Annotated in this window: 41 protein-coding genes, 1 pseudogene and 2 riboswitches (1 of these 44 running past the window's edge); of the genes and pseudogenes, 11 read left to right on the top strand and 31 right to left on the bottom strand. The window is 43.6% G+C overall.

Features of this window, described 5'->3' with window-relative positions:
* The 3 genes from AAV90_RS05685 to AAV90_RS05675 form a co-directional block, all read left to right on the top strand.
* Window positions 1-949, top strand: the 3' portion of a protein-coding gene (locus AAV90_RS05685) for a CCA tRNA nucleotidyltransferase (protein WP_052729620.1). Its footprint begins 362 nt before the window's first position; only the last 949 of its 1,311 coding nucleotides appear in the window; its start codon lies beyond the left edge, outside the window; it ends in the stop codon at window positions 947-949.
* 549 nt (window positions 950-1,498) lie between these two features.
* Window positions 1,499-3,019: an aldehyde dehydrogenase family protein gene (locus tag AAV90_RS05680; protein ID WP_084691489.1), complete on the top strand. Its 1,521-nt coding sequence runs from the start codon at window positions 1,499-1,501 to the stop codon at window positions 3,017-3,019.
* Between the two features lie 18 nt (window positions 3,020-3,037).
* Window positions 3,038-4,234, top strand: coding sequence for an iron-containing alcohol dehydrogenase (locus tag AAV90_RS05675; protein ID WP_052729619.1), 1,197 nt, complete (start codon window positions 3,038-3,040; stop codon window positions 4,232-4,234).
* Window positions 4,235-4,880: 646 nt separating this feature from the next.
* Here AAV90_RS05675 and AAV90_RS05660 read toward each other — a convergent pair.
* The 3 genes from AAV90_RS05660 to AAV90_RS05650 are packed head-to-tail and all read right to left on the bottom strand — an operon-like array spanning window position 4,881 to window position 7,323.
* Window positions 4,881-5,621, bottom strand: coding sequence for an ABC transporter permease (locus tag AAV90_RS05660; RefSeq protein ID WP_046496511.1), 741 nt, complete (start codon window positions 5,619-5,621; stop codon window positions 4,881-4,883).
* 2 nt (window positions 5,622-5,623) lie between these two features.
* Window positions 5,624-6,367 carry an ABC transporter ATP-binding protein gene (locus tag AAV90_RS05655; protein ID WP_046496509.1) on the bottom strand — a complete coding sequence of 248 codons (744 nt, stop codon included), beginning with the start codon at window positions 6,365-6,367 and terminating at the stop codon, window positions 5,624-5,626.
* 8 nt (window positions 6,368-6,375) lie between these two features.
* Window positions 6,376-7,323 (bottom strand): ABC transporter substrate-binding protein, encoded by a 948-nt coding sequence (locus tag AAV90_RS05650; RefSeq protein WP_046496507.1) that lies wholly within the window; start codon window positions 7,321-7,323, stop codon window positions 6,376-6,378.
* 244 nt (window positions 7,324-7,567) lie between these two features.
* Between AAV90_RS05650 and AAV90_RS05645 the strand changes: the two genes are divergently transcribed.
* Window positions 7,568-8,719, top strand: a complete 1,152-nt coding sequence (locus AAV90_RS05645; RefSeq protein ID WP_046496505.1) for a pyridoxal phosphate-dependent aminotransferase — start codon at window positions 7,568-7,570, stop codon at window positions 8,717-8,719.
* 64 nt (window positions 8,720-8,783) lie between these two features.
* On the opposite strand, the gene AAV90_RS05640 is transcribed toward AAV90_RS05645, so the two are convergent.
* Complete coding sequence (locus AAV90_RS05640) at window positions 8,784-11,195, bottom strand: copper amine oxidase N-terminal domain-containing protein (protein WP_046496503.1); 2,412 nt, start codon at window positions 11,193-11,195, stop codon at window positions 8,784-8,786.
* Between the two features lie 486 nt (window positions 11,196-11,681).
* Between AAV90_RS05640 and AAV90_RS05635 the strand changes: the two genes are divergently transcribed.
* From AAV90_RS05635 to AAV90_RS05625, 3 genes are all read left to right on the top strand, one after another.
* Window positions 11,682-14,696, top strand: a complete 3,015-nt coding sequence (locus tag AAV90_RS05635; RefSeq protein WP_046496502.1) for an efflux RND transporter permease subunit — start codon at window positions 11,682-11,684, stop codon at window positions 14,694-14,696.
* 416 nt (window positions 14,697-15,112) lie between these two features.
* Complete coding sequence (locus AAV90_RS05630) at window positions 15,113-15,997, top strand: DMT family transporter (RefSeq protein WP_198142822.1); 885 nt, start codon at window positions 15,113-15,115, stop codon at window positions 15,995-15,997.
* A gap of 275 nt (window positions 15,998-16,272) precedes the next feature.
* The gene (locus AAV90_RS05625; RefSeq protein ID WP_046496500.1) at window positions 16,273-20,061 is read left to right on the top strand and encodes a phosphoribosylformylglycinamidine synthase; all 3,789 of its coding nucleotides are present in this window, start codon (window positions 16,273-16,275) and stop codon (window positions 20,059-20,061) included.
* Window positions 20,062-20,310: 249 nt separating this feature from the next.
* On the opposite strand, the gene AAV90_RS05620 is transcribed toward AAV90_RS05625, so the two are convergent.
* The 5 genes from AAV90_RS05620 to AAV90_RS05600 form a co-directional block, all read right to left on the bottom strand.
* On the bottom strand, window positions 20,311-21,744 hold the full coding sequence (locus AAV90_RS05620) for an asparagine synthase-related protein (protein ID WP_052729618.1): 1,434 nt from the start codon (window positions 21,742-21,744) through the stop codon (window positions 20,311-20,313).
* Window positions 21,745-21,815: 71 nt separating this feature from the next.
* On the bottom strand, window positions 21,816-22,787 hold the full coding sequence (locus AAV90_RS15395) for a glycine betaine ABC transporter substrate-binding protein (RefSeq protein ID WP_242847489.1): 972 nt from the start codon (window positions 22,785-22,787) through the stop codon (window positions 21,816-21,818).
* A 19-nt stretch (window positions 22,788-22,806) separates the two neighbouring features.
* Window positions 22,807-23,445 (bottom strand): ABC transporter permease, encoded by a 639-nt coding sequence (locus AAV90_RS05610; RefSeq protein WP_046496554.1) that lies wholly within the window; start codon window positions 23,443-23,445, stop codon window positions 22,807-22,809.
* Between the two features lie 91 nt (window positions 23,446-23,536).
* Window positions 23,537-24,652, bottom strand: coding sequence for a betaine/proline/choline family ABC transporter ATP-binding protein (locus AAV90_RS05605; RefSeq protein ID WP_046496498.1), 1,116 nt, complete (start codon window positions 24,650-24,652; stop codon window positions 23,537-23,539).
* Between the two features lie 18 nt (window positions 24,653-24,670).
* Window positions 24,671-25,315 carry an ABC transporter permease gene (locus AAV90_RS05600; RefSeq protein WP_084691486.1) on the bottom strand — a complete coding sequence of 215 codons (645 nt, stop codon included), beginning with the start codon at window positions 25,313-25,315 and terminating at the stop codon, window positions 24,671-24,673.
* A gap of 90 nt (window positions 25,316-25,405) precedes the next feature.
* Window positions 25,406-25,540: riboswitch (cyclic di-AMP (ydaO/yuaA leader) on the bottom strand.
* Between the two features lie 693 nt (window positions 25,541-26,233).
* On the opposite strand from AAV90_RS05600, the gene rbr reads away from it, so the two are divergent.
* On the top strand, window positions 26,234-26,827 hold the full coding sequence (rbr, locus tag AAV90_RS05595; protein WP_046496496.1) for a rubrerythrin: 594 nt from the start codon (window positions 26,234-26,236) through the stop codon (window positions 26,825-26,827).
* A 166-nt stretch (window positions 26,828-26,993) separates the two neighbouring features.
* Here the strand turns inward: rbr and AAV90_RS05590 are convergent, their stop codons facing one another.
* From AAV90_RS05590 to AAV90_RS05525, 14 genes are all read right to left on the bottom strand, one after another.
* A complete protein-coding gene (locus AAV90_RS05590) occupies window positions 26,994-27,749 on the bottom strand; it encodes a DUF6125 family protein (RefSeq protein ID WP_046496495.1) in 756 nt (251 codons plus the stop codon).
* A gap of 171 nt (window positions 27,750-27,920) precedes the next feature.
* Window positions 27,921-29,639, bottom strand: coding sequence for a methyl-accepting chemotaxis protein (locus tag AAV90_RS05585; RefSeq protein WP_052729616.1), 1,719 nt, complete (start codon window positions 29,637-29,639; stop codon window positions 27,921-27,923).
* Between the two features lie 21 nt (window positions 29,640-29,660).
* Window positions 29,661-30,131: a chemotaxis protein CheW gene (locus tag AAV90_RS05580; RefSeq protein ID WP_046496493.1), complete on the bottom strand. Its 471-nt coding sequence runs from the start codon at window positions 30,129-30,131 to the stop codon at window positions 29,661-29,663.
* Between the two features lie 232 nt (window positions 30,132-30,363).
* On the bottom strand, window positions 30,364-31,473 hold the full coding sequence (locus tag AAV90_RS05575; RefSeq protein WP_052729615.1) for a sigma-54 interaction domain-containing protein: 1,110 nt from the start codon (window positions 31,471-31,473) through the stop codon (window positions 30,364-30,366).
* Window positions 31,474-32,035: 562 nt separating this feature from the next.
* Complete coding sequence (locus AAV90_RS05570) at window positions 32,036-32,215, bottom strand: hypothetical protein (RefSeq protein ID WP_046496490.1); 180 nt, start codon at window positions 32,213-32,215, stop codon at window positions 32,036-32,038.
* Window positions 32,216-32,667: 452 nt separating this feature from the next.
* Window positions 32,668-33,537: a DUF1002 domain-containing protein gene (locus tag AAV90_RS05565; RefSeq protein ID WP_046496488.1), complete on the bottom strand. Its 870-nt coding sequence runs from the start codon at window positions 33,535-33,537 to the stop codon at window positions 32,668-32,670.
* A 313-nt stretch (window positions 33,538-33,850) separates the two neighbouring features.
* Window positions 33,851-35,272, bottom strand: a complete 1,422-nt coding sequence (locus AAV90_RS05560) for an MATE family efflux transporter (RefSeq protein ID WP_084691485.1) — start codon at window positions 35,270-35,272, stop codon at window positions 33,851-33,853.
* A gap of 127 nt (window positions 35,273-35,399) precedes the next feature.
* Entirely contained in the window at window positions 35,400-37,250 is a 1,851-nt protein-coding gene (locus AAV90_RS05555) for an S-layer homology domain-containing protein (RefSeq protein WP_046496486.1), read from the bottom strand.
* Window positions 37,251-37,276: 26 nt separating this feature from the next.
* Window positions 37,277-40,888 (bottom strand): GLUG motif-containing protein, encoded by a 3,612-nt coding sequence (locus AAV90_RS05550; protein ID WP_046496484.1) that lies wholly within the window; start codon window positions 40,886-40,888, stop codon window positions 37,277-37,279.
* A riboswitch (molybdenum cofactor riboswitch) is annotated at window positions 40,860-40,978 on the bottom strand. It overlaps the preceding gene by 29 nt.
* Window positions 40,979-41,083: 105 nt before the next feature.
* Complete coding sequence (locus tag AAV90_RS05545) at window positions 41,084-41,842, bottom strand: hypothetical protein (RefSeq protein WP_046496481.1); 759 nt, start codon at window positions 41,840-41,842, stop codon at window positions 41,084-41,086.
* A gap of 269 nt (window positions 41,843-42,111) precedes the next feature.
* Window positions 42,112-43,221, bottom strand: a complete 1,110-nt coding sequence (locus tag AAV90_RS05540; protein WP_046496479.1) for an ABC transporter substrate-binding protein — start codon at window positions 43,219-43,221, stop codon at window positions 42,112-42,114.
* A complete protein-coding gene (locus AAV90_RS05535) occupies window positions 43,218-44,063 on the bottom strand; it encodes an ABC transporter ATP-binding protein (RefSeq protein ID WP_046496476.1) in 846 nt (281 codons plus the stop codon). The genes AAV90_RS05540 and AAV90_RS05535 overlap by 4 nt, the downstream gene beginning before the upstream one ends.
* A 3-nt stretch (window positions 44,064-44,066) precedes the next feature.
* Window positions 44,067-45,101 carry a FecCD family ABC transporter permease gene (locus AAV90_RS05530; RefSeq protein WP_046496474.1) on the bottom strand — a complete coding sequence of 345 codons (1,035 nt, stop codon included), beginning with the start codon at window positions 45,099-45,101 and terminating at the stop codon, window positions 44,067-44,069.
* Between the two features lie 69 nt (window positions 45,102-45,170).
* Window positions 45,171-45,959 (bottom strand): Ig-like domain-containing domain, encoded by a 789-nt coding sequence (locus AAV90_RS05525; RefSeq protein ID WP_198142821.1) that lies wholly within the window; start codon window positions 45,957-45,959, stop codon window positions 45,171-45,173.
* 621 nt (window positions 45,960-46,580) lie between these two features.
* Here AAV90_RS05525 and AAV90_RS05520 point away from each other — a divergent pair.
* Entirely contained in the window at window positions 46,581-47,504 is a 924-nt protein-coding gene (locus AAV90_RS05520) for a LysR family transcriptional regulator (RefSeq protein WP_046496471.1), read from the top strand.
* 29 nt (window positions 47,505-47,533) lie between these two features.
* Here AAV90_RS05520 and metF read toward each other — a convergent pair whose 3' ends face one another.
* Window positions 47,534-48,397, bottom strand: coding sequence for a methylenetetrahydrofolate reductase [NAD(P)H] (gene metF / locus AAV90_RS05515; protein ID WP_046496469.1), 864 nt, complete (start codon window positions 48,395-48,397; stop codon window positions 47,534-47,536).
* The gene (gene metE, locus AAV90_RS05510; RefSeq protein WP_046496467.1) at window positions 48,375-50,669 is read right to left on the bottom strand and encodes a 5-methyltetrahydropteroyltriglutamate--homocysteine S-methyltransferase; all 2,295 of its coding nucleotides are present in this window, start codon (window positions 50,667-50,669) and stop codon (window positions 48,375-48,377) included. The genes metF and metE overlap by 23 nt, the downstream gene beginning before the upstream one ends.
* A gap of 411 nt (window positions 50,670-51,080) precedes the next feature.
* Between metE and AAV90_RS05505 the strand changes: the two genes are divergently transcribed.
* Window positions 51,081-52,325, top strand: coding sequence for an MFS transporter (locus tag AAV90_RS05505; RefSeq protein ID WP_046496465.1), 1,245 nt, complete (start codon window positions 51,081-51,083; stop codon window positions 52,323-52,325).
* A 617-nt stretch (window positions 52,326-52,942) separates the two neighbouring features.
* Here AAV90_RS05505 and AAV90_RS05495 read toward each other — a convergent pair.
* Window positions 52,943-53,545, bottom strand: a complete 603-nt coding sequence (locus AAV90_RS05495) for an FMN-dependent NADH-azoreductase (RefSeq protein WP_046496460.1) — start codon at window positions 53,543-53,545, stop codon at window positions 52,943-52,945.
* Window positions 53,546-53,917: 372 nt separating this feature from the next.
* On the opposite strand from AAV90_RS05495, the gene AAV90_RS05490 reads away from it, so the two are divergent.
* Window positions 53,918-54,307, top strand: coding sequence for a winged helix-turn-helix transcriptional regulator (locus tag AAV90_RS05490; protein ID WP_046496458.1), 390 nt, complete (start codon window positions 53,918-53,920; stop codon window positions 54,305-54,307).
* Window positions 54,308-54,661: 354 nt separating this feature from the next.
* Here the strand turns inward: AAV90_RS05490 and AAV90_RS05485 are convergent, their stop codons facing one another.
* From AAV90_RS05485 to AAV90_RS05470, 5 genes and pseudogenes are all read right to left on the bottom strand, one after another.
* The gene (locus AAV90_RS05485) at window positions 54,662-55,669 is read right to left on the bottom strand and encodes an ABC transporter ATP-binding protein (protein WP_052729614.1); all 1,008 of its coding nucleotides are present in this window, start codon (window positions 55,667-55,669) and stop codon (window positions 54,662-54,664) included.
* An 11-nt stretch (window positions 55,670-55,680) separates the two neighbouring features.
* Window positions 55,681-56,469 (bottom strand): ABC transporter permease, encoded by a 789-nt coding sequence (locus AAV90_RS05480; protein WP_046496456.1) that lies wholly within the window; start codon window positions 56,467-56,469, stop codon window positions 55,681-55,683.
* A gap of 292 nt (window positions 56,470-56,761) precedes the next feature.
* Window positions 56,762-57,073: a PadR family transcriptional regulator gene (locus AAV90_RS05475; protein WP_046496454.1), complete on the bottom strand. Its 312-nt coding sequence runs from the start codon at window positions 57,071-57,073 to the stop codon at window positions 56,762-56,764.
* Window positions 57,074-57,236: 163 nt separating this feature from the next.
* Window positions 57,237-57,404 (bottom strand): annotated as a pseudogene (locus AAV90_RS14430) (IS5/IS1182 family transposase); the annotation flags it as partial.
* Window positions 57,405-57,453: 49 nt separating this feature from the next.
* Window positions 57,454-57,671: ATP-binding protein (locus AAV90_RS05470; protein ID WP_046496452.1), on the bottom strand; the 218-nt coding region annotated here is incomplete at its 5' end.

The raw sequence follows: 57,671 nt of genomic DNA, 5'->3' as shown, positions 1-57,671 counted from the left end.
CGGGTTAGTAGACCTTTTAAACGGTGTTAACGATATTGAAAACAAACTTATCAAGTGCGCCCGGGATCCGGCTCACAGCATTAAAGAAGATACCGTAAGGATTCTGCGGGCCATCAGATTCGAATCCCAATTTGGATTTACCATGGATGACGAACTGATCGAAGCCATTCGCTCCTTTAATGATCCGGAAGCATTTAAAAATTCCGAAAAGGTCAGCAATGAGTTAACCCAAATCCTGCTTACCGATAGACCCTCCCTCGCTATTCGGAGGATGCTGGAGCTGGGGCTTTTGGAGCAAATTATACCTGAACTCATACCGGCAATCGGTTTTGATACCCACAGTTCTTTTCATGACAAAGATGTATTCGAACACACCCTGGTCGTTTTGGATCACTGTAAACCCAACCTGACCCTCAGGTTGGCGGCTCTCTTCCATGATATCGACAAACCTGGTTGTCTGACGATTGATGAGTTCGGTGAAGGACATTGTTATGGACATGCGGTCGGCGGCAGCAAAACTGCCCGGGAAGTGCTGACCCGGCTGAACTTTGATTCAAAAACGATAAGTGCCGTATGTGTGCTGATAAGAGAACACATGAACAGTTATGAAAACGTAACCGAACTAAGTATTAAACGCCTTATCCGCCGGGTTGGACCGAGCAATGTGGATAACCTTTTTGAGTTGCAGCTGGCTGATATCAAAGGTTCTGAACTATCCGGCCGGGATGTGGCCCGAATTACATCTGTCAGAAACCGCTGCTGGGAAGTTATCTCCCGAAAGGAACCGCTGACCACTCATGATCTGGATATCAGCGGTTATGATCTAATGCCCCTGTACCCTACCGGCAAGGAAATAGGCGAAGCCCTGGAATACCTGCTGGATAAAGTAGTGGAAAATCCTACTCTTAATAAAAAAGAACACCTGTTGGCTTTGTTAAAAACCAGGTAACAACTATAGTGAATCTCCATCCTGCTAATAATAAATTCCGGATTCAACCGATCTTCTAAACAAGCTTCTAAGCACCTGAGCAGTGTTCTAAACAAAAAACAGGGGGATATAAACAAAAGTTTAGTACCTTGACCGAATTCCGGTATAGCTTTTTCGGTCTATTACTATGTTTAAACATTTGTTTAGGCAACTAAGCAATATAAAAATTCACCTCCAGTCGATTTTATTCATGATACAACCAAAACTACCGACATTGACTTTTAAAATCTGTCAGGGAGCAGAACTTTTCCGACCGGAGACTGCTAAAACATGGTAGTCCCAGTCTCCGGAAAGGATTTTAGTTTATCCCGCTTGCTGGTTGGTTGACCGGATAATTTGATCATCTCAGGGCGCCTGGATCCTGCAGCCATACCAGTAAACGATATATGACCGAACTTCTAGCTCAGGCATTAATAGTATTAGATTCATGCCTGGACAAGACCTGATTTGGGGGATTCTCATTCGGTCAGTCGACCGATGGGATAGATTTGAGTGAGGGAGGTTTTGCTTTTGAGTAAGGAAGTGCTTAAATACCAATTGTTCATTGATGGTCAATGGACACCCGGTGAGTCAGGTGAGATGATGGACGTTATCAATCCTGCTAACCGGGAAGTGGTGGCCCAAGTTCCCAGGGCTACCCCTGGCGATGTAGATAAGGCATTGCATTCGGCTCGAAGAGCTTTTGAATCCGGCATATGGGCGAACAAATCCATTGATGAAAAAGTCGCAGTTCTTACTAATGCTACCATGGCTGTTATCGCCAACAAGGACCGGCTGGCTTACCTGGAATCTTTAACTTCGGGAGCCACCATGCGCCGAACCGGTTTTGTGGATGTTATGTCTGTGGCTGGTTCCCTGGCCATGTCAGCAGCTATCCTAAAACAAATGCCTGCAGTCGAACATGCCATCTGTCCCCCCTGGGTAGCCCCTATGCACAGTTATGTAATACGAGAGCCGATTGGAGTCTGCGCCGGAATTACCCCCTGGAATTTCCCCATGATCTTAGCGGCTTATAAATTTGCCCCAGCTTTGGCTATGGGCAACAGCATCGTTATGAAACCGGCCAGCATCACACCGGTAACAACCCTGGAGTTAGCTAAAATCTTAACAGATGCAGGCATACCACCAGGGGTATTCAACGTTATCTCCGGTCCCGGCTCCTCAATCGGCAATTACCTGGCAGCACACCCTCAGGTAGATAAGATCGGCTTTACCGGCTCCACCGAAGTAGGCAGACAGATTGCCCATCTGGCGGCTGACGGTATCAAGCGGGTAACCCTGGAGTTAGGGGGCAAATCACCTCTTATTGTCCTGGATGATGCCGATATTGATATGGCTGCCAGTATGACCCTGCTGGCTTTTCTAACCCACAGCGGTCAGGTCTGTGAATCCGGCACCCGTTTGCTAGTCCCCCGTAAAATGCAGGATCAATTGGTCGATAAGATGATTGAAAAGATAAAAAAATTAAATATAGGCGATCAGATGGATCTGGCAACTGATATGGGGCCGATTGCTTCTCAGGAACAATTAAATACTATCATGAATTATATTCAAATCGGCAAAGACGCCGGAGCCCAGATCGCCTACGGCGGTAGCCGTATGTCCGGCGGCATCTATGATGATGGTTTCTTCCACGAACCTACTATATTTATTGACTGCGACAATTCCATGCAGCATGTGCGCGAAGAAATATTTGGTCCGGTACAATGTGTCCTGCCGTATGATGATCTGGATGAAGCCATTGCTATCGCTAATGACAGTCCTTATGGCCTGGGCGGAGGAGTATGCAGCACCAATGCCACCCGGGCGCAGCAGGTGGCCAAGCGTATGCGTACCGGCAGTGTGTGGATCAATACCTGGCACATACTGCGTCCTGATGTTCCTTTTGGCGGTTATAAAGAAAGCGGCTACGGCCGGGAAAACTGTTACCATGCCTTGATGGCTTACAGTGAAGTGAAACATATCTGTCAGGATCTCAGTCCGGATGTGAACAGCCACTTTGTTTATTCTTTATTTGGATTTAACCGCTAGATAAGGAGGTATTTGAAAATGGCAATACCGAAATATTTTGTATGGGAATATAAAACCCTGGTGGAAGTAGGCTCGGGTTGTCGCACCTTTACGGCCCAGCGTTTTATGGAAATGGGTTGTAAACGGGTTGGCATAATTACCGATCAGGGGTTGGTTCAGGCTGGCATCGTCGACATGGTTAAAGATATTTTTGTAATGCAGGGCGGTGTCAAACTGGTCGGCATCTACGATAAAATTGAGCAGGATGCCGGTATGCGCCTAATTAACGATTGCGCTCGCTGGTATCGGGAAAATGCACTTGATGGCATGCTGGTTTTGGGGGGCGGCAGTGTAATGGATTCCGCCAAAGGAGTTAAAATGCTCTTAGGCATGGGCGAAACCGACATAAAAAAACTGATGCCCGGTAATCTGGGCCCTTATATTCGTCCCCTGGGGCAGCCCTTAGGGGTACCGAGTGTGTTCATACCTACAACTGCCGGCACCGGATCCGAGGTATCACCCCTGGCAGTTATATACAATGAAGATGACAAGGTGAAAGGGGATGTTATGCACCCCTATATAGCTGCGGATATAGCCCTTTTAGATCCTGATCTGACCGTAGGTCTGCCCCCGGCAATGACAGCCGCCACCGGGCTGGACGCCTTGGGGCATGCGGTGGAAGGACTTACTTCGCCGGAGGCCAATTGTATGGCTGATGCCCTAAGCATTCAGGCTATAAAATTAATCGTTGAATACCTCCCTATAGCCGTCAACGATGGCAAAAACCTGGAAGCCCGCACCAAGATGCTGGCCGCCAGCAATATGTCTATCATGGGTTTTGCCATGGGCGGAATGATGTTTCCGATTCATAATGTCGCCCATGCGGCCGGCGGTCAGTTGCGTATCCCCCATGGTCAGGCCGTAGGCGTAGGTATGTCTGCCTGCATGGAACATATGCCCTGGCATTACATGCCCAAAGCCCAGGAATTAGCCGATGCTTTTGGAGTAAAAACCAGCAGTAATGATTCGGTGGAGCTGGTGGCTCTGATTCGGGAAAGGGTCTTGCAACTAATGAAGGAATGCGGGTTTAAACCGCAATTTGAACAACCTCTGGACGCCCAAGGAAAAGAGATAATGTTGGGGGCGATAAAAGGTGATCCCACGGCTATGCTGTATCCCATACCGGATGATACCATTAAATCAATAATTAACACGGTTTTTCCCGAGTCAAAATAATGCTGTTAAAACAGGGGGCGGGGTTTGTTTTTGTAACCCCGCCCCCTTTGGTCCTCACATATGTAGAATCCGAAAGGTGCAAGCACTCATGAAAATGGTTGCGTGATACATGCTTCCCACCGGAAGCTAAAGCTTCCGCTACCTGGCGGATAATCTTGTTTTATTGCGTACCTGATAAATGGGTTCCCGCACCGGAAGCTAAAGCTTCCGCTACCCGGCGGATAATCTTGTTTTATTGCGTACCTGATAAATGGATTCCCACACCGGAAGCTAAAGCTTCCGCTACCTGGCGGATAATCTTGTCTTATTGCGTACCTGATAAATGGGTTTACCGCACCGGAAGCTAAAGCTTCCGCTACCCGGCGGATAATCTTGTTTTATTGCGTACCTGATAAATGGGTTCCCGCACCGGAAGCTAAAGCTTCCGCTACCCGGCGGATAATCTTGTTTTATTGCGTACCTGATAAATGGGTTCCCACACCGGAAGCTAAAGCTTCCGCTACCTGGCGGATAATCTTGTTTTATTGCGTACCTGATAAATGGTATCCCACACCGGAAGCTAAAGCTTCCGCTACCCGGCGGATAATCTTGTTTTATTGCGTACCTGATAAATGGGGTTACCGCACCGGAAGCGTTTAAACTCCTATTAACGCCAGGAACAATAATATTTCTCAGCGATATCAACGACAATAAAAAGGCAAAAACCCATAAAACTTAAAACCACGATACCGGCATACATATCCAAGTAATTAACCCGCATCCAGGCATCCATAATAAAATAGCCCATTCCGTACTCGGTTCCAAATGTCTCGGTAAAGAATAGTACGGATACGGCCGTGCCCAAGGCCAAACGGGTGGCGGTTAAAACCTCAGCCAGGGAAGCGGGAATGATGATTTCCCTAAACATCTGCCAACGCCCGGCACCCAGGGATTGAAGTGAGCGAAATACCTGGGCGGGAATATTTTTAACGGCATCCCGAGAGGTTATTATTATTTGAAAAATAACGATTAGTACGATCATAATCAGCTTGGAGGCTTCGCCTAAACCGAATAACAGCATAACAATTGGTAGCAAGGCGATTTTGGGAATAGGATACGTAAAGTAGACTAAGGGGGAAAATATTTTATCCAGCTTTTCAAAATAACCCATTAAAAAACCCAGCGGTACCCCTAAACCAATGGCAATAAAAATCCCCTTTAAGATCCTGCCCAAACTAGATACGACATGTACCTGCATTTGATTGGCAAATATATCTGCTATATTTACGAAGACTGCTCCTGGTGTTGGGATAATGGGAATCTTGAGCAGCCAGGCGACTGCCTGCCACAGAATAATAACCAGACCAAAACCATACAGTGCTCCTTGCCATTTTCCGTTTGATGACACCTTTATCTTCCTTTATCCAATACTTTTCTAATCCGAGCGGACATATCGTAATAATCATCCTGGAGACGCATATCCTCCATCTTAAAACAAGGGTTATCTATTACTTCCAGTATCGTCCCCGGCGCAGGCGATAAAACCACAATTTTACTGCCCAGATACAGGGCCTCATCAACGCTGTGGGTTATAAAAGCCGTGGTTACATTGTGTTGTTTCCAGGTATCCAGGAAAAGCTCCTGCATCTCTTCTCGACTGATCGCATCCAAGGCTGAAAACGGCTCGTCCATCAGCAACAGATCAGGTTTTAATATGAAAGATCTGGCTATTGCTACCCTTTGCTGCTGGCCCCCGCTTAATTCCTTCGGGTATCGGTCCAAAAGATGGTCAATACCTAGCTGCTCCAGGATATATTGGCCGTATTCATCCAACCGCCGCTGTCCGTCCTTGATCTTTGTTCCTAAAACAACATTTTGATAGACATTTCTCCAGGGCATCAACCCATAATTTTGCATGATCATTCCGATACGTTGTTTTTTAGGATCGACAGGCTGACTATTAATCAATACCCTTCCCGTATAATCCTTGATAATTCCTGATAAAACATATAACAACGTTGATTTCCCGCATCCGGACGGTCCGATAAAGGTATATATTTGCCCGGCCGGAATTTCTATATTGATCCGCTCCAAAGCCAGGACGAAATCGTCCTGGCGCAGATATTTAACTGTCAAGTCTTTAATCTCTATCACTTGGATATTTACCTCAAGATATTCTTGTCTACCAGGTCAGCATACTCGTAATTTCCTTTGATAAGGTTTTTAGTCCGCATCCACTCGACAACATCAGCCACGATATTTTCATCCGGCAGTGCCATCTTACGGTATTGGGGAAGCTGCAAGGAATCCTTGATGACCGGAGGGAAACCCTGTGTCTTGATTACGTAATCGCTGAAGCTGTCCAGGGGTTCTTTATCAAGATAGTCTACCGCTTGATTATACGCCCTTATAACCGCCTTTACCTCTTGGGGACTCTCCTTAAGACTCTTTTGCGTAAAAGCAATGGCCCCGGCCTTGTTGGCCATCCGATCGGTACTTTGCAATACCTTGGCACCGTTTTTTACCGCCAGGCCGGCTAATGGTTCCGGCAGGATACCTGCGTCTATCTTGCCTCCCTGTAGCATTTCCATCCGGGTAGGCAGGGGGGCAATGGCGATTTTATTTATATCTTCGGGTTTAAGCCCCGCGGCTGCCAACATTTGGTCGGTGGTATATTCCATAATCGTGTTGGTTGACAAACCGATGCTTTTTCCTGGCAGATCCTGCATAGACATGATACCCGATTCTTTTCCGGCCATGAGTTCGATATTGCCATCGTTGGAGGAGATCATCTTAAGATTAAAGCCTCCCTCATTAGCGAAGACAACTGCTAAAACATCGGTTACAACCCCATCCAGTTCCCCGGTTTGCAGGGCACTGTCACGATCTTGGGCACTTTTGAAATGCTCAATCTTAACCTTGACACCCTCTTGGGCAAAATAGCCATTTTTATCCGCAATGATAAAAGGAATTGATTCTACATCGGGCATAACCCCGATACGAATAGTTTTTTCATTTTTATCCGGTGCGGCGTCATTCTGGCCCGAACTGCAACCAGCCATTGTGAAACCAAAAACGATAATAAGCAAACCTACTAAAAACCTCTTCATCTTTATTCCCCCACCTTATTTTTAAACGACTCATTAATTCTACTTTTTGATTATACACCAATTTCTTTTTGTTTTCGCACACACTTAACAACAACCGCCTTTTATGGGGCAGTTTTGCCTGCATTCGGTTACTTGAATCGACTCCCCGCAAAAACCTGTCGATTCATGGGAAGGTCAGGTGGTGGACTTTGCCGGAAAGCATCTATTAGAATAGAAAGAAAAGTAATATCGAGGATTTATTATTATGAACATTTCTTTAGCGTCAACCCGAGCCGAACAACTGTCACCTTTTATCGTCATGGAAGTACTGGAAAAAGCCCAATCCATGAAAGCCCAGGGAGAGGATATTATTCACCTGGAAGTAGGCGAGCCGGATTTTGCCACTCCCACACCGGTTAAAGAAGCTGCCCTGCGGGCTATTCAAAACAATGATACCCACTACACCCATAGTCTAGGCAAACTTAGCCTGCGGGAAGAAATCGCCCATTACTATTTTAGAAAATATGGGGTGGAAATATCCCCTGAACAGGTGCTGGTCACTTCGGGAACCTCTCCGGGCATGTTGTTGGTTTTCTCAGTTCTTCTGGAGAAAGGAGAAGAAATTATCCTGCCTGATCCCTATTATGCCTGTTATCCGAATTTTATCCGCTTTGTAAATGGCAACCCGGTATGCGTCCCGGTAAGTGAAGCAGGCGGCTTCAAATACAGTCCTGAGGATATAAAACAACATTTAAGTCCGCTGACCCGGGCTATAATGGTCAACTCCCCCAGCAATCCGACCGGAAGCGTATGCAGTGCCAGCGAACTTAAAGATTTGGCCGATTTAGGTCAAATTATTATTGCCGATGAAATATACAATGGCCTGATTTATGAAGGCGAGGAACATACCATCCTGGAATTTACCGACCGGGCCTTTGTGATCAATGGCTTCTCCAAGCTTTTTGCCATGACCGGCTGGCGCTTGGGGTATGTTATCGCTCCCCGGGAATACATTCGGGCCATGCAGATCATGCAGCAGAATTTCTTTATCTGTGCTTCCTCCTTTGCCCAAGAAGGTGGTATCGCCGCGCTGCGTGACTGTGAAAAGGATGTCAAGTCCATGGTCAATATTTATAATGAGCGCCGCCGCTACTTGTTAGGGCGCTTAAAAGAGATGGGGATTGCTACTAGCCATGACCCCAGCGGGGCCTTCTATGCACTGGGCAATGTCAAGCGATATACGAATAACTCCTACCAGTTTGCTTTTGAAATCCTGGAACAAGCCAAGGTGGCTGTGACTCCGGGCATTGATTTCGGAGCCAATTGCGAAGGTTATATTCGTTTTTCCTATGCCAATTCCCTGGATAATATTAAAGAGGGTATGAATCGCCTGGAGCACTTTTTAATGAGCAAATAGAGTTTAAGGACACACTGATTTATGCCGCGGCCCCCCTGGGGCCGCCCAACCGTCGGCATCAGTTCTATAATGCCGTAGAGATAAATACTGATCTGGTAGCTTCATCCCAAGTGACATTATATCCCAGATTTTCGGCTGCGTAGCGTGCCGGCAGCATAGTACGACCCTGGCTGATCCGGGGAGATGTATCGATCGTTTGCGGCTGACCATTAATAAACATGACCGTACTACCGATAGTCATTTCCACTCGGTTTCCGCCTTTTACCAAAGTAACTTTCCGTGCGGCTTCATTCCAAGTAATATTACTATCGGCAACCCCTAACATATGCCCCAGATAACGTACCGGTACATAGCTGCGCCCATCTATTATATAAGGGGTCGTATCCATAACCCGAGCCATGCCGTTTACTTCATAGATATTGGAATCTATTTTAAACCTCCCGACTACAACGCCTGCAGGTGGAGCGCATTGGCCTATAACTGCTTCGGCAAGCGTAGCAACGTTAAATATGCCTGCCTGGTTGGTCAGGGCACCGGAAGCCTTGGCATTAACCCTCAGCTTTATATCTCCTTCCGGAACGGCCCGGTTAAGGGTTAGTTTTAGGTTGGACAGTTTTATTCGGGCTGGTTGGGTGCTGGTGTTTTTAAAGCTGATCTGCACAGACTGTCCGCCGGCAACAGTAAAAACCTGATTTATTTGAATATCCCCAGCCGTAACCACAGCCGTTGGCTTTTCCGCAAAGGTAACCCCCACAGGGAGATCCAACTGTATTATTTCAGGGGCAGCCTTAATCGTCCCTGCCCGGCTCTCAGTCATTTCCATATCCCCGATCGCCTGCGCCTGTATGCCTGGTGTTAACCGGGAAGGATTTACAGCCGCCAGGCTTAAGGGAGGTTTGACCGTGGCTACCCTGACCTGACCATTAGCTCCGGCACTGCCACCGACGGCAACGGTAATATCACCACTGTAATCAGGGCTGATTTTAACTTGCAGGTCTTTGATATCAAGGCTGCTCTTGGGAAAACCATCCTCCGGCAAAACGATCTTTAATACCCTTTGACTGCCATCCAGCGAGACCCGGGCATTTTTCGATTTGGCCCAGTCCCCTCCGCTGTTAACCCTGGTCTGAAAAACCGTGGTCTGGTTACCAGTCGGACCGACTGCGAAATTAGTATCATCCCAGCGCACCCCCGCGGGCAGGGCAAATGTCACGGTGCGATTGGGAATCAATGAACCGGCCACGTTTTCAATAATACTAAAAGACCCCAGTTTAGTATTATCCCGGCCGGCCACTACCTCCACTTCGGTTTGGGCGGAAACGGCTACACCATAATCGGCATAATTGGCTATAACGATCTTGGCCGGCGTCACCTCAGGACCACTGATAGTTATGGCAACATCGCCCCTACGGGCAATCGTTTCATCCGCAACCCTTATCACGGTATCATTAAGGTAGATCCTTCCCTCGGAGGGCAGGTTACCCAGACCTTGGGCCGGACATGTTATTATCAGGGTTCGGCCACTTCTATCAGCACTATCGAGGGAGGATGTAAATTTCATGCCATTAAATCCCCAGGATGCGGTAATAAAACCGGCAGCATTCCATTCAAATCCTTCCGGCAGCCTAAGTCTGATGGTTTCACCGTTAGTCAGGCTGTTCCTGGTTGCTTCCTGGATAACTATGGTATCCAAAACCGTCGGTAATGTTCCCATGGTAGCAACACTGTTGGCCCAGGCCATACATCCCTTGCCGGTATTTATCCACCGGGCCACGGCAAGACTTCCGCTGCTAAAGCCGGTATTAGAGGGTGTAGTAACGGTAACATTTATGTCGGAGTCAAACGTTTTAGTTACCTTAACTGATTGCAGGCCGACATATAATCGCCCGGCAGTCGTTCCGGCTTTAAACAGGGCAGGATTTAGCACCTTTATTTCTATAAAGGATTTGCCGACTGCGCAGGCCTGCCACGCATTAGTCGTACTGTTATCGACATTCAAAGCATTGCTGACGCATCCGGCCGTTTCAGGAGCATACACCTTTACATTAGCTTTATGACGGGGCGCAATCCCGGCCGCGTTATAGGTTACACCTTCTAGGGAAGAATGATGCCCGGCTGAGTCAGCCGCCACTTCAAAACCAACCGCGTTTTTATTCTCAGTCGCAGCAGAACTATAGGTTACGCGCGCAGAGTCCCATACCCCGGCGGATAAGTCCGGCGTATTATCCATTTCCAAACCCGCCGGCAAAGCTATGGTTAAAAGGTCATTTGGCGACAAAGCCTCTGTATTGGGAATATCAATCTGAATAATTGGGTAAGTAAGATATGTATTTATGGCTGATACTGTTTCGGTTCTTATCAGCGAATAGTTTGAACTGGCTGCTGCCGGAAATGGAGCCAATAGCGGCAAGACCACGGCTAAACATAAAAAAATCAATGTCACAGCCGCTATCTGGGGATGTGTTTTTTTAAGCATAATGTTTCTCCTTTTTTCAATGTATATTGCTGCGATGCAGGTAATAAAAAAGCCGGACATCTTGTCTGAGCTTGTTTAAATTATACAAGTATAGCAAGGCAAATCTTAAGCGGTACTTATTGCCAGTTTAAAATCCTCGGATTAATGTAGAACCTGGCAGGATGGATAGTAAAGGACTGTTAAGGGAATAGTAAGCTAATAGACGCAGATTGCTACCCCCCGAAAGCTAAACATCCGCTGCGGCTATTTCGGTAAAACCCCTTATTCAAAAATTACCAGGCTTTGGGGTGCGGATGGTTAAAGATAAAATTCCTGCGGGGACAACCGATGCTCCCTGACGGTCGCAATTAAGGTCGCCCCCTGCGGGGACAACCGATGCTCCCTGACGGTCGCAATTAAGGTCGCTTTGTAAAGCTGTCTTATCTGGGTCTGTGTCTATTAAGACCAAGTGACCGGCTTCTATTTTCTTATTAATTGAGGTATGGAATGAATATTATAATTACCTGTATAAAAAACAGCCGTTTTACGATATTTTTTACAGTATTGTTGGCCCTGTTTGGCCTGTATTGTTATATCATTCTACCCAAACAGGAAAGCCCTGAAGTAGCGGCGCCATTGGCGGTTATTACCACCGTCTATCCGGGAGCTTCACCCGAAGATGTAGAACGGCTGGTTACCCGTCCCATTGAAGAAGATCTTCCCCAGGTTAGCGGCTATGATTATTGCGAATCGTTTTCTCAAAACAGTGTGTCCAGCGTTATTCTCTATTTAGAGAACAATGCCGATGTAGAAAAAGCCTGGGCTGATTTATCCCGGCGCATGAATGATGTTCAGCGTCTATTGCCCGATGAAGCCCGCCCCATTGAAATCAACACCAACCTGGCCGAAACAGCTGGAATCATAATAAGCCTGTCCAATGATTCATTACCCCAGGAAGAATTGAGCAGCCTGGCCCAAAAATATAAAAATAAACTGCTTCAGGTTGATGGCATAGCCAGGTTTGATATCCAGGGAGAAAAACAGGATATTCTGCTCATAAAGGTCGACAAGACTAAAATAACCAACAGCGGCCTTTCCTGGGAGCAATTATTTAATATCCTTAAAGCCCAGAACATTCAAATCCCCCCCGGTTCCGTAAAACAGCAGGATTTTATATTTAATGTCCGCATACCGGGCGCCTTTCAGTCAATCAGCGCTGTTGAAAACACGCTTTTGGGTGTTTCGCCGGTCACGGGCATTCCCCTGCGGTTAAAAGATATAGCCGCGGTCGGCCTCTCCCCGGATGAAAATGCTCCGCGCATCCGCAACCAGGGTCACAGCGCGGTGCTTTTAACCGGCTATTTTCAGCCTGACCGGAATGTATTGGAGGTCGGGAATAATTTAAGAAAAGAACTGGATAAATTGAAAAAGAAAGCTCCTGCGGGGCTGCAAATTAAAGAAATATTATATCAACCTAAGGATGTAAGCCGTTCAATTTCAACCTTTATCCAAGATCTTTTAATCGGCCTGATACTTGTAATCACAGTCGTACTCTTAGGTATGGGGTTTAGAAATGCCTTGATTGCCTCCACCGCCATTCCCTTGTCGATCCTGATAACGTTTATTGCCATGGTGCCTCTGGGTATAAAGGTACATGAGATATCCATTGCAGCCCTTATTATGGTCTTGGGGATTTTGGTTGACGATGCCATTGTAATGACGGATGCCATTCAGGTGCAGCTCGATCAGGGTTTGGAAAAGATGGCGGCTTGCGCAGCAGGTCTTAAAAATGCGGCAGTGCCGATCCTCACCTCTACGCTTACCACCATGGCCGCATTTGCCCCGCTCTTGTTTGTGCCCGGCCCGGCCGGCGAATTTTTAAGAAGTATCCCCCAGGTAATCATGACTGCGCTCCTGGCATCATTTATCATCGCCATGCTGCTTACCCCCACCCTGGCTTACCTGTTTTTCAAAAAAGCGCCTTCCCATAATCACCGCAGCCGGATACGCAATTTTTTTACTAAATTTCTGGATTTGAGCATGCGCAGAAAACGTGGCAGTCTTTTAGCTACCCTGCTGGTCTTTTTGCTGGCACTCTACGGTATTACATTCCTGGATCTGCAGTTTTTCCCCAAAGCGAATAAGAATATCCTTTATGTAGATATAACCGCGCCGCCATCATCCAGTCTTGAAAAAACCGCCCAACTAACTGGCCAGGTTGAGACCTGGCTTAAAAAGCAGCCCGAAATTGTTGGTGTCACCAGCAGTATTGGCAGTGGTCTGCCCAAATTCTATATTACCCTGCCCGCACTGCCTAAATCCCCTCAAATTGCCCAGATCATGCTGCAGGTTGATCCCCGCAAAAATAACCGTTTTGACAGTAATGAGGAATTAGCCGATTATCTGCAGCAACAAATTAACCAGCAATTACTAGCGGGCCGAATACGCGTCAATATGCTTGCGAAAGCATATCCCGGCCAGCCTCTGCAGATTCGGGTACGGAGCAAAAATGCCGCCCGGCTGGCTGAGACTTCAGCCAAGGTCAAAAAAACCTTGTCCGATATTAAAGGCAGTTTAAATGTAGCCTATGATCTTGATGAACCGGTAAATGAATTCCAAGTCAAGATAAGTATTGATCAGGCTGCCGCATTAGGTATCAGCAATTACGATGTGCAAAGGCAAATAAACATTGCCTTAAGCGGTGCGCAGGTATCCGTTTTAAGAAGCCTTAAGCAGGATTATAAGATTATCCTGCGCTCAAATATTGCGTCCTTAAAAGATTTGAAAATCCTGCCGATTAAATCACCCGTAACGAATCAAACCCTGCAGCTACAGCAGATAGCAGATATCACCCAGGTAAAAGCGATTCCCACCATCAGAAAGTATAATGGGATTAGAACCATAACGGTCAGCGGTGATGTAAAAGCGGGATATAATGCCGTTAGCATCGAGAATAAATTCCGGGAAAAAGTGGCCTCATTGGATCTGGCAGGAGTGGAGCTAATCTATGAAGGAGAGCGAACTCGGATTATCGATAACTTTGGAAATTTGGGGAGATCAGCCATCTTTGCCATTTTTATAATATATCTGATTCTGATGCTGCAGTTTAAATCCTTTGGTCAGCCTTTTATAATCTTTATTACCATACCCTTGGCCCTAATCGGTTCTATAGCCGGGTTGCTTATTTTCCGTCAACCTATGTCTTTTACTGCCCTGCTGGGCATGATCAGTCTGATCGGTTTGGTGGTCAGAAACGCAATTTTACTAATCGAGTATATCAACTCCGCCCGCAGTGATGGCATGAAAGTTGAAGAAGCCTGCAAATATGCTGTGGAACTGCGCCTGCGCCCCATCCTTTTAACAGCCATTACCGCCATTATGGGTCTTTTGGATCTGGCCCTGTCCCGCAATCCTCTTTTTGTACCTATGGCAATTGCCCTCATGTCGGGCCTGTTTGTAGCAACTGTATTGACAATGGTGATCGTCCCGGTCATATACAGCTTAATCGTCAGAGAAGCATAATTTTCCCTGGCCTGTGGTGTAAGGGATTTGGTACTCCCCCACACCAGGTTTTGGGGTAAAGTAACCGAACTTATCGGTTCTTTCAGCATGGCCTATAATGAAATAAGAATAGGCCCTGTCTCAGTCATTTCTACCCGTTGGCACCTGTTTTGCCCGAGCTGTTCTCTGCCAGTTTGAGTTCAGCCAGCTTCGGTATTTGTATAGATCTTATAATGTTGGGTGGGCAAGAATTTATTGTGCCCAGTTTATCACCCGTTTTTTAAAAAGCCGTGTAAATCAGCGCATCTGCGCTATCCGCAGCCCTTGCTCCTTACCCCTGCATCAGAAACAGGCTTTTTAATTGGGCCTGTTTGAGGTATCCTTAATCCTGGTACAACCTATAACCTAATTTTCGAAGTAGCTGGGGAGAATACCTTATGAAAGTCATGAAATCCAACCTCCTGCTCCTGCTGGTTGCGGCGATCTGGGGGCTTGCCTTTGTAGCCCAAAGGGTGGGCATGGATTATCTGGGGCCTTTTTATTTTAACGGAATACGATTTCTGCTGGGCAGCCTGTCACTTATGCCGCTGCTTTTCTTTTTGAAAAATGATTCCCCCACGGTCGAATCTAAATGGAATAATATATTAGTTCCCGGTTTGATAGCGGGAACAGTATTATTTTGCGGAGCATCCTTCCAGCAGATAGGCCTTGTTTATACCACTGCCGGCAAAGCAGCATTTATAACCGGTCTTTATGTGGTTCTGGTACCGGTTTTAGGTCTTTTCCTGCACCACAAGACCGGGGTTGAGACCTGGACAGGCTGCCTGCTGGCTATTACCGGAATCTATTTCTTGTGTGTCAAGGAATCCTCTGCCCTTATGTATGGTGACTTGCTGGAATTAATCGGCGCATTTTTCTGGGCAGTTCATATCCTTATTATCGGCTACTATTCCACCCGGGTTGATGTGCTAAAACTCTCCGCCATTCAGTTTTTAACCTGCGCCCTGTTAAGCTTTCTGGTCGCTTTAATGACCGAAACATTCGCAATCCAGGATATCCGGGCCGCAGCAGCGCCCTTGTTATACGGAGGCATTTGCTCGGTCGGGATTGCCTATACCCTCCAGGCACTAGGGCAGAGGTACGCCCCCGCCACCCATACCGCGATCATACTAAGCATGGAAACGGTATTCGCTGCCATCGGCGGATTGCTGTTGTTGCAGGAGATACTGCAGCCTATTGAAATTTGGGGATGCCTGCTGATGCTGTCCGGGATGATCATATCCCAGGTGCAATTTCCCCGCTGGAAAAAAACTATCACTTAACTCGACCAGGATTTTAAAAACATGGATTTATTATACTTGACTTACAGACAGAATTGATCCGCACGTTTTTTTGCTTTTAAATTAAAAACAAATCGTATTATAATAACTATACTGTTTTTTCTGTAAAAACCAAGGATACAAGCACCGCTGAAAATAGCAGCTGGGTTTTTGTTAAGTTTTTAAAGTAATTTAAGGTATTCATAGTAAATTAGTAAACATGAGTAACCAAAGTTTTCCTCATAAAACCAGCGACCAAAGGAATGAGGCTGAGTTAATTGCAAAATACTGTTAAGCGCATATTGGTTGAAAAAAAACCGGGCTTTGATGTTGAGGCTCGCCATTTATACCTTGATTTAAAGGAAAACCTGGGGATATCCAAGCTGGAAAGGGTCAGAATAATCAACCGCTATGACATATCCGGACTATCCGACCAGGATTATGAACGGGCCAAAAATACCATTTTTTCTGAACCTAATGTGGATTTTGTCCATGATGAAAAAATCGATCTGGATCCAAACCTTAAACACTTTGCTGTGGAATATCTGCCCGGCCAGTACGACCAGCGGGCCGATTCCGCTGCCCAGTGTATTCAGATCTTAACCCAGGGAGAACCGCCCTCGGTGCTTTCCTCCAAGCTGATCCTGCTTTACGGAGATATATCCGCAAACGATTATGCAAAGATTAAAAACTATTGTATTAATCCCGTGGATTCCCGGGAGGCCCCCCTGGAAAAACCCCTTACCCTGGAAATGGAAACAATTATACCGCAGGATATAGCTATTTTAGATGGTTTTATACAAATGGAGGAATCCGAACTGGCTTCCTGGCTGACGACTCTGGGCCTGGTTATGAGCCTGGCGGATCTAAAATTTTGTCAGGGTTACTTCCGGGACAACGAAAAAAGAAACCCCACCCTGACTGAGCTAAAGGTAATCGATACCTATTGGTCGGATCATTGCCGTCATACTACCTTTTTAACCAGCCTTGACAAGATATCTATTGCTGATGGCGGGTTAGCTTGGCCCATAAAAAAAGCCTATGAAACCTCTCTTAAAGATCGCAATCAGGTGTATGGCTCTAAAATCCAGGATCTTTGCCTTATGGATCTGGCTTTGCTGGGAATGAAAAAGCTAAGACAAGAAGGTCGGCTACCGGATCTGGATATTTCTGATGAGGTCAATGCCTGCAGCATTGTGGTTGAGGCGGATGTCAACGGTAAAAAAGAAGAATGGTTGATAATGTTTAAAAACGAAACCCATAACCATCCTACTGAAATAGAACCTTTTGGCGGGGCGGCCACGTGTCTGGGAGGTGCCATCAGAGATCCCCTGTCAGGTCGGGTCTATGTTTACCAGGCCATGCGGGTAACCGGTTGCGGCGATCCCCGAACCAGTATTGATAAGACCTTGCCGGGCAAGCTTTCCCAGAGGAAAATCACCACCGGCGCGGCAGCCGGGTACAGTTCCTACGGCAATCAGATTGGACTGGCCACCGGGCATGTAGCCGAAGTATATGATGACGGTTTTATCGCCAAACGCATGGAAGTAGGAGCGGTCATAGGAGCAGCGCCTAAAGCCAACGTGACCCGGGCAACTCCAACCGCTGGTGATATCGTAATCCTTCTAGGCGGCCTAACCGGCCGTGATGGCTGTGGAGGAGCAACCGGATCTTCTGTGGAACACACCCGGGAATCAATCTTTAACTGTGGAGCTGAAGTGCAAAAAGGCAACCCCCCTACCGAAAGAAAAATCCAACGGCTGTTTAGAAATCCCCAGGCCAGCAAACTTATCAAAAAATGCAACGACTTTGGAGCCGGAGGCGTATCTGTTGCTATAGGTGAGTTAACGGACGGCCTGCTGATTAATCTGGATAAAGTTCCCAAAAAATACGAAGGCTTGGATGGAACCGAGTTGGCCATTTCTGAATCCCAGGAAAGAATGGCGGTCGTTGTAGAGCGGGAAAAAGCAGCATTATTTATTGACCTGGCCGCCTCTGAAAATCTTGACGCCGTTGCAGTAGCCGAAGTAACCGCGGAGCGCCGGCTTAAGATGCTCTGGCGGGGCAGTACCATCGTGGATATTGCCCGCGACTTTTTAGACACCAACGGAGTGAAACAGCATACCAATGTCACAGTGCAGGAACCGGCCACTGAAGATAATTATTTTACTACCCGGGCAGCCAAGCTTCCCCTGGATCTAAAAGAGGCCTGGCTGAATAACTTGCAGGATTTAAATGTCTGCTCCCAGCGAGGACTGATAGAGCTTTTTGACAGTTCCATCGGAGCCGCTACGGTGTTAATGCCTTTGGGCGGCAAATACCAGGCAACCCCTGCTGTAGGGATGGCCGCTAAATTGCCGGTGGAATCCGGGGACACCACCACCGGTACCCTTATGACCTTTGGCTATAATCCCCAAATAGCTAAATGGAGTCCTTTTCATGGCGCTATTTACGCCATCATCGAAGCCGTCTCCAAAATCGTTGCCATGGGGGGTAATTATCAAACCATACGCTTAAGCCTGCAGGAATATTTTGAAAAACTGGGCACAGACAGCCGTAAATGGGGCAAGCCCTTGGCGGCTTTGCTGGGAGCTTACCAGGCCCAGATAGAGTTGGGGATCCCTGCTATCGGCGGCAAAGACAGCATGTCCGGTACCTTCCTCGATCTTAATGTCCCGCCTACCCTGGTGGCTTTTGCAGTTAACCCGGTAGATGTCAGGCAAATCATTTCCCCGGAATATAAAGAAACCAACAGCCAGGTAGTATTTATCCCCGTGGTCAGGGACACATATGAAATACCTGATTTTGCCTTGCTGAAGGAAACCTATCAGCGCATTTATCAATTGATTCAGGACGGCCAAATACTGGCTGCCTATCCGGTACGCGAGGGCGGTATTGCCGAAGCAATCAGCAAAATGTCTTTTGGCAACCAGATCGGATTTACCCTGGCCGACCCGGGATTAACCCCCCATGCCTTAAAAAACCTGCTGTTTTCCCCGGAGTATGGCAGTTTGGTTGTGGAAATGCCGGAAAATGCAGATGTCCAGCAGGCCCTGGGCTCTCTTCCTTACAGGATACTGGGCCAGACCCAAGCAAAGGCAGCCATTGAAATCGGCAGCATGAACCTTAGCCTGCAGGAAGCCCAGACAGCCTGGGAAACCCCCCTGGAAAAAGTATTTCCGACTAGAACAGCAAAGATTGAAAATGCCCCGCCTCCAGCCCTCTCCTTGCACCGGCGCAGTTCGGCCCATTCTAGAGTAACCTTGGCTAAACCCCGGGTATTCATCCCCGTATTCCCGGGCACCAATTGTGAATATGACACCCAAAAAAGGTTTGCAATGGCCGGAGCCCAGACTGATTTATTTATCTTCAATAACCTTAGTCCTACGGCGATTGAGGAGTCCATCCAGGTCATGGCTGCCCGGATTAGCAAAGCTCAAATCATTATGCTTCCAGGCGGCTTTAGTGCCGGTGATGAGCCAGATGGATCCGGCAAATTTATTGCCGCCGTTTTTCGCAACCCGCGCGTCTGCGACACAGTAATGGAACTTCTAAAGAACCGGGATGGTTTAATACTCGGTATATGCAACGGTTTTCAGGCCCTAATTAAGCTGGGACTGCTTCCCTATGGTGAGATTCGGGACATCGAAGCAAACCAGCCTACTCTAACCTACAACTGGATTGGCCGTCATATGTCCAGGATGGTAAAAACCAGGATCGCTTCGGTTTTATCGCCCTGGTTTGCCAATGTAGAGGTCGGGGATATTCATCAAATCGCTGTATCCCATGGCGAAGGCCGCTTTGTTGCCAGTGAGGAAGATATACAACGAATGGCCGAAAACGGGCAAATTGCCGCCCAATATGTCGATGAACAGGGGCAACCTACCTATGACATCCGGTTTAACCCCAACGGATCTTTTTATGCCATCGAAGCCATTACCAGCCCCGATGGCAGGGTATTAGGCAAAATGGCCCATTCCGAGAGAATCGGCAGCCACCTTTATATCAATATCCCCCACGAAAAAGACCAGCGTCTGTTTACCGCAGGTGTAAACTACTTTAAATAAATTACACAACCAGCCGGTCTGTTGAACCAGCCAGGGAGACGGTTCTTGTGGCTGGTATTTTCCCTTTCCACTGCATTCAAGACCGGTTATTCTGTAACTGCTTAAAAAATAACTTCTCTAAGCAGAGCTGTTGGGGGTATTGATTTGGTGGCTCTGTCCATACCCGGTAACTCTTTACAAAGGTTTACCCGGAGATACTATATTGCTTTTTCGCAGTATGATGAGCAGCCCATCCATACTCGCTTTGTCTTACCAGGGCTGCCAGCGGCAGGTGTTTTCAGCCAGTTCTCTTTCAGGAAAGTATTGATGGAAAATCCGATAGTAATATAATTCTTCTTTCGAATTTAAAATCAGTTTGTCCGAAATCTTTTTTTGGGCAGCAAACTCTGAGTCACTTATTCTGCTTTGAATGCTCTGACTGAGAACATCAGCGGTGCCTGAACCTTGACTGAACTCTACTTTAGGTCTCCAGATTATATTCTCCGGTAAATCACCGGTAAAAGCAGTACGCAAGATCCACTTTTCAGTCTTGTCGGCTGTAATCTTATAGTTTATTGGTATTTGTTCTGCCAGCTTAATAAGACGGGAATCCATGAAGGGTAAGCCAACATCCAGACCGTATGCAGACGTCATGCGATCTACCCGTTGCAAGCTCATACTGTGTGATTCTGCCAGAAGCTTATTAAGTTCTAAGCTCTGCTCAACCGGATTTTTATTTTTTAGGTAATTATAGCCACCAAAAAGCTCATCGGCTCCTTCTCCCATTAGGATGATATCAACACCTGATTCAGCAGCCTGCTGGGAAGCTAGATAATTGGCTACTGCACTGCGCACCAAAGATACATCAAAAGATTCCAGGTGATAAATCACGGAGGGGAGAATCTCATAGATTTCCGTTAGATCTGAAATATATTCGTGATGGTGGGTGCCCAGATAGTCAGCTACCTCACGGGCATAAAATTGATCCTGGCTTTGTGAAAACCCTACCGTAAAGGTATGAACCTCAGTATCCTGTCTGCAGGATAGTGCGGCCAGAATACTGCTATCCAATCCGCCACTGAGAAAAACGCCCATGTTGGCTGCACCATTGCAGTGAATGGCTACTGCATCAAATAAAATATCTTTTATTTGCTCCGCCGTGCTTGGGAGATCCAGAGTTTCTACTGGTGATGGTTTTTGGGGAAGCTTATGGAAACGGTACAGCTTCCCCTTATAATAACAATGTCCGGGGGGAAAGGCCTCGATGTTCTGGCATAAGCCGCTTAAGGCCTTGGCTTCGGAAGCAAAGCAAAGTGATTCCTTATAACGCCCCCAGTATAACGGTTTAATACCATGATTATCACGGGCGGCAAGTAAATTGTCGTTATCATCGGCAAGCAACAAAGCAAAAGAACCCTGTAGATCCTGCAGAAAAGCTTCTCCTTTAGCATTAAACAGTGCAGCTATATCAGCAGGGTATAAATAATCATCGGCGCTATAATTTTGAATCTTACCATCTACAGCCAAAACCATATCCCCATCGGTGAAAAATCCGCTGTGAGATGAAGTGTTACCGGCAAGACTTATGGTAGCGGACTCATTTCTCCAATAGAAATGGCCCTTGCCGCGATGATTAAGTTTATTCGCCATCTGTTTGTGGACTTCATTAATACTTGATCTATAGATCCCTGATATTGCACTCACAATAAAGTGGTCTCCTTCCTAATTAAAAAAAGGGAGGAGCCATATACAGCTCCACCCTTTTTAGTCCTATCCTACAGTTTTTGATTAGATTTTACTACTTCAGCCAGATCACTGATGGTCTTGATACCGTATGCATCTGCATCCGCCTTACGCATCATTAAAGTATAGGTGTTATCAAAGGGTGCATAATCCAGCCATACCAGACCATTGGCAGCGTCTGCTTCCTTAACCTTCTCGTAGCATTCTTCAGAATCAGTAATGGGTTCTTCATTTTCCATATAGGTGAGCCAGGCTGTTCCGGTATACTCCCAGTAAAGGTCGACCTCTTTACCTTCCAGGGCCGCTCTTACTACCGCACTACCATTAAGTCCTGTTTGGTCTTCCACCTCAAAACCTTTGTTTTCAAGCAGTTGAATGGTGATCTGCCCTAAAATAAGCTGTTCGGTAAATTCTTTCGATCCGACTGTTATCTTACCTTTTTTTACTTTAGGGCTTTTTTCATCAATAAGGTTTTCTTTTAGAAGCCAGTCTTTGGCTGCTTCTTCCGGAGTCTTATTATCTACATCAACCTGTTTATTAAGATCAATCATGGATTCTGTATCAAGTTTCTCACTGATGGGTGCCAGGATTTCCTCCAATTCAGGATATGCTTTCAACACTTCCTGTCTCACGACTGGAGCGGGATTATAAACGGGAAAGAAGCCTTTATCATCCTCAAGACTAACCAGACCCAAAGCAGCAATTCGTCCATCGGTAGCAAAACCCATCGCTACCGGTACCTTACCGTTTTGCAAAGCACCATAGGTTACACCTAAGTCCATAACCTGTACATTATCAAATTTGAAATCATATACCTGCTGAAGTTCAAGATAGCCGTCGGGCCGGACTGAGAACTCATGATCGGTGCCCAGCACCCAGCTATCAATGGTGTTAGCAGTACCTTCTTTAGATGCCTGGTTTCCTCCGCAACCAACTACAAACACAGACATCATACTAAATAAAACAAGTAATGTTAGTACTTTTGTAAACCTGTGATTAAACAAAAAAATCCCTCCATTATTTTTAATACTTCACTTCCTGGTACTCAACAACTCTATTTTTTTCTACTACAGCCAATATATGATCACATATGATGGCCAAAAGTGCACTAAGGATACAGCCGGTTAAAAGCAGCGGCAACCTTTGAATAGCGATTCCTGTAACAATCAGATCACCATAGCCCCCGGCTCCTACAAACGTAGCCAGGGTAGCAGTACCCACATTTACTACTACCGCGGTTCGAATTCCGGCAATGATAACCGGTGAAGCCAGCGGTAATTCGATAAGGGTTAATATGCGTAAAGGCGGCATACCCATTCCTTGAGCCGCTTCCACTACTCCTTTGCTGACCCCGGTGATACCGGCGTAGGTATTTCGTAATATTGGTAATAGAGAATATAGCCACAAGGCAAATACAGCCGTATTAAATCCCAGACCTAAAATGGTAAAAAATAAGGCTAAAATAGCTATACTGGGAACGGTCTGGGCAACATTAACTATGTTTTCTATAATTGCGCCTACCCTTGCAAATCGCTCTCGACTTATCAGTATTCCCAGAGGAACAGCAGTAAGGATAGCCGCAATCGATGAGATCAACACCATGATAATATGCTGTTTGGTCAACAAACCAATATTCTCATAACTTAACAGGCGGGCAGCCATTCCGCCTCCTGGGTTTTTTACAAAATAAACCGTGGCAAAGATTCCAATTGCAATAAAGAGAAACACGGGGCCCCAATCGCGCATCATTCTTTTAAGCAACATCGTTCTTCATCAACTCCAGTAGATAGGTGAACGATATGATTCCACAGGGTGAATAATTTTCATCGACTATGATGACATAGCGTTCTCCGTAATTAAGCATAGTGGATAAAGCATCTCCCAGCGTGGCTCCCTTATCCACCACGCAGCCATTTTTTTCCATAATATCAGCAATTTCTGCCTGCTCTTTAAGAGCAGATAAAATGTGTTTTTGTACCACCCCGATTAAACGATTGTTTTCATCTACAACAGGCATAGCAGGAAGCTGTGATGTGATCAGAAGCTTTCGGGCGGTATCAACCGGACTATTAGTCCTTAAAGTTTGTATGGGCATATTATCAATAACTTCACGGGTTTTAACCAGATTCAATCGTTTAATAGCACGATTCCCGCCGATTAACGCTGACACAAAATCATCCTTTGGTTCACTGAGTATTTGATCAGGGCTATCCAGCTGAATCAGATGGCCTTCACGCATTACTGCGATGGTATCTCCCATTTTAATTGCTTCGTCAATGTCATGGGTTACAAAAACCACTGTTTTCTTGAGCTCTTCCTGCAGGCGCAAAAACTGATTCTGCAGGTGGGTACGAGTAATTGGATCTACGGCCCCGAAAGGCTCATCCATCAATAGAATGTCAGGATCAGCCGCCAGAGCTCTGGCTACTCCTACTCGCTGTCTTTGGCCTCCGCTTAAACTAGCGGGTTTACGATTTCTGTATTCAGCAGGATCCAGACCTACCAGATGCAGTAATTCATCTACCCGGGTTTGAATTTTCTTTTCGGGCCATTTCTTTTCCCGGGGTACTGTTGCCACGTTATCAGCAATAGTCATATGCGGGAATAAACCTATTTCCTGGATGACATAACCGATGTTCTGGCGCATCTCTACTGGATTCATTTCCCGATTATCCTGACCATTTATTAAAATAGTTCCCTGGGTGGGAGTGACCAGTCGATTAATCATTTTCATGGTAGTGGTTTTTCCGCACCCGGAGGGACCTACCAGAATACATGTTTCACCCCGGGTAATATGAAGGTCTAAATTATCCACAGCCGGGCTTTCATTGTTTTTATATATTTTCGTAACACCATTCAGATGAATCATGAGTGATGCCTCCTCTTCCTAAACCTGGGATCTGTTTTCGACTAATTTTAGAACCTGATCAAATACAATAGCTAGGAGCGAAACAAAGATTGCTCCCACCAGAACGGCATTTATGTTCCACTGAGAAATCCCGCGGAATATAAACACTCCCAAACCTCCAGCCCCAACTACCGAAGCAATGGCAGCGATTCCTACCACCATAACCACAGCCGTACGAATGCCTGCCATAATGATAGGCCAGGCCAAAGGCAGCTTGATTTTAGTCATAATGCTTGCTTCATTCATACCCATACCACGGGCGGCTTCAATGATAGATGGATCAATTTCGGCAATACCTACGTACGTATTTCTTACCACCGGTAAAAGGCAATAAAGGACTAAGGTAATAACCCCGGTCTTAAAACCGATACCGAAAAGAGGTAAAAACAACCCAAACAAAGCCAGGCTGGGGATGGTCATGATAATCTGACAAACATATAATATAGCTGGAGCCAAAACATCGTAATAACTTATAAGTATCCCCAGGGATATTCCCACCACGATTGCTATGAGCACGGCTACTACTACCAGAAGACAATGCTCTAGACTGAGTTGTAGAATTTTGCCGCTATTAGCGGTTACGTAACCGACAAAGCTGTTACCGGCTACACCATATATGCACATAAAAAAACACCATCCTAAAATGGAAAGTACAACAGAAGGTTATGGTTAATAGAAAGGGAAGTAAAAATGCGCAGGTGGGATGTGTATTTCCTAACATCCTTACTACGCTTACGAGGTTAGTTGTTGGGTTCGGATCGTAAGGTAACCCGACTTAAATCGTTTCACCCCTATAGTTATAGTTCGTTTCCCCCGCTTCTCCATAAGAGAATTAAGCGTTCATATTATTCCATATTAATAATCATATCAGATTAACGCTTAACTTGTCGAAACTCAACCTTAATACCTTTTGGCGGTTAAACAATGCAATAAAGAGCAGAGAAGGTCAGGAAAGGTTGTCTTACCTAGTTATCGTAACAAACAATTCTAAAAGGGCAAATTTAATCGAAAAAACTAGATACGAGGTATTAACTATAAAACATTAACATACAGACTTCTAAGTAATAAATCCCGCCCATACCTACAGGAAAACCTGATGCCATAGTAATTATTTCATGCGCTAACGATAACTGGTTTTTATCACGCAGGGGTTTTAAGTACGGATTCTTAACCAAAATAATTCCCATCACGATAATTTATTTCGCCTACCCAATATAATCATCAAGCAGTTGCAATAATCTTAACAAGTTGATTTCAGGAAGCTAATATGAGAATATGAATCTGGAGGAAATTTTTCCTTAGGGCTATCTTTAACAATGCCACTCAGGTATCCAACATACTTTATCCACATAATGGCGGAGAAGCAGGCGGGATATTACCTGAATTGGATAATGATTATTTCGGCTCCATTTGCGGTCTTTAAGGAAAATATCATCGCAAAGGCAATACCTACGTTTAGTTTAGGCTTTACTAAGACATTACCTTGGTGAAAAAGTAGAAAATATAGGATAGTGTAAGTTGAAAATTAAGGAGGCATACTTTATGAATAGTTTAAAAGGCACGAAAACAGCGGAAAATCTTCTGAAAGCGTTTGCGGGAGAATCACAGGCCCGAAACCGTTACACCTATTATGCATCCATTGCTGACAAAGAAGGCTACAAACAGATCAAAAATATATTTATAGAAACCGCTGACAACGAAAAAGAACATGCCAAACGTTTCTATAAATTACTGCTTGAGGGTTTTGAAGGCGATCTGCCCGCTTTTATTGAAATTGATGCCAGTTACCCGGTAGCTCAGGGAAACACCCTTTACAATCTCAAAGCTGCTGCTGACGGTGAATATGAAGAGTGGCACGATCTTTATCCGGAATTTGCGAAAATCGCAGAACAGGAAGGTTTTCCGAAGATTGCCGCTGCTTTTAAAATGATAGCAGCGGCTGAAACCCGCCATGAAACGAGGTTTAAGAAATTAGCAGCCAATATTGAAAATGACCGGGTATTTAAGAAAGACACGAAGACCCAGTGGAAATGCGGTAATTGCGGATACGTCCACGAAGGGGAAGAAGCTCCCCAGATCTGCCCGGCTTGCCTTCACCCCCGCGATCATTTCGAGGTTTTTGCCGAGACTTATTAAATATAATTCAAGTGCAAAACGATACCTTGCCTGAAAAATAATTAAAACTCGATAAAAACCCAAGGCTGCTGACAACTAAATTTGCCAGCAGCCTTTTTACGCCTCTTTTCTTCTTGGCTCCATCCAGCCACAAGAACCGTCCCCCCGGCGATGCGGTTTTTTCGGGCTAAGCCTCTAAGATAAAACGCCAGGCACAAAACCATTCGGCAGGATGTTCATCGGGTGGGCAGCCTATACACTCTGTACGGATACGCTCATCGATTCCCCAGGCAAAACGGCTGTATTCTACCAGACCTGCTGATTTACACGGATAATCTGCCATACCTTTGCGCTTACGGGCAGATTGTACCCGGCAATCATTCATTTGAAACACTATACTGGTGGGACTTTCTTCAATAATTGATTGTTCATTAATTCTGGCATACATTCTAAATCCTAAAGCCTGTTTTAAGCCTGACAATCCGGCTTGGGCGGGTAAACCTAAAAAATTTTTAATCATACGGGCTTCTACCTGAGAAAATCTATGCCAGCAAGAGTCATTACATCTTTTAGCATCATTCATGCCATAGGTTTTTTCTACCGCCTGGAACCATAGCCCGTCCATAGCCAGCCAATTCTTGCCTATATCCCCGCTAAGCTCCAAGAGTTTTTCCCGGGGCAAATCTAATAAAGGTTGTGGTATTCCTTCGGTTACCGTAAAACCAAGTGTCTCCCCTAATCTTTTAATACTTATATCTTGCGATTTCTTGGACGTCTCTTCCAGTATATCAAGAGCCCGGTTCATACCTAATTGATGTTCCACCTCTCTAAACCACAAGGTATGATGGACTGTCATTCGATGAACCATATCCATAATAAAACGCGTAAGTTCTTCCTGGCTTAAATCCTCCAATATAGCAATATCTTTAGCTTCACTTGACATAACCCTTCCTCCTAGAGAATTAAATTATAGTACTAGTTTACTACGTTTTAATTACGTATGGCAGTTATTAAAAACCTTAATATAGGCTATAGATAAAAATGTTTTTTTTTACCCCTTCCCAAATATATAACTGGTTAGTTCTTAAACGTCCCCTTGGCTACCAACGCATATTTAAACCTTAAACTGTTTAATCTGGAGGTTAAGTTTTTCCGCGTTTTCAGCCAGTTGCCGGGAGGCATCGTTAATTTCCTCGGCTATTTGAGCCGCTATCTGGCTTCCCCGGGCAATCTCCTGGGTTCCAGCCGCTGACTGTTCCATAGTCGCAGCCGTAGCTTCTATGGCACGGCTGATCTGGTTCATGGAATCCATTATTTGTTTAACGTGTTGGCTGATTTGGGCAGACTGTTCAGCGGTGGTATCACTGCTTTCCTTGTATTCCTTGCCCATTTCCACCATTAGGCTATAACCGTTTACTACATCCTGATTAATAAAATCCAAAAGACCATTAGATTGAGTAATAAGTACCCCAATAGAATCATGAACCTGCTTGGTTAAATCTTGTATCTCTTCCACCGTCGCAGATGAGTCTTCCGCTAATTTACGCACTTCCTCAGCGACTACGGCAAAGCCGCGCCCTTGTTCACCTGCCCGGGCTGCTTCGATGGCGGCGTTTAAGGCCAGCAGATTAGTCTGATCAGCGATACCGGCAATATCTAGGGCTAACCCGGATATCTTATCCACAACCCGAGCGTCCTCTATAGCTTGAACCAGCTTTTGCTTAATATCTTCATACATGCCAATGGTAGTTTGCTGAGCCTGTTCTGCCCTTTTCTGTACCCCTAAGGCCTGTTTTTCAACTTCGCGGGCATTGCTGAGACCGTTTTGGGCTTCATCGTTTACTTCAGTCAGAGCCGAGCTTATTTCTTCAGCTGAGGCGTTTACTTCTTCAGTTGACGAGGATACCTCCTGCATCCCTGCGGATATTTCCTCAGTAGATGCAGAGATTTCCTGTACCGAAGCAGCAATATTCTGACCGGCAGCGTGTAATTCTTCACTAGCAGAGGCTACTTCACTGGAAGCGACCTGTACGCTTCTGATCATATCACTCACTTTATGCAACATATCACTAAACGCCCTGCCTAGATCCCCCATCTCATCACGACGCTCTAGAAAATCATGGCGCAGCTCAGTCGAAAAATCCCCGTTCGCCATAGTTTCGGCCCGCAGCACTACCAGGGAAATAGCTTTGGTAACCATGCTGGCAATAAATAATCCGCATAAAATGGATAACAACAAAGCTATTATAGCTATTACACTTATTTGAATGGTGGATTTTTTAGCCAACTGCAGATTATGATCCTTTAGGGTATTACTGGCAGTGGTTTGTTCCTGCACAAATTCCCGCAGGGTACTGCGGATAGCCTTGCCTTGTTCCAAATCACCGGCAATCACCAGTTCTTCAGCTTCTTCAAATCTTTGGGCAGTGATTAACCCTTCTATCTCCGTACACCAAGCTACATATTCAGAGTATTCTTTTTTAAAGGTGCCAAAAAGTTCTTTTTCCCGGGGCGTCATTTTTTGACCTTCCAGGGATTTAAGATTTTTATCTGCGGCAGTAAAACGTTCCTGCATCTTTTGCATGGCTTCCTGCGCTTCATTTGGATCAGCCAAGGCTTGCCAGAGATCACCTCTAGCTGACATGATTTCATCGGTCAGGTTTGTTAGCAGGCCTAACGGCACCACACTTTGGTTATACATATCATCTATGGCATTACCTATCTTCTGAGTACTGGTAACACCTATGATACCTATAATAATCAAAAAAAGGGACACCAAACCAAATCCCAACATGAGCTTTGTTTTTAAACGCAAATTATCAAACCACTTCAAAAATATTCTCTCCCCTCATCACTATGCTGTTATTGTCGTTGACAACCGTTGTTTTTCTTCAGTAGTAAATACTTCCTCCAGAGCCATGAGCAGGATCAGCCGCTGCCCGAGTTGAGCTATTCCTTCTAAATAGCGGGAGCTTAAACTACTAATACCTGCGGGGGGCGGGGATATTTCATAGATGCGCAGTACTTCACTGACTTCGTCCACGATGGCTCCAACCGGATGGCCCCCAATATCAAATAAGATTATGCGAGATTTTTCTGTATGCTCATTTCCCTTTAAGCCCAATCTTTTTCTAAGATCCATAACAGGAATTACCTGACCGCGCAGGCACACCACTCCCTCTACAAATTCCGGCATTTCCGGGACGTGGGTAATTTCCAGCAGTCGGTTAATTTCCCGCACCTTTTCAACTGGAACCCCTAATTCAATTTTTTCTTCGGCATGGCTTAATGAAAACACCACTATCTGGGTTTCCCTTTTACCCATTGTTTCACATCCTTTGCATAATTGTGTTTATATAAAGACAATAGTCCTAAATGTATGCAAAATACATGCCAATTCGGGATAGGGCCATAGGGGCGGGTTGAAGATTACTGGGTTTAAAAACGTGTCTGTTTGCAAACACGTTTTTAAACCCAGGTGTCTGTTTTGATTTAAAAATGGCGGGGGGGTATTATATCCGCAAGGTTTTCTGCTATGACTTTTAGCTTTCTTAGCTTTAGTAATGGCCTATTTTTTTTAGGCGATATAGCAGGGCGCTGCGTGATATGCCAAGATATTGGGCTGTCGAAGTTTTATTGTCATTATGCATTTGCAGTGCTTTTAACATTATCTCATTGTTTAACTCATCCAGCGAAAAAGGATACCGGGGAAGCGCTATCTCTCCTGGTTTAAGCAGGTAACTGACTCCTTCCTGGGGCTGTGCAAGCAGCTTTCCATCATTTTTCTTAATCGTTAAGTGTTCGGGTTTTATGACGGGATCATCATGAAAGAGTACCAGGCGTTCAATTTCGTTGCGCAGCTGGCGAACGTTGCCCGACCAGGAATATTGCAGCATAAAGGCGGCAGCCTCATCGGAAAAACCTCTATATTGTTTTCCTTTAGACCTACTTATCTGGGATAAAAAGGCTTCCGCCATAGGCAGTATTTCTTCTTGTCTTTCCCGTAAGGGAGGAATTAATATCCTGCCTACGGCCAACCTATAGTATAAATCTTTGCGGAAATAGCCCTTGGCTACTATTTCTTCCATGTCCTGATTGCTCGAACATATGAAGCGGACATCGCTTTTGATTATATTAAGACCCCCTACCCGATAGTACTCTTTTTCCTGGATCAATCGGAGCAGTTTGGCCTGAAGTTCCAAGGAAAGTTCACAAATCTCGTCCAAGAAAAGGGTTCCCCCCTCAGCCAGGTCCAGCTTGCCGGGTTTGCCGTCCTTTAAACCTCCAGTAAAAGTCCCTGCCTCATAGCCAAACAATTCGCTCTCAAAAACAATTGGAGCAAGGGCCGCACAGTTAATCGCAATAAACGGTCTTTCAACAGGGTTTTTGCCGTAGTGAATGTAGCGGGCAATAATCTCTTTGCCAGTCCCGGTTTCACCTTCAATTAAAACCGGTATAGAGCGGTCTTGGTGAAACCGGGATGATTGCTCGAAAACCTCCTGCATACCGGGTGAATGTATTCCTACGTAATCGATACCCGCCTTCTTGGCAAATTCTAATAAGTCAGCAGGTGTTTGTCGTATACTGTTTGACGCTCGCAGATATTTAGACTGGGCGGCGCGTTCAGTGATAGCGAAGGATTCCTTATCGCTAGGACTGGATTTCATGAAAAAACCTTCTTTCTAAATGAATTATCGCAAGTGGGGAATTATCCGCCACTATCATCGCCCAGAATAATTATGAGTTCTGTCTAAATAATAGCTTCAGCCCGAAGAATATGACTCATTTTAAAACCACCCAAAAATAATAGGGACTGAACTACACAGCCCCTATTATTTATAGGGTTATCTCAATTATCTATACTTTTTGGGGGAGCGCACCATATGTCTACCGCACCTAAAATTCCCATCAGCCACACAATCAAATCCAGGACAGCAGACAGAAAAAACATAGATTTTTTTTGTTAAAAAATGCCGCAGCCATGGATATTTATTATTTATCACAATAAGTAAAAATAGTCAAAATAGAAAGTAATTTCGGTTTTTAGAGGTCAAATGGATGGGGGAGGTTCCTTGGGTGTGGCTGGGAGAGGATTTGATATAAAAACACCTCCAATCCGATTTACTCCAGATTGGAGGTGTTGTCAACTATTCCTATGACTTTATTCAGGCGGCGGACGGGCCACGATAGTAAAAGTTGGGTTGGGTTATGCTTTTGCATATTGCCATTTTAGGAATTGATTTTTATGTTTGGTTTACTATTTAGACAGATAGCATGAAAATACCTCTCTTCAAATACGACATAGGGTTTATTACCGATTAAGTTTTTGCAAATTTTACAATGTGTTTTAGCAATTCGGTTTTTCTTTTCAATTTGAAGCTGTTTTTCAAAAGCAGTCATGGTTTTCATGAACATCTCCCCTTTCATTAGCACCCGGAGGGTGACGTTTTCTTAGACCATAACCATTTTTTGTTTAAAACTAATCGTACAATCATATCGTGGCCCGGAATACCAACCCGCACAATCCGTCCTTGGGGCAAATATTTGCGCTTGGAAAATATTTGCCGTTAGGTAAGGCTCCAGTTTTGGAAGGCCTTTTATATTTGTCTTTATTATACCAGATAAACTTTTTTTACTCCAGGTAAAGTCGGTCTTTATTTTAGAATCAGTTAATCTGCAGCATTAATAGATAATTTTGTTACCCCCCAGGCCGGGGGCCACAACCCAAATAGTTTCCACAAGGTAACGTCTGCAGCGCCCGGCACTCGCCCCGACCTTGAGCGGGTTAGTTCCCGGCTGTGTAGCGGGTCGATATCAAGGCAGCTGCGTGTGGTCTGTATCTACTAAAAATCTATTTTGGACTAGAATAAGGCGTTGATTTTATCCTTTATCCAGTCGAAAAATTCATTTAGGGCACTTAATATTTTATTGGTTGTTGCCTGATTTTCATCAACGGCTTTTTTAATATCGTCCAGGTTCAGATTTATCTGATCTAGTTGTTTACTTAGCTTCTTCAAATCGAGTTGACTTATTTTTTGCATAAGTTCTGCTATCCGCTGAACCTGTTGATCAGTAAGTTCTATTCCTTGTTCCTGGGCAATCCGCTTGATCAATTCCAAAATATCTTCCGGATCTTTTATTTTTTGTTTAACTACTTCTTTTTTAACATTATTAATGAGCTCAGCCGCTTCATCGGAACCGATTTCATTGCCTAATTCGCCCGTAACTACTAATTCTTCATTAGCTGCCTTTTTCGCACTTTCATTAAGTTTTTTACCGGTGGCAGTTTCAAAGGCTTTCATAATACCGGTAAGTGCCGAAGCCCCTGATACTTGAAAAGGTGCTGCCACGATAACCTCGGCATCTTCTATGCCCGCAGTTACCAGAGCATTTTTATACATCTCCTCAGTTACCCAATAAATATTATATGTGGTTACACTTATGCCTTCCCCTTTATCTGCTGGCTTAATATATGCTGAAGAAATAGCTTTTGTACCTAATTGCTTTTCAGTGGCTACACCTTCTAAATATTGGCGCATCTCCTGGTTGGTTACCTTTATAATCTTGGCCTTGTCTGCATCGACCCCGAACAACTGCAATACCTGATTTTGCTGGCTCGTAGTCAAATCGTTGCCCAGGCTTACCACTTCCCCATATCCCGCCAAGGCAGATATGGGAGATATGGTTAATAGAAAACAACTCATTATTAATACGGAAATAAACTTTTTCATGATTGTTCCTCCTGTCAGTTCCATGCATATTAGAGGTAGGGAAACGGCCCGTAGCTAATGAAAAAGTGTTCCCGACATTCATGGCTGCCTTAATTGCGACCGCAGGGAGCATCCGTTGTGCCCGAAGGGTGCTGCCTTAATTGCGACCGCAGGGAAATTTTGAGGGGCGTATGATATATTACCGCTTTTCTAAAAAGATCCTTCATCGCCTGCGGCATCTTAGAATGCCAGCCTATTTTCTTCAGTAGCTGCGACCATTCTTGATTCAATATCCAAGCCTTGCGGACAATATAACATAATTGTAAATATACTTCTACCACGCCTTTTGCCTTGATACGGGCGAATTCTCCCTTGAACCGCTTTCTTCCTCTCCATCCTCGCAGCCTTGCTCGGAATTTGTCAAACTCAGTCTTTTCATTTCCACATATATAAAGGCAGCGGTTAACAACGCCGACAAACCGTCTGAAATAGGCGCTGTCCTCCATACCCCGTCAACTCCCCAAAAATGCGGCAATATCAGCAGCAGAGGAATAAAAATCAAGAACTGGCGGGATAGGCTAAGAACTGCGGCCTGTTTGGCCTTGCCTACGGCCTGAAAGTAAATAGAGCTGGTAATCTGAAAACCCAGCACCGGCAAGAGGGCAAAAAAGATTATCATGGCATGAACGGTCATGGCAGTAAGTGCAGTATCACCTTTACTAAACAACTCTACCAACTGAACCGGCCAAATATTAATAGCCAGGAATCCCGCTAGCGCAATGCCCGTACCAGCCAAAACCGCTATTTTCCAGGTTTCACGCACCCGTTTATATTGGCCGGCTCCATAATTAAAACCAATAATAGGTTGCGCACCCTGACTAAGACCCAATACCGGCATAAACAGCAAGGTGGATATACTCATTAAGATGCCGATGGCCGCCAGAGCCGTGTCTCCCCCATAAAACATCAAGGTCTTGTTTAGTATGAGCTGCTGGATACTGGAAGCCAATTGCATGGCAAAAGGGGCGAAACCAATCGCCATTATACTGCCCAATACGGGACGACTTGGCTTTAGGTTTTGCCAACGGATTTTAATCAAGCTTCGACCGGTAAAGAAATAGCTTAATACCCAGATAGCCGAAACTAATTGAGCCAATATAATAGCCAGTGCTGATCCTTTGATCCCCCAGTGGAATTTAAAAATGAATACATAGTTTAATGCTATACTAACTACTGCCCCCAATATCTGAGTATACATGGACATTTTGGGATTACCTTCAGCCCTGATGAAGTTGTTCATACCCATGCTAACTGAGCCAAATACCGACCCCAGCATGATTATTTGCGTAAAATCACGAGCAAAAGGAAGTACTTCTGCACTGGCTCCAAAAATAATCAAAATCGGTTCGGTAAACAACAGGAATAATACTGATAAGATTGCGGGCAAAAGGATTAACATGGTCATAGCATTTCCTGCTACCTTCTCCGCCTCATCTTTCTTTTGCTCGCCTAACTTAATCGAAATCAAAGCGGTAGCACCCACCCCGATTAATAGAGACACCGCCATTAATAAAATCATAATGGGAAAGGCAACCGTAGTCGCGGCTATGGCCAGGAATCCTATCCCCCGGCCTACAAATATCCGGGCTATAACATTATATAGTGAATTGACCAGCATGCCGACTATAGTCGGCAAGGAAAAACTCCATAACAATTTACCTACGCTTTGTTCAAGCATCTGCTCTGAACGATCCATATAAATAAAAAACTCCCTTGGACTATTGTCCACAATATTAATACAGCTAAAAAAGAAGCCTAACCCATAGTATATAGGATAGGCCTCCTGAATTACAATTATTTTATTAGGTTAATATTCCTCCGAATCAAAACACATGTTTCAGGCTTTTAATAATCACCGTAGCGGCTTCGGCTCTGGTAGCATTTTTTTTAGGCTGGAAGGTGTTGTCGGGATAGCCGCTGATAATATTCTTTTCGTGGGTCGTAACCACTGCATTTTGGGCCCAAGCGGAAACCTTATTACCATCTGCAAAAGTTTTTCCTTCCAGGGTATCTGACAGTTTGGCAGCCTTAACTATCATCACTGCCATCTGTTCCCGGGTAATAGAATCATCCGGGCCAAAGGCGTTGTCACTGTAGCCGCTAACTATTCCGTGAGCTGCTGCGGTACTTATATAATCCTTGCCCCAGTGTCCGATAGTATCGTTAAACACTTTACCGCTCTTAGTCTCCAGCTTAAATGCCTTAACAAGGATAGAAGAAAATTCTGCTCGGGTGATGGTGTTGTCCGGTTTAAAGGTACCGTCCGGATATCCTGCGATTGCTCCAGTAGCTACTAATTCGGCGATATTTTTCTCTGCCCAGTGATCCCTAATGTCGCTAAGATTTATTTGTTCACCTTTATCCCCTAATTCTCCTTTTTCAGTAACTATAACCGCAAACTTAGTAAAATGAGAAACTTCACCACTCACTACACTTTTATCCCAATCAATTTTGATATTATCTAATGGAATCCAATTATTATCTGCTTCGCCAATATAACAAATAGTCAAATCGTGTTTAGTGATATCTACCTTTGATTTATCGAAATTCAACGATATTGTTACTGGTTTACTAAAATCTCCCGACTTGTCTTTTAAGATTTCGAATACATCACTGACTAATTTGCTACCTTGAGCAATAGGTAAGGTTTCAGGTTCAAGCAGTTTTTCTATAGTAACTTTAATTTTATCTTTGGTAGCATTTGCAGGAATAATAATAGTAACACCTGTTTCACTTATCCTTCCACCGCTAGTAGAAATAGTTTCATCAGCTACTGGAATCTTAGCACCACCTCCGCCAACTATTTTTTCTTTTTCCGCACTTGCAGTTTTGTAATTTACAACAATATCCTTTTCTAGCGGAACACTACTATTGCTTACTAAATCTTTTCTAATATAAAGTTTATATTCTGTATCAGGCTTTAACCCATTAACGGGCTTTATCTTAATTAATCTTTTGGCCTCAGTATACTGAGGATTACCGTTGACCCTATTAGTATATGGTATTACCTCATCCCCACCACTATTTAACAAATCAACATAGATAGGCACTCTTTGCCCTGCTTCATACAATGTAAAACAATCTGCATTTTTATCAATAGCACCTATATATTGCAATTCCTCAGCTGCACTGCTATTTTTAAAATAGTTTACGTTCTTTGTAAATACAAGCCCTAATTCGCTTGTACTAGAAAGAATCTCCTTTGCCGCTTGTCCCTCCAGATATCCAACTGCAGTAAAACCCACCAGATCAAAAGGATTCTTACTTTCATCATTTATTATTTGATTGCGATCCTTAATTACATATTGTTGTTTTTGGTTATTGTTAATAGTTATAGTCAATGTTTGTCCTACTACAGAGGAAATGGGTATATTAAATCCCGTCTTAAAATACCCATTACCATCAGTTTTTACGGGGCCATAAAAAATATTTCTGCCATTAATATCAGCTTCAATGAAGGTGCTTGTAGCAGGCACCCCAATCCCTTGGTTATCAACCTTTCCAAAAACCATTAAGGAGGAGCCAGGGATATAATTTCCCTTAGCTCCGTTTGTGGTAAAAGTGACATCAACCGCAGCAAATGCTGGACTTAGAGTTCCCAAACTAAGAGCAATGGATATAACTATCGCAAATAAAAAGCCCCATTTTTTTTGGCCACTAATAATATTAATCATTTCTCATACCTCCACGATTTTGCTGCTTATTTTTCTATTTGATAAGTGATATGAGTAGGTAATGCTTTAGCAAATTTTTTTTCTTTATCCCAGGTATATATATCTACATATAAAATACCTGCTGCATCATCAGGAAGTGTAAATTCTGTAGAGACACTACCAACAGCGGCTACAGCACCATCTTTATTTAAGAGTGAAAGCGGTTTTTCCACACTTGTTAATATGTCTCCACCGTAGGTTGCCCTTGCACCCATACCATGCCTTACTACAATATAAATATTGGCAGTTTCGTAAATATCATGTTCCTCGAAATTAGGAATATTATTAATAAACTCTGCATTTAAATTATACGTTTGCCCAGCTTTTAACTCACTTGCTTTTTTACCGTCTTTCATCACACTAACAATCGGGACATCAAAACTATTAGTTAGAAAACTCATAGCGGTAATTCCCTTTAAATTTTTACCACTAGTTCCTTTAACCTCTTTAGCTACGGAAATAATATGTTCAGTTCCGTCTAGTAATTTATCTTTTGGTTTGATTGTCAGTAAAGTATTGTTTTGTGAAAAACTTGTAGTCACATCAATCTTTTTATTAGCAAAGCCTGTTAATTTAACCGGATCAGTTAGTTTATTAAAGGATATAACATCGATAGGTTCAGTAAACTTAATAATAAGGGTTGGTTTTGTATCGATGTTATATGCCATCCCATCAGCAAGGGGTGCTGGTGTGACAAATATTGCTGAAATTCCCTGTTCTCCACCGGTTCCTGCTACAATTTCAATATCCTTCTTCTTAATGCCATCAATTAATACGCTTACAGTTATTACTCCGTTATCAGTTGCTTTAATAGTTACAGAATTGTTTGTTTCACTTTCGATGCTACCTGTGCCTGTAACTTCCCAAGTCACCTTTGCTGCTAAGTCATGTCCAGTCAAAGTAATTACTGCGGTTTCATCTATATCAATGACTTTCTTATTTGCATTTAATGATATTAGATGAACATTTCCAAGTGCTTGCAAGTAAGGGGGAGAAGCTTCGTCTTCCATAGCCCATACTCTTTCAAAATCCCATTCTACAGGTATAGTTACTATTTCTTTTGTAATAGGTGATTTATATTGGTATGGTCCTTCAGTTTTATATAATGCCTTATTATTCATTTGCTCAGATGTAAATGCTTTAATGTTATCAACAGGCCAATTTGGATCAGGCCAAGCAAATTCGCTATTCTTAGGTAATTTAACGTTAGAGTCAATTTTCGCAATAGCAATATCTACTCCGGCTGTATCTTTATCAAAAATACAATTCAAAAAGCGAATAGGGCTATAATAACTTCTGCGGGCGATTCCAGCAAAACCACCAGCAGTCCCTTCTATAGAAGTACTTACTTTACTAGTAGTGTAACAATTAATCGCATTAGCTGAATCCATTTCCCCAGCAAATCCACCCACATACTGGAACCCGCTAACATCACCAGTAGCATAACAATCCATAATAGTCGAACTGTCAAATCCATTATGACCTACAAAACCACCTGATTTACTATCACCAAATAAATCAGTAGCCATTACATTACCGGTAGCATAGCATCTTTTAATCATAGGTTCTTTTTCTGATTCAATCATACAGCTAATATTTGCATTTGAACCTACAAAACCACCGCCGCCTTTACGGGCAACTACATTGCCAGTAGCATAACAGTCAGTAACGGAAGCTGCTATGTATGCTTCACCTACAAAACCACCTGCTGCACTAGTTCCATTGTTGGGCCAGTAACCAGTACCCTCGACATTACCTGTAGCGTAGCAATTAGATATATAAGCTCCTCCGCTTGCTAGCCCCGTAAAACCGCCTACTATATATTGAGCAGTTGCATCCCCTGTAGCAAAGCAATTTGTATATTTAATATTATATGTATTTTTTGTCCCTCCACTAACACCAACAAATCCTCCTGTATTACTAAAACCTTCAACTGATGCAGAACTGCTACAATTGGATATCATAGTAGGACCATTACCGGCTGCACCGCCAAGAAATCCTCCAACTGCAACATTACCTTTTACTTGACCACCATAAACATGACAATTTTCAACAGTTGACGCCAGATAAATGCTTCCAATTAATCCACCTATTTCATCAGCTTTTTTGCGTCCATCTTGATAAATATCGCATATAATTTCGGTATTCGTTACACTACAACCTTTAATTTCGTTATTATCAAATACTTGTCCTACTAATCCCCCTATTGCTATAGGATGGGCGATATAATTAGGATCCTCCTTATACACACCATATACTTTTGAATCTAAAACATGACAATTTTTTATTTTTGATACTTCACTTATTCCAAACATGGCGGCCGTACATTGCCTACCATATGAGGTAATATTTTTAACTATACAATTCTCAGCAGAAGAATAGTATAGAGACCCAAATACCCCAATTCCCGACAATGATCTATCGCCAAAATCAGAAGGCTTTTCCAGTTGGGCTCCATCTACTATTAAATCTGTTATGCGTCCACTAGTAATAAGGCTAAAAGCTCCACCCCTAATACCATCTTGAACAGTAATATTAGATAGTGTTTTCCCATTTCCATTAAAATTGCCTACAAAGTAGTAAATAGGGCTCCAATCTGCATCAGTTAAATCAAAAGAATCCATTAGCTTATAATGTAATGCTGATACATGAGGAATAGCTTTTAATTGTTCTAAGGTATTTATTTCTATAGGGTTTTCGACACAAGTTCCATGGGCACTCATTCCGCTTATTACTGGGTAACCTGAGGCATATTCACTTTCTATTGTCCATATCTTATCAAAATCAAAGCCTTCATAAGAATCACGGTTTTTTATATCCATAGAAGAATTTTTTCTTACATTATTTACGCCATTAGGTTCCACCAGATTAGCTCTATTTTTTTCATCATATTCTATATTAGTAACTCCTGTTCGACCTCGTTCTACAAACGAACTGATATAGTAACAATTAGAATAATTTCCGCCTTTATCTAAACCTACAAAAGCACCTCGGTTAGCAGCTTCTTCTACACCGTATGGTCTGCTGGCAGTATAGCTAGTAATAATAGCAGCATTTTGATCTACTTCACCTACAAAACCGCCTGTCGAGCTAGCACCAGTAATAGGTCCACCTAAAGAAAAACTATTACTAATTTCTCCTCTTTTTAAATATCCAATAACTCCTCCAACTCTACTTTCTGCACTGGTCTCATTTTGCGCAGTTACAGTAGCAGCTGCTGCTGCCCTATCTAATGTACCATTTGTCATCTGTCCTACAATCCCGCCTACTTGGCTTTTCCCCATAATATTTCCGCTTACAGCAACAAATGAAATATTGCCAGTATTAGTTCCTACTAACCCTCCAACATTTGTTTTACCATTAATAACAGCATTTTCCACCAAACAATTTTCTATTGTCCCATCATTAGATCCAGCCAAAACCCCTGCATGTTCTGTATCTGCGGCATTTATAATAGCATCTCCGCGTCTATTTCCGAATTTATCACTGGGAAAGAAAAAACCCGGCGAAAAGAACGTCGGGTAAGTAATAGAGACAAGCCTAGGGAAGTAGACTTGCCTCTTAATAGCATCCTTTGGTATGGCTTCTCCTTTCCACAATGGGAGGCATGCTAGTTTCCTAACGTACCCAATGACTTTAGAACCATGGAATTATACTTTAGGCCCTTAAGTTCGGAAAAAATATTTATATTTATTATTCTATTTTGTAAAATTATACTCCTATATGAAAATAGGTGCAATATAGGAAATCATTTCTGAATATTTTGAATTATATATAACTTAAGCCGCCGCCAATTAATACTCCTTTAATTGAGTCTTGGATAAGGTAATCCAGGCAGCCTCCTGGTCAACTACTGCAGGAGTAACCAATAAAACTGATTTACCACCCAGAAGAACGGGCTTTACCGTTTCGCCAAGCCGTACCATTTCTTTTTTCTTGAGGATATGGCCTGTTTCCAAACTTTTAACTAAATCCACCCGGATACTTGTCTGAGATTTGGTCAAGATTTCACTCACACTGGCCACTTCGTTTTCAGGTTTTATTTTAAGTTTACCTCGGAAACGGCCATCATTACCGCTGAGTCTTAGACCGGCACCAGCCAGTGCTCCGATAATGCCATCTCCGGTACCGCCATGTTCAGATAAGTGGATGTTAAGTTCCTCTGCCAATTCATAAGCGTAATCCTTGGTAAGCACTTCTTGTTTGGCAGAATAACCAAAAGCAATGAGCCAGCCGGGGCGGATCAGGCGGTCAATTTCCACTACACAGAGTCCGGGATCGGAACCCGGGGCTCTTTCCTTCTCCAGGAAATAACTAGCATATTCGATGAGCTGCCTCAACCTGGCGGGATCAATATCAGCCGCAAAACACATCGAACTGTTATGGGAAGTATAGGGAACATCCGGGTGTACCAATAATTGATGCCGGGTAACCGGTTCGCTCTTACCCCAACCCCTTTTTTTAATGTCCTCGGCCAACATAGAAGCCAGTTCCCCTGTTCCCCATTTAACGTCAATGTTATCGGTATCGTCAATGGAAACAAGTATTTTCATTTTGGTTACCTCCCTGAAATGTAGTTAAGTAAGAACCCTTAAGCAATCGATGAAAAATCTCTTCGAGAACTACTGTTATAAGCTTCGTTTAATAAAAAAGGTTACCGCTAATAATATTAAAAAACCGTGTGAATCGCATTTATTTCCAAACTACCCTCATGCCCGCAGGACACAACCGCCTATGCAAATGGTTACGTGATTCAAAACGTCCAGATATCGTTCCATGTAATCTGTCTGATCTGTGAATCTATTTTCTAACTAATCCATTATCAGTTTTTCGATACTCTCATACCTTCGCTACTCAGTATTTTTTGTACGGTTGCATCGTTTAAATCCAGGCGAAAGAATTCCTTATAAAAGTATTTAGTCTCAACCACCATATCGATATCGGTAAATTTATCAGGATACAGGGTTTGGGCTGTCCAAATTACCGCCAGTGGAGTCTCTAGAGAAGAAAAATGACCCCATCGGGAAATACCATTAGGCAGGGCCAGAACCCGCATACTTTTAACTGCCTGCAGAGACCGCCAGTGCTCGTGGTTCATAATATATTCCACTACATTAGGATCGTTAACTAAAATATATTCCGGATCCCAGAGCAATATCTGTTCCAGACTGGCATAGTATTTACCTTCAAATAGTTTCAGTTCCTGGTCTAAGGCTACGTTTTTAGCTCCGGCTGCCTGTATCCAATCGGCCGGCAATGTTCCCCGGGTAACAGTGCGGGTAGCTTCATTGACCGAATGGTAAACCCGAATGCGATCTTTTTCAGGTATAGCTGCTATTTTTTCTTCTACCCGCTCCAGGCACCGCTGGTAATATTGATTATACTTCTGGGCCTGGTTGGCGGTACCCAATGCCTTAGCAATCATAGTCATAGCCGCTTGTTGTTCTTTCATATTATTAAACTCAATAACCAGGAATGGAATACCACTTTTATTCATTTTGTCTACTTCAGCCTGGTTGTGGGCGGTATCACTCTTTACGAAAGCTATATCCGGTTCACATTTGGCCAGTTCTTCAATGTTGATGACCCCACTGTTTTTAGGTACGGGAACTTTTTTGATATGCGGGTACATCTCCACCAGCAGTAAATCCCTCTGCATACCTCCTACTCCAGCTACGATTTTATCTCCCTGTCCGAACAGAGCCAGGGCGTGGCCAGATTCCGGGCAGAGACAGGCAATCCGCTGCGGATGGGCGGGAATGGTGACATTTCTACCGATACAATCTGTAATGGTAATAGTTTTGCTAGGTTCACTCACTTTAGCTGGTTGATCCGCTTTATGCTCATTACTGCACCCGGCTGTTAAGCCGCTTAGGGCTAAAAGTAAATTTAAAATAATGATTAATGAGATATTTTTCCGTTGTGTTTTCATAATACACTCCTTCCCTGTTTATCTTCATGCCTGGAATCAGTCGTACTAATAGCAATAATCTGTTTGATTTCCTGGTTTACATCCACCGGAAACGATACCACCCGGGTATTAACATAATACAACTGCTTTAGGTTCTCTTCAGAGAGGACTTCGCTGGGACTTCCCAGCGCCAGAAAGTTCATATTGCTCATCAAAGCTACCCTGGTTATAAGTCCACTATTTTCAAAATAAAAGCAATGGTTAGGGAAATGTGTGGCCATCAGGATTGTCAAACCCTGTTCCCGTACCAGCTCCACTACCTTTTCCATAATCACCAATTCATGTTTGAAATCTAAATGGGCTGTAGGTTCATCCATAACAATAACCGGAGTTCTCTGTGCCAGAGCCCGGGCTACCATTACCAGTTGTACTTCCCCGCCACTTAACTGGGTATAACGGCGATCTTTCAAGTGGGTTATACCTACCGTTGCCAATGCTTCTTCGGCAATAGCCAAATCTTCTTCCCCCGGTCGATCAAACATGCCGATATAAGCTGCCCGTCCCATAAGTACCACATCCAACACCCGATAAGGAAAGGTTTTTTCATGGTTTTGAGGTACATAAGCTACCTGCCGGGCAATCTGCTCCGGGCGAATTCGGCTGATATTACTGTCATTTAGTAATATTTCCCCCTTCAGTGGTTTTAAATGACCCAGGATACAATCCAGGAGTGTGGTTTTGCCACAACCATTAGGACCTAACAGACAAAAAAGTTCACCAGACTCAATACTGAAATTAATATTCTGGAAAAGGGGAATGCCATTATAGCCAAATTCAACTCCCCGAGCCTCAATTAAAGCCATGGCCTACCATCCTCCCCCTTTAGTTATTTTCAAGAGATAGACAAAAAAGGGCGCTCCTACCAAGGCAGTAAGAATCCCCAATGGTATTTCCGAGCCGGTCAGCATTCGTCCCAGATTATCTACTAGGATAAGAAAACAGGCCCCCAGGGATAAACTGGTAGGTATCAATATCCGGTTGTCATTACCCACTAGCATACGACCTATATGAGGCATGACCAACCCTACCCAGCCGATGATACCGCTTACGCAAACAGCTCCGGCGGTTGCCAGGGTAGCACAGGCAATAACAATACCTTTATTAATAACCGGGTTGATGCCCAGGGATTGGGCTTCTTTATCCCCCATGGACATTACATTAATTCTCCATCTAATGGCCAGTAATCCCGAAATGCCAATTAACATCGGAATTCCGGCTATGGAAATATCCTGATATCGGGCCGATGCCAAACTGCCCATAAGCCAAAAGACAATGGCCGGTAACTGATCCATAGGATCAGCAACATATTTGGTTAGGGATATGAGCGCAGAAAAAACCGACGATACAATAACCCCGCCCAGAACCAGCATAATAGTAGGAGTAGCATTATATACCTGGGCAATAAGATAACTTAATACCACCGCCAGGATACCGAAAGCAAAGGCAAAAATATAGGTGGGGGCAGTAGCGTTAAATAATATGATGGCCAAAGCTGCACCGAATCCTGCCCCGGAACTGACCCCCAAAATACCTGAATTTACCAGGGGATTACGAAATATTCCCTGGAAAGCAGCACCGCTTACAGCCAAGCAACCGCCCACCATAGCCCCTAGAATAGCACGGGGCAAGCGGATGTCCCATACTATGGTCTGACATATTTCAGGCAGGCTGCAGGGAGTCCCGGATATTTTGCACCACAATATGTAGATAACATCGGAGATTGATACCGGATACCGGCCCAAAAAAAGGGATACAAAAATAAAGGCCAGGGGCGCAACTACCAACAACAGGTAGGTTAATCTCCTTTTATGTGTATTATCCTCTAGATAATTGCCGTTCATAGGAAACACCTGTGTATGGGTATAAAGCTAACCAGTTGTAAAATGAAACTGCTATATTTTATCATGCCTTTACTGCTTACCATTTTTTCTATAAATTACATAAACCAGTGCGAGAGCAATAATAATAGCTGCGACAATTCCTATAATACCCCTATTGCTGATTTCTTTTGAACTGGTAATGCTTCCTGTCAGCTTAGTTGCGTTTTTTTCACTATCTTTTGCTTTCGATTCTGCTACCTGTTCCGGGTTTTTGCCCGGCTTCTCATTCCTTGCTAGCTCGCTGTCCGGGGCTTTCGGTTCATATGAATCGCCAGTAGTACTTTTTGTAACCGTATCTTTACTGGTGAATGCTGGCAAGTTTTCCTCAGTTGCTAGAACACCTTCAGTAGTAAAACTTAACGTAGTCTCTTTCCCCAATTTTACTCCGCTTTTTGATTCCAACTGGGGGGCTACCTTTACCGTATATCTAGTACCTGTTTTCAGTTCCTGTAGAGGCTTAACTTCTATGTCCCGTCTTTTATCAAATTCTATCTGATCATCTGCCATTAGTACTTCGATAGGTACTTGTTTGCCATTTTGAGAATACATGGTAAAACATTTACTGTTATTATCCCGAACCGTCATATAAACCACGTTCTTGCTGAAAGTCATTTTTATCTTCACTGGCAAAGCTACATCTTTTTGGCCATCAAGCGGATTTGAGCTAACCAGAGCTAAGAACTCGTTTTTACCTCCTCCGCTGCCATCACCCTGCCCTGCTAGTACTGGGATGGCCAGGATAACAGAGCATAAAAACACCAGTGTAGTAATCAACGTTTTTCTAAAAATGTTTTTAATTTTGCATCCTGTCAATTCCAAATCTCCCCCTAATAATAATGCTACCGGAGCTATTCTTGCCTGAATTATGGATAAGGTAATTTAATCTTTACTATCCCCCTCACCTTATTAAAGGCCAAAATAATACCCGGCAAAAAGTATTAGCCGGGCTTTAATATGCCTTTTTTTTACTCCTTTCCACATCAGGAGGCTCGCCCGTTTCTCGGCGTACACTAACCCTGATATAAACTTTAGGCGTGCAGGCTCGAAGTTATAATTGTTTAGTCAAATTAACTGCAAGTATTCGACACGTAAATAATATTTCCTGCAAATGAATAAGTCTGTTTGCCTTTCAGGGTTCTCATGACCTTTTCTAGTCTGTTTGGAAACGATTCCTCCAGTTTTTTAGAGATTAGTACTTAAACCAGTATTTTTCCAGATACATACATTTGAATAAAGCAAAGAGGACGCAGGTACTTGAGTTTTAACTAATTTATTAGATGCCTTTTGGGGGAATTTCACAGTGGATGACAAAATATATGATTCAGTTAGGTATGAAGACAGGGTAATTAAGCAGAAAATAGAATTTTTATATATAATGTGTATATGGTATTTTCACTGTTTAACATCTGTGATAAAAAATGATAGTAAGTAGGATGAACGATGACACTTCAACAATTAAGATACATTATAAAAATAGTTGAATGCGGTTCAATTTCCGAAGCCGCCAAACAGCTTTTTATCTCCCAGCCAAGCCTTTCAAATGCCGTCAAAGAGTTGGAAGCCGAACTGGGCCTGGAGATATTTTACCGAACCCCCAAAGGGATTTCTTTATCTGTGGATGGAACGGAATTTCTATCCTATGCGCGCCAGGTTATAGAACAGGTTGAACTTCTGGAACAGCGCTATCTGGGTAAAAAGCCTACCAAACAGCTCTGCTCGGTTTCAACGCAACATTACGCTTTCGCTGTCAACGCCTTTGTCAATCTCCTTAAGGCATTGGATGTGGATGAGTACACATTTACGCTTCGGGAGACTAGAACCTTTGAAATAATTGAAGACGTTAAGAATCTTCGGAGCGAGATAGGCATTATTTACTTCAGTGATTTTAATAAACAAGTGCTAAATAAGCTCTTAAAGGAAAATCATCTACACTTTAACCCTCTTTTTGAAGCTGATCCACATGTTTTTATCAGTTCGGCTCATCCGCTGGCTAGGGAAAAATCAGTGACTCTGGAAGATTTGGACGGTTTTCCTTTCCTGGCATTTGAGCAAGGCGAAAATAACTCGTTTTACTTTTCAGAGGAGATTTTAAGTACCGCTCCCCACAAGAAAACCATTTATGTCAGCGATCGCGCAACGCTTTTTAATCTGCTGATCGGCCTGAATGGATATACGATTTGCACTGGTGTTCTAAACAGCGATTTAAACGGCGACAACATAATTTCCGTGCCTTTGGAGACGGAAGAAAAAATGCTGGTGGGCTGGATAGCAAATGAGAAAGCCCATTTAAGTGCGATTGCCTCGGATTATATTGTAGAGTTGAAGCGCTTGATTTTTGAATACGGTTACACTGTCTTGTCATAAGCCTGCCCGAATAGGAAAGGCCCCTTAGGTTACGCTGCCAGCAGAGTGCTAATGGCTGCGTAAATTCTCTGGGCAATATAGGGATTGTTCATCGTATATAAATGTATTCCATCCACGTCCTGGGCTATCAGGTCAACAATTTGATCAACCGCATAGGCAATTCCCGCATCACGCATGGCTACAGGATTGTTCTCATATTTCTCCATCATGGTTATAAACTTTTTAGGTAGCTTTACGCCGCACAGCGATACCATCCTTTCAATTTGTTTTTTGTTTACGACCGGCATAATTCCCGCTTGAATCGGTACGTTTATACCTGCGATACTGGCCCGTTCCCGAAATGCATAAAAGTAGCTGTTGTCGAAAAAAAGCTGGGTAATCAGCTGATCGGTTCCGGCATCCACCTTCGTTTTTAGATTGCGTATGTCATCAATAAGACTGGGACATTCACTGTGCCCCTCTGGATAACACGCGCCGATTATATTAAAGTCACCGTTTTGCTTGATGAATGAAATTAAGTCGCTGGCATACCTGAAATCCTGCTTGGGGGGAAATTCGGAGCTCACATCACCGCGCAGGGCCAAAATATTCTCGATGCCTGCTTTTTTTAAGCCTTCCAGCATAAACAGCACTTCACTTTTTGTGAGATTGATGCAGGGAAGATGCGCAACACTCTCGATACCGTAATGGTTTTTAATAGCTGATGCGATTTCCAGGGTTGCATCGTTATTTTCACTTCCGCCTGCTCCATAAGTAACACTGATGAATTCTGGATTTAAGCCTTTTAACTCATCGAGGGTATGGTAAATCGTGTCAATAGGGGCTGTTCGCTTGGGCGGAAAAATTTCCAGCGACAGCACTTTTTTGTATTTAAAGATTGCAGATGTTTTCATTGTGCAAACTCCTCCTGATTTCTTGGGCAGCAGCCACGAGGTTATTCAGGCTCGCAACCGTTTCCGCATTTCCTCTCGTTTTTAGCCCGCAGTCCGGATTTACCCAGAGATTTTCCTGGGGGATTTTTTCAAGCATCCTTGAAAGTGCTGCCTTGATTTCTTCGGTACTGGGAATCCTCGGCGAATGGATATCATAGACACCCGGCCCCACCTTGGTTTTAAAGGCGCACTGATTCAATACATCAATAATTGCTAGATCTGAACGGGAAGCCTCGAAGGTGATAACATCAGCGTCCATATTATCAATATCCCTGATAATATCGCTGAATTCGCTGTAGCACATATGGGTATGAATTTGAGTCTGTGCCTTAACACCACTGTGAACAAGCCTGAATGCAGGAATTGCCCAGTCCAGGTATTCACGATGCCAATCACTTTTTCGCAGCGGAAGCTTTTCCCGAAGTGCTGCCTCGTCAATTTGGATTATTTTAATGCCGTTGGCTTCAAGATCAAGCACCTCGTCCCGAAGAGCAAGTGCGATCTGAAAGGCGCAATCTTGCAAAGAAATGTCCTCACGGGGGAACGACCAGTTTAAAATCGTGACGGGTCCGGTAAGCATACCCTTCATGTGTTTCGTGGTAAGCGATTGAGCATATACGCTATAATCAACCGTCATGGGTTGGGAGCGGGAAATATCCCCCCATATAATTGGCGGTTTAACACACCTGGTTCCGTAAGATTGCACCCAGGCTTTTTCTGTAAAAAGGAATCCCGCAAGGCATTCGCCGAAATACTCAACCATGTCGTTACGCTCAAATTCACCATGAACAAGCACGTCAAGTCCGATTTTCTCCTGCAGTGCAACACATTCGGCTATTTTTTCTTTGTTAAATTTAATGTACTGAGTTAAATTAATTTTGCCGTTTTTAAAATTTGCACGGTTCGCTTTGACCTCTGCCGTCTGCGGGAATGAACCGATGGTTGTAGTTGGCAGCAAGGGAAGATCAAGCATCGCCTGCTGGATTTTCTCACGTTCATTAAATGCAGGCTGTCTGATGAAATCATCCGGGGAAAGTGAGGAAACTGCAGATTGCACAGAGGCGTTTGGACAGAACCTGCTGGCCTGAAAGAGCCTGCTGTTTTCAATATATTCAGAAACCTTGACCGGGACTTCGCTTGAGCTTATCCTTTTTAGCTCAGCCAGTTCAGTCAATTTTTCCTCCGCAAAGGAAAAATATTTTTTATATTCATCAGACAGGGAACTTTCATTTTTTAAAGTATACGGTACGTGCAGCAGCGAACAGGAGGTACCCAAAACAATATCAGGGACAGATTTACCCAATTCTGCGAGGATATGCAACGTATGCTCATAGTGGTTTCGCCAGATATTTTTGCCATTGACCAAACCGGCAAAAAGGGTTTTGTCGGCAGGAAACCCAAAGCGTTGAACCAATTCCAGGGTTTTTTTACCTTCAATAAAATCTAATCCTATACCATCAAAAGGCAGAGCGATAACCTCCTGGTAACAGTCGCGTATATCGCCGAAATAGGTTTGCAAAAGCACCTTGCTACCGCCTTTTGCCAAAAGGATTTCACTGTAAACTCTAATTAACAGAGCAATGTCATCCGCGGTCAAGTCCATAACCAGCGCGGGTTCGTCAAATTGTATCCATTCCACACCTAAATCATTAAATTTTATAAGAATCTTTGAGTATGCTTCGATAATATCTGTAATGAAATCAGCCAATGTTTTACGGCCGGTGAATTTTGTGAGTTTTATAAAGCTAAAAGCTCCGATCATAACCGGTTTGGTCACAATCCCCAGATTCTTCGCTTCCAGGAATTCATCAAACGGCTTCGTTCCCGCCAACGTAATTTCCGTATCATCCTCAATCTCCGGCACTATATAATGGTAATTTGTATTAAACCACTTTTTCATGGCCAAAGCCTTTACGTCTCCGTTTACACCTTGATAACCTCTCGCCATGGCAAAATACTCAGTTAGAGGTTCAAGCCGTAAATCGCGGTACCGTTTGGGAACTACATTAAGCAGAACCGCGGTATCCAGCATATTGTCGTAAAAAGAAAAATCGTTGGACGGTATGAAATCAATCCCATTTTCAAACTGAGCTTGCCAATGTGCATTTCTAAGTAGGGTAGCCGTTTCTTGAAGCTGCGCTGCCGATAAAACCCCTTCAAAATACTTCTCGGTTGCGAATTTTAATTCCCGCGAATTTCCTACCCTCGGGTAACCAATAACTGACGTTCTCATGATAGCTTTCACCTTCCAATTATAATGGCAACAATATACCATGACATCTTAGCCATAGCATAATATGTGTTTTATATGTCTTACCATAGTTATTTACTATAGCTATGCAAGGCACCTTAATTATAGCCATATTGAATTAGCAATTACCGTCTGTTATAACGGCCGGCAAGACATATTTAAATTATTGAAATATTGAAACGGCTAAATCGCCGCAATTTTAAGCAAAAATCATCCATAAATAAAATATCCATATATGTATGATAAGCTGGAATAATATTTGGTTAATTGATATACTCAGGGTAAGTGTTTCAAATATACAAAAAGGAGGGATTATGGTAGTTCTTGTCGTATCACCAACCTTTTTTCATGCTTAGTTCGCACTAGTAGTTGAAGTAAAAGGAGGATGATTAGATGGAAGAGAAGGGCAAACTGTTTTATGGCTGGTGGATTGTAGTCGCATCTTTCTTTCTCATGTTTGCTGGCGTTGGTATTCTGATCAATACTTATGGGGTATTGTTCGGTGCCATCATTTCCGACATGGGATTTTCACGTGGCGGTTTGGGACTGTATTTCACCTTGATGGCCCTAGCCCTAATGGTCGCATCGCCAATCCTGGGAAAAATTCTTGTCAAATACAATGCCCAGGTTGTAATTACTGTCTGTCTGATAGTATCGGGGCTTGGATTTATGGCCTTCTCTCAAGCAACCCAATTGTGGCACTTTTATTTAATTGCAATAATTGTAGGCTTGTTTGGGGCAGGAACTTCGACATTGCCGGCGTCCATGTTGCTTACCAACTGGTTCAATGAAAAACGCGGTTTGGCCATGGGCATTGCTTTTACCGGCAGTGGCATAGGCGGTATGGTTTGTAATCCGTTAGCACAATATGTAATAAACAATTATAGCTGGCAAATGTCTTATGTAGTTCTGGGGATAATATTCCTGGCGGTTACATTACCATTTGCCTTATTCGTTATTAAACTGTTTCCCTCGCTTAAAGGACTTGCGCCCCTCGGTTCAACTGGGTCTGAAGACGATCAGGCAGCTTCAGTGCAGGGGCTAACCACTAAGGAGGCCTCCTCAAATGCTTTGTTCTGGCTGCTTGGGTTCGCCTTCTTTACCGTCTTGCTACTTCAGGTCGGTATACAAAACAACATTCCTATCTTCATGCAGGATCTAGGCCACTCTGCCACATTTGCAGCTTCCGTCATGGCAGTCTATATGGGACTCCTGGTAATAGGTAAGATGTTCCTGGGAACATTCCTGGATAAATTCGGACCTAAAGTTGGAGTAACCTTCTGTCTGGCATTAATGATCGCTGCACTGTTCTTCTTTATCAACGGGCAGCCCCTGATCATGGTAGGACTATTTGTACTGGCCTTTGCCTTCGGTTCTCCTATTACTACCGTATATCCCTCCTACGTAATCGGACACCTGTTTGGCAACCTTGATTATGGCACCATTTATGGAATCATGAATATCTTTATTACTTTGGGACTGGCGTTTGCCATGCCCATAACCGGTGCTGTATATGACAAATTCGGCACTATGGTTCCGGTCTGGTATGGCTTTATGGCAGTAGCCTTGGTCGCACTTGGATTGTTCTATTTCATTCTGAGTCGCCAACCCAAGCTTGAGGAACAGTGGCATAGTTAACCCGAAACTGAATCACTTCCCTTCAATATAAGGTAGCTTGCCTGCAGGGGGTGCGTACCGCACCCCCTAACCTCTATCAGCTCAGCAAAATATAATTCTTCACTTCTTTTAGCCTTTGGACGGTATTGTTTTTGTTCCCAGGTTATAAAAGCGGACGGTAAAAAATATAATAATTTTTTTTGCAAAAATCTAACCTGACTGGGGTTGGGACTTATTTAATGCCTATCTTGACCTTTTTATTTTGTTCGTTCATCCTTACATTCGAAGACTACTGCCCGCTCAGGCGGTTTGCGTAAATGGATTGCAGATTATTGGCTCATAAACTTTTTTCGCGCCAAATGCAATCCCCTTGACATTGCATTGACAACTTGAAAACTAACAGGAGGCTTAAGCGCTAGGCTGAAACCCCCTGTCAGTTTTATTGACTCTGTCTGGCTGGGACATGAGTTCCGGTTGATCATACGGGTTAAAAAAATGGGCCAAGGCTTATGTATGGCTTACGGTATCCGAAGCTATTTAGCATCAGGTTGGTATGTTTTTTAATTTATTGCATCTATCAAAACCGATACCGAAACGCCGTTGCTGATTTCTGATTAGTTGATGGCCCCCTCATAGAATCAGAAACTCTTGGCAATTTCCTGGGCCTTAGTCATTATGCTGGCAATTATAGCTTCATGATCCTGCCCCGCCACATCCATGTTGTCTGCGGCTATGGTAGTTATATCTGTTATTCCCAAAAAATTTAAGATCGCTCTTAGATATCTATCCCCCATTTCCCAGGCAACAAGTTCGCCTTCGGAAAAATTTCCGCCTCTTGAGGTAATATTCACTGCTTTTTTACCATTACACAGCCCTACCGGCCCTTCGGCTGTGTATTTAAAGGTAATATTGGCAACACTTATGTAATCGATATAAGCCTTCAATATTGCAGGAATTCCCAGATTCCATATTGGCTCCGCAAATACATATTTATCTGCCTCCACAAACTGGTAGGCATATTTGAGGACGGGATGGTTTCTTCCTTCGCCTGGCTCTACCCAATGCATCATGACTCCTTCTTCTGTTAGAAAACCAATACCTTCCTTATATAAATCCAGGGTGATAATTAAATCATCAGGGTTATGCTCCCTATAGACTTCAATAAACTTATCCGATATTCTTAAGGTTTTTGATGTTCCTTGAGGTTTTGGGTTGGCTTTGATATAGAGTACTGTACTCAATTGTATCTGCCCCTTTCTAATTTCATTTATGATAAAATGCTAACATTGCAGTATCTATTGAGCAAGTAGGTACTATTTAGTGCTGTAGTTTCTAAAAAGATACTGTAAGAACTAAAAAAATCAACAAATAGCATTGTAGTCCTTAGTACACTGGGAAATAGCAAAATTTGCTGGGGATTTTTAAATAACAACAAATCTATGTTCCTGTTCCCCTTTAAGCTGTTTCCACTTAGGAATTCAACATATTCTCCGATTAGTTGTATGAATAACTGCGATATTGTGATAAAATACAAGCATTACAGTATCATTTAGGTAAGTAGGTGCAATTTTGTGCCGTAGTATCTAAAAGGGTACTTAAAATGAGGCGATATAATGACAAGTAATAAAGAAATACATGAAACATGCTTTATGAAAGAAAAATGTTTGAAGTATGAAACCTGCCCAATGGTTTTGGTTCAAAATCTTCTCTCCGGCAAGAGAAAAATATTGATTTTATGGTACTTAAATTACGAGACATTAAGATTTAATGAACTTAGAAAAAAACTGCCCGATGTAACTCAAAAAATGCTCACGCAACAATTAAGGAGCTTAGAGGCAGATGGCTTGATATATCGAAACATATATCCAGTAACTCCTCCAAAAGTTGAGTATGGATTAACCGAATTAGGCAGGAAAATTATCCCCATATTAGAGATGATGCACGGCTTCGGTGCAGATTATTTAGAAAAAGCCGAATTATCGTCCCCCGTTCAAGAAAAATAACGTTTGAGTATTCCAGGATGCCAACAACCATGTACCTCTGACATCCCATGATTCATAGTACCCGCAACTTCAGGTGTTAGGGCAGCAGATCGGTTTATCCGCTAGATAAGTCCTCCAATGCTGAGGAAAAGAAGGGACGGCCGTTTTGCTTAACGAGGCGGCTAAAAATTCTAAACCCCTGCAAAACCGCATTCTTACGGATATCGCAAGGGTTTTCTAATTCATAGATTATAGCTAATCTACTATAAAATGATACAAGCGCAAGACGGTATGTGCGTTTTTTCAAGGGGCATGCATAACAATATTTCTCCTAATACCGTTATTAAATCAGGATCAGAGAATATCAAAGGTTAGTTAGCTACGCTTTTTTCGACTCAAACGAAAAAATGAAGAAATAAATCCCGAATGTTGTTCTGGCGCATCACTAACGTCATTGTTGACTAACCGCAACAGGATGTCCTCTAAACTGCTCTCCTGTATACCAAAGGATAATACTTTCGCATTACTTGCTAAGGCCTCCTGCAGAATGCGAGGCCGTTGTTCTTCACTCTTAATAGCATTAATATACAGCCTGTCTCCTTTCGCTTCTATATGATTAATCCCGGGAAGCTTTCGCAAATTTTCAACTACCTGTGGATCTGTTTCAGCCAAGGTAAGCTCGATATTAATGCTATCGCTTGCAGTACTGCGTAAATGTTCAATAGTATCCATAGCTACCAAATGACCGTGATCGAAAATCCCTACTTGATCGCAAATCGCTTCAACTTCCGGCAGAACGTGGGATGACATTAGCACTGTTACTTCCTGTTCTTGACGCAACCTCAGAATCAATTCCCTCATATTCTTAGCACCAAGTGGATCTAACCCCAGGGTAGGCTCATCCAAAAAAAGAACTTGGGGTTCTGAAAGCAACGCCTGGGCGAGACCTAGACGATGCCGCATTCCTCTCGAATAACCTCCCACCAGGGCATTCTTTTTATTTAATAGCCCCACGAGCCCTAACACATAGTCAATGCGCCGGTTCTGGTCGTTAATAGGAACATCCAACAGACGGGATATATAACGTAGGGTTTCCAATGTGGTCATCCTGGTATAGAAAGATGGATTTTCTGCTACATAGCCTATGTGTGATCGCACCATCATGGGATCTTTAACCACATCATATCCAGATACTATGGCAGTTCCGCTGTCTGGACGGATTAGACTGACCATCATTTTAAATGTTGTGGTTTTGCCTGCCCCGTTTAGTCCCAGCAAGCCAAAAGAACTGCCCTTTTTAACCTGAAAACTCACATTGTCTACTGCTTTAAGGTCGCCGTAACATTTCGTTAATCCTTTAGCATCAACTGCGAATTCATTCATAACGCTTCCTCCTAATTCTTAAAGGCAACGTTTTGCCGTTCAAAAATAATACTAGCGACAAATAGCACTATAAAAGTCATAATCAGCAGGGATACACAGGTAAGCAGGGCATCAGCAGGGAAGGAGAGTGCGAATTTTTGGTATTTAGAGAAAACACTTAAAAAGAATTTTATAACAATAGGCAGTCCGACAAAGCTGTCAATATTCAATAGCAGTCCGACTTGTCTGAGGAATTCTCCCCCCAGAGGATGCGCAGGAGCCATAAATATTAATGCGCAAAGTGCGGTGGTGGCCGTTGTCGGTGCAAACATAGATATAAATGTGGTGATGGCTATGAATAATAGCGACACACAGGTGACAATGGCTACAAACGTCATCCATTGGCTGAAAGCAGGCATGGGAAGCTGCCAACGGTACTGAGATATTCCTGAAAACTGTGCCCAGAAATAAGCTACAATCAATTCAACAACCAGCAATGGCACAACCATTACGACAAAAGCCATGTATTTGCCTAATAACAATGAACGGCGAGGTAATGGTTTGGAGAGAACAAGTTCCATCGTGCCTTTTTCTTTTTCGCCCACAACGGCGTCCATGGCAGTAAGAATGCCTATCATTGGGCATAGAACCGCAAACAATTCGAAGAAGGGATCCAACACATTCTTGGAATTTGCGGTAGGCCCAACTTCCGTATAAAGAGCCATTAATATCGCCCCAAAGATAAACATCAGCAAAAAAATCGTTTTATAATTACGCAAGTTCTCCTGTAGTTCCCGTTTCATAACCACTAACGTCTTCAATATTTGTCATCTCCATTTCATAAGAACGAATTAACAATTCCTGCATTCAAGGGATACCGTTGTAATTAGAATTGAAGCATACCCGTTTCATTGCAACTATTTAAGGGTCAGCCTCTTTAAAAAAAGATAGAGGTAATCTAGAAAAAAACGCATAGGGAATCTGCTTAGCAAAACGGATCAAAATATCTGGTATTAGCAAACAGTGTAGTCCGGGATGAAAGAAAGAGAAAAATCTGCCCAATATGTAAACGAGTTGCCTTCTTCCCTCCTCCGTTTAATTCTATGGCCGGGTTCATGTTCTATCGTCCTCTTCCAGGACTTCTTTGACTAATTCACCCAGCCACTTCTTGCTTTCGTTTAGAACCTGACGACCCTTTTCGGTGATTTGATAATAAATGCGAATTCTACCTTCTACATTTACTTTTTCCGAGATTAATAATCCGTCTTCCTCCATCTGGTGTAAAACCGGATATACGGTACCAGCTCCTACTCTGTAACCATGCCTTCTTAACTCCTCAATCATCTCAACTCCATAAATAGGTTCCAAAGAAGCATGATGCAGAATATGAAGACGAACGAAACCTGAAAGCATATTCTTAATCATATTTATCTCTTCCGATATTGGTTTTCGATATTGGAAATTGATATTAGTATACAAGATAAAGAAAATGGCAGTCAAGTATTATTTTTCTAGTGTCAGGGGGACGGTTCTTTTGTCACCCAGAGTGTCAAAAGAACCGTCCGAGATCACTGAAAAAGCAACCCTTTTAAGCCGCCCTGGCGGCTACCCACAGCCCATCAGGTAGGTTAATCTGTAACCGGCAGGATAAAAACCTCAAAATAAACGAAGATAACCCTTTTGAAGCGGATACCAGTTTGGCTATCCGCTTTAAGTTTACCGCCAGGGCTGTTAGTTTGGCCTGAATGCGGATGCTGTAACCGTCAAGTAGTTTTGAACAAAAAACGTTAAATAATTTTGGACACCTAATTGTTACCAAAAATGGTTTGACGATGCTTCAGACGATAGCTGTCGCCAGTTAGATGAATAACCTCGCTTTTGTGGATTAAACGATCCAAAATAGCGGTTGTAATGGCCGGATCACCCAGAATATCACCCCATTCTTCCGGGCCTTTGTTGGATGTGATGATAATGGAGGTCTGCCCGTAAAGCTGGTTGATCAATTGAAAAAAGAGATTTGCTT

The sequence above is a fragment of the Syntrophomonas zehnderi OL-4 genome (assembly GCF_000983115.1).
GTDB lineage: Bacteria > Bacillota > Syntrophomonadia > Syntrophomonadales > Syntrophomonadaceae > Syntrophomonas_B > Syntrophomonas_B zehnderi.
Note: the sequence above shows the minus strand (reverse complement) of the source record. Positions and strands in the feature narration are given on the sequence as shown.

Coding starts and splice junctions, on each gene's coding strand:
- AAV90_RS05555 (WP_046496486.1), bottom strand. CDS start 37,250: ATGATTAATATTATTAGTGGCCAAAAAAAATGGGGCTTTTTATTTGCG.
- metE (WP_046496467.1), bottom strand. CDS start 50,669: ATGAGAACGTCAGTTATTGGTTACCCGAGGGTAGGAAATTCGCGGGAA.
- rbr (WP_046496496.1), top strand. CDS start 26,234: ATGAATAGTTTAAAAGGCACGAAAACAGCGGAAAATCTTCTGAAAGCG.
- AAV90_RS05505 (WP_046496465.1), top strand. CDS start 51,081: ATGGAAGAGAAGGGCAAACTGTTTTATGGCTGGTGGATTGTAGTCGCA.
- AAV90_RS05560 (WP_084691485.1), bottom strand. CDS start 35,272: ATGGATCGTTCAGAGCAGATGCTTGAACAAAGCGTAGGTAAATTGTTA.
- AAV90_RS05520 (WP_046496471.1), top strand. CDS start 46,581: ATGACACTTCAACAATTAAGATACATTATAAAAATAGTTGAATGCGGT.
- metF (WP_046496469.1), bottom strand. CDS start 48,397: ATGAAAACATCTGCAATCTTTAAATACAAAAAAGTGCTGTCGCTGGAA.
- AAV90_RS05565 (WP_046496488.1), bottom strand. CDS start 33,537: ATGAAAAAGTTTATTTCCGTATTAATAATGAGTTGTTTTCTATTAACC.
- AAV90_RS05645 (WP_046496505.1), top strand. CDS start 7,568: ATGAACATTTCTTTAGCGTCAACCCGAGCCGAACAACTGTCACCTTTT.
- AAV90_RS05600 (WP_084691486.1), bottom strand. CDS start 25,315: ATGTGCATATATGGTGTAGCCGGTAACAGCTTTGTCGGTTACGTAACC.
- AAV90_RS05475 (WP_046496454.1), bottom strand. CDS start 57,073: ATGATTAAGAATATGCTTTCAGGTTTCGTTCGTCTTCATATTCTGCAT.
- AAV90_RS05545 (WP_046496481.1), bottom strand. CDS start 41,842: ATGAAAATACTTGTTTCCATTGACGATACCGATAACATTGACGTTAAA.
- AAV90_RS05590 (WP_046496495.1), bottom strand. CDS start 27,749: ATGTCAAGTGAAGCTAAAGATATTGCTATATTGGAGGATTTAAGCCAG.
- AAV90_RS05580 (WP_046496493.1), bottom strand. CDS start 30,131: ATGGGTAAAAGGGAAACCCAGATAGTGGTGTTTTCATTAAGCCATGCC.
- AAV90_RS05610 (WP_046496554.1), bottom strand. CDS start 23,445: ATGGCTGCCCGCCTGTTAAGTTATGAGAATATTGGTTTGTTGACCAAA.
- AAV90_RS05570 (WP_046496490.1), bottom strand. CDS start 32,215: ATGAAAACCATGACTGCTTTTGAAAAACAGCTTCAAATTGAAAAGAAA.
- AAV90_RS05535 (WP_046496476.1), bottom strand. CDS start 44,063: ATGGCTTTAATTGAGGCTCGGGGAGTTGAATTTGGCTATAATGGCATT.
- AAV90_RS05530 (WP_046496474.1), bottom strand. CDS start 45,101: ATGAACGGCAATTATCTAGAGGATAATACACATAAAAGGAGATTAACC.
- AAV90_RS05605 (WP_046496498.1), bottom strand. CDS start 24,652: ATGATTCATCTGAATGGTGTTACGAAAATATATAAAAACAATGAAAGC.
- AAV90_RS05630 (WP_198142822.1), top strand. CDS start 15,113: ATGAAAGTCATGAAATCCAACCTCCTGCTCCTGCTGGTTGCGGCGATC.
- AAV90_RS05485 (WP_052729614.1), bottom strand. CDS start 55,669: ATGAATGAATTCGCAGTTGATGCTAAAGGATTAACGAAATGTTACGGC.
- AAV90_RS05575 (WP_052729615.1), bottom strand. CDS start 31,473: ATGAAATCCAGTCCTAGCGATAAGGAATCCTTCGCTATCACTGAACGC.
- AAV90_RS05650 (WP_046496507.1), bottom strand. CDS start 7,323: ATGAAGAGGTTTTTAGTAGGTTTGCTTATTATCGTTTTTGGTTTCACA.
- AAV90_RS05540 (WP_046496479.1), bottom strand. CDS start 43,221: ATGAAAACACAACGGAAAAATATCTCATTAATCATTATTTTAAATTTA.
- AAV90_RS05635 (WP_046496502.1), top strand. CDS start 11,682: ATGAATATTATAATTACCTGTATAAAAAACAGCCGTTTTACGATATTT.
- AAV90_RS05640 (WP_046496503.1), bottom strand. CDS start 11,195: ATGCTTAAAAAAACACATCCCCAGATAGCGGCTGTGACATTGATTTTT.
- AAV90_RS05675 (WP_052729619.1), top strand. CDS start 3,038: ATGGCAATACCGAAATATTTTGTATGGGAATATAAAACCCTGGTGGAA.
- AAV90_RS05490 (WP_046496458.1), top strand. CDS start 53,918: ATGACAAGTAATAAAGAAATACATGAAACATGCTTTATGAAAGAAAAA.